Raw genomic sequence first — 57,671 nt, forward strand, 5'->3', positions numbered from 1 at the left:
CCATCACCGACGGCGTCGGTGACAGCGCCTCGGGCACTATCGGCATTACCGTCGATGACGACACGCCGGTGGCCAACGCCGACAGCGCCACTACCGACAACGACGGTTCCGTCACCGTCGATGTGCTCGGCAACGACCAGTTCGGCGCCGATGGCCCCGGCGGCATCACCAACGCCACCGTCCAGGGCGGCGCGGGTGTCGGTAGCGTCGCGGTGAACCCCGACGGCACCCTGACCTTCACGCCCAACCCCGGCTTCGTCGGCAACGCCACCATCGACTATACCGCCACCGACGGTGACGGCAGCGCAGTCGGCGGTAGCCTCAATGTCGCAGTCGCCGACGGCGGCACTGGCCCCACCACGCCGGAAACCGATGGCAATCCCAACACCACGCCCCCCAAGGCGGTACTCGACGAAGACGGCCTGCCTGGCGGCATCGCCGGTGGCATCAATGACGTGGCCGGCGAACGGACTGCGGCCACCGGCTCACTGGGCTACGATTTTGGCAGCGACGGCCCTGGCAGCTTTAGCTGGAACACCACCGGCCTCCCCGTCCTGACCTCCGGCGGCAGCCCGGTCACCTGGTCGCTGAGCGGCAATGGTCGTTCGCTGGTCGGCTTTGACAACGCGGGTAACCGTGTCATCTCCGTCCAGCTCACCGACGTTGCCAACGGCAACTACAAGGTGGTGCTGGCCAAGCCGCTGGATCATTCCCACCCCGGTGTCGAGAGCGACATCAACTTCAGCGTCGGCTACACCATCACCGACAGCGTCGGTGACAGCGCCTCCGGCAGTATCGATATCACGGTCGATGACGACACGCCGGTGGCCAACGCTGACAGCGCCACCACCGACAACGATGGCACCGTCACCGTCGATGTGCTCGGTAACGACCAGTTCGGCGCCGATGGTCAAGGCGCGTTAACCGGTGCCACCGTTCAGGGTGGCGCGACAGTCGGTACCGTTGCAGTCAACCCGGACGGCAGCCTGACCTTCACGCCCAACCCCGGCTTCGTCGGCAACGCCACCATCGACTATACCGCCACTGACGGTGACGGCAGCACGGTCGGCGGTAGCCTCAATGTGGCAGTCGCCGACGGTGGCACTGGCCCCACCACCCCCGATAGCGATGGCGACCCAACCACCACCAACCCCACTGCTGTCGTTGATGAAGATGGCCTGCCTGGCGGCATAGCCGGTGGCGTCGGTGACGTGGCAGGCGAGAACACCGTCGCCAGTGGCACCTTAGGCTACAGCTTTGGCACCGATGGTCCTGCAGCCAACGGTGCCTTCACCTGGCGCCTTGCCGGCCTGCCATCCGATCTCGAGACCGCGGATGGTCGTGCGATAACGTTCACGCTTGGCAACGCTGGCAGCACCATTGTCGGTTTTGCCAGCGATGGTAGTGGCGGCACCGAGCAGGTAATCACCATCACCCTGACCGACCAGGCCTCGGGCACCTATCAGGTGACGCTGCACCAGCCGCTCGAGCACTCCCCGGGCAATGGCGAGAACGATCTCGGTTTCTTCGCTGGTTACACCATTACCGATGCCGATGGCAGCCAGGCAAATGGCTTCCTTTCGGTGGTGGTCGATGATGATACACCTGCATCCTGGGAGGCGGAGCAAGCGCTATTGCAGTCTGGCCAGACTGGCGAGGTTCGCTTTAGTGAGGGAGCTGGTGCCGATGGCGCTGGGCAGGTAGAGTTTGCCGCCCCCGGCGCATCAGCAGCGGTGATCGATTCCAATGGCAACCCACTGTATCTCAACGGGGAGGCGCTCTATTGGGAGAGGTCGGTGGATGGCAAGACGCTAAATGCGGTGACACGACCGGATGATGGTAGCGATGGCGACACGACCATCACCCTGACCCTGTCAGATGATGGCAGCAGCTACAGCGTGGATCTGTTCAACAAGGATATTGACCTTGGTAGCCGCCATAGCATCGCCAATGGAGAGCCCGTAGGTAGTCTCATCATCTATAACGGCCAAGACTGGGGCACACCGTACTACCAGTTTGATAGGCCTGATGGCAATGCCTACAGCGACGTACTGGTGTCTGGCAGGAGAAATGGTGATAGCGATGCTGGTACACCTTTCGATGGTGTCAATGACAACGACGGTAATTCTCTGTCATTTCGCAGCAGCGTTGTGGATGAAGGCGAAACGGTGCGTTATGACTTTGTTAGTCAGCTCTCATTTAATAGCAACGATCAACCAAGCTGGCAAAAACATGAAGGTATAACCAGGTTCGAACAAGAAATTCATGTTCGTGACGGCAATCCTTCAAAGTTCATGATTTCAATATTCGACTACGATGATGCGTCGCAGACCAGTGGCAAGCCTTCAAACGAAAGGGGGGAGCACAATACCGTCATTGACCTGGACGCTTCGGCTATTACTGTCTACAACGCCAGTGGTGTCGATGTTACCGATCAAGTCATCCTGACGGCGAATACCAATGGTAGCGTGACGGTTGATGGGATGCTGGACGGATATCGCTTTATCGTGGAAAGTGAGGTCCCGTTCGAAGCGCTGGAAATCGATGGTACAACGCCTCCGCCCGCCTATATCGGAGGTTTTTCCCTTGGCGACTTTAGCTATGAGCCGATTGACCAGGTCACGCCGGGGAATCTTCAAGTGGGTCTGACGGGCACAGATGCTGACGGCGACGGCGGTACAACCGACGGCACTCTGACGCTGGCTTTTCCGGATGGCGACCAATTGCTCGTGGGAAGTAGCGGCGATGACAGCACCACCGGTGCCAATGGTGACGACGTAATTCTCGGCGATGCCGGTGGTACCCATACCGTGCTCGAACCTGCGCAGAACTACAATGTGTCCTTTATTCTCGACGTTTCACCAAGCATGGGAGAAATCTTGGAAAACGGGCAATCACGCTTCAAGGTAGCCATCGAAGCGCTACGAGCCCAGCTTACCGAACTGGCTACTTTCGAAGGAACGATCAATGCCCAGATCGTGACGTTTGGTGGAAAGTTCTCTCCTTCGATAGATTTTAATGATCTATCAGTAGCGGACTTGGATGGCGTCAATGAATTTCTCGATAGTCGAGTGGTTATTAGTTCAACCAATTATGAGCAAGCGTTTAATGTCGCTAACGACTGGATAACGACTGTTAGTCAAGAAGGTTTCAACAACGTTGCCTACTTCATGACAGATGGAGACCCTGTATCTCATAATGATAATGGTAATATTGGTGTATCTGATGCAGGGAATATCACCACTCTGAAAGATATTGTCAATTCAATCGAAGGATACCAACCGTTGGCAGCCATCAGTCGGGTGGAGGCGATCGGGGTTGGCGACGACGCCAATCTTGAGGTTCTGAAGATTTTCGACAACACCTCGAATGATGAGTTGAAAATGGTGCCCATTCCCCTGGATGCCGGCACATCGGTAGGCGATGCGGAATTTCTTGCCACCTTTAATACGGGAGACACGGGAAGACTCGCATCCATCGATAGTTGGGCGCTGCAGACGGCTGATGGTGGAGTGACCATCGACAGTAGCTCGATCGGCACCTATCTACGCATTCGGGACAATGGCACGGGTGATGGCAGCACGATCGTCACCAGTGACGCTTTCGTCGTGAATGAACCTGCCGGTGTCAACCAGTTCTATAGCGTGTCATTTAACTTCGTGACCGACACCGCAAACGACCTGGAACAGGAAGGAAATATAAACGACAACTTCTCCTGGGAGCTGCAGACGCAAAATGATGAGGGAGGCTGGGATGCCGTTGCCACGGGGTTAAGATTTCGCTCGGGCAATATCAACAATAGTACTAATCAGATTGTGGCCAACGGGCTGGAAGGAGGAACCTATAGGCTACAGTTCGAGGTGGAGAACGCTAGAGGGGAGTTCTTCACCTTGTACGTTCAGGATATCTCACTCGATCTTCAAAGCTACACAGACGACCAGCTTGTGCCAGCCGGTGAGGTGTCCATGATTGGCACCCCCGAGGAGTTTGCAACGGCGCTGGACGGTGGCTCGTCCTTCGATCAGCCGGCGGATCTCGGCGATGACGTTCTGGCCGGCGGTGCCGGCGACGACGTAATTTTTGGCGACGAGATCAACCCGGCGGGTGTCGGAGGAGAGAGCGGAAGTGGCTTTGTCGGACTGGTCGACTACCTGACCACGCAGAATGGCGCCGAGCCCACCAGGGATGAGACGGCCGCCTTTATCCGGGACAATGTCGATGCCTTGGCCAGCGGATCGCGCAGCGATGGTGGTGACGATCAGCTATCCGGTGGGGCGGGCGACGACATTCTGATCGGCGGCGGCGGAAACGATCTACTACTCGGTGGTAGTGATAGCGATCTGCTGATCGGTGGTGGCGATAACGATCAGTTGACCGGTGGTTCCGGAGCCGATGTCTTTGCCTGGGGGCTGGATGATGCCGGTAGCGCGGCCACGCCGGCACGGGATACCGTGACCGACTTCACCGTCGGTGAGTTTGGCGTCGATGCCGATGCCGATCGGCTCGATCTTGCCGACCTTCTCCAGGGTGCCGACGAGAACAACCTCGCAAACTACCTGCAGGCCAGCCAGGACGGAGACGACACCGTGCTGTCCATCAGCAGCGAGGGTAACCTCGCCGCCGGAGGCGGCAACGCTGACCAGGTGGTCGTTCTGATCGGCGTTCAGATGGGAGCAGATGGGGACACCTTCCTGCAGAACCTGCTCGACGATGGCCAGTTGAAGGTCGACTAGGGCAACGGAGGGAAAACGGGGTGGGCGGCCCGCCGCCCACCCACTGACAACAACCCGATGGCAAGCATTGGAAAGAACTGAAAATAGCGTCGACAAGTATGACCAGACCCACAATGGCTGGCCATCTCGTTCAGCCGGCGCTCAAAGCCTGAGTCCTGTTGTGTACAGGGTTCAGGCTTTTCGTTTCCGCATGAGGCGTTCGTGGTTGTCACCATGGGTGCACTGGATGCAAGCCTGCTGCGACGGTTCCATCGTGGCGAACGGATTCAGGTGAATAACCTCGGTCTTCAGGATTCAGACGTAGCTCTCCAATTCGCACCCCCAGAGCTGAAGCAACCTCCGCTTCTTCGACACGGCCGCAATCGATTTCTCCTCGAGTCTGGGCATGACCGCGTTGAATGTAGCCAGCAGCCTCCGGCTTTCGGTCTTCAAGACAAGGCGCGATGTACGAGATCGATGCTTTTTCCTCTAGTACATTGTCACACCCGTCGCTATCGATCCCTCTTACGACAATGACATAAAAACCTCTCATTCTTGACATTTTTGCTTCTGACGTCTGCCTATACCACTGATTGTATTACTACCAAAGCATCCCTCCCCTAACCAATAGCCACCCCTGCCCATGAGGATAGAAGCAGGCGACTGGGTGCGGGGATTCTTCCTTCAGCATACTCTTCATATTCGCCAGAGCGTCGGATTCCCTGCAAACACCCTTCATCACTTACCGGCAAGGATTTTTACCATGAAATCTGGCTTGGATAGTTTCGTTGCCGTGCCCATCCTGTCGCCCCCGTTCGAGGAAGAAGACGATATCAGTACGGTCGCCAGCGTGGATGAGGATGGACTTCCCGGCGGTAATCTCGAAGGCCCGAGCGACCTTGGCGGGTCTGCGACGGTGGTCACCGGCACCATCCCCTACAGCTTTGGCAGCCTGGGAGCGGCAGATTTCGCGCCCTTCTCGTGGTCGTCCAGCGGCCTGCCGAGCCTGTCGTCCCAGGGCGAAGCGCTACACTACGTTGTTTCACCCAGCGGCAAGACCCTGGCAGCCAGGACCCTGGACGGCCAGACCGTCTTGCACCTGACCGTTACCGATATCGATACCGGGGCCTATCGCCTTGCCCTGCGCGCACCACTGGATCATCCCATCACAGGTAACGAGGATGATCTGGCCTTCTCGGTCAAGTACACCATTCGCGACAGCCAGAACAATCAAGCATCTGCCAGGGTAGGCATCGTGGTTGACGATGACTCCCCGACAAATACCATCGATTCCCCCGTCGCCGTGGACGCTGGCGACAACGTGACCGGCTTCTGGCGCCAGCGGGGCGGCGCCGATGGCGTCGGTTCCACCAAGGTGACCCTGGCCGGCAGCACCACCGAATTCGACCTGGATCAACGCATCTTTACTCCACAGGGAAGCCTGACGGTCAACTCGGACGGCAGTTTCACCCTGGACGCGAGCCCCAACATCACCTCAGACACAGAGCTGGTCTTTCAGATTGTCACCACCGATGGTGATGGCGATAGCGTGGCAAGCGAGGGTCGCATCAGCGTCAATGCAGCACTACTGTCTGACGATCGCCCAACGACGCCCTTGAGTGATGGTGACCTTGCAACCTCATCGCCACTTGCCTTGCTCGATGAGGATGGCCTGCCGGGGGGCGAGCCTGGTGGAATCGGCGACATACCCGGCGAAGCAACCGTCGCAATGGGCAACCTCGGCTACGACTTTGGAGACGACGGCGCCGGCGACGTTGTCTGGGAAACCCACAACCTTCCTGATATCCGGTCCGGTGGCACAAGGATCGACTGGCAGCCAGGCGCTGAGGGCAAGCAGCTGACCGGACTCGACGCCGATGGCAGGACAGCACTTCACGTCGAGCTGCTGGACGTGGAGGACGGTACCTACCGCGTCACCCTGGCTCGCCCGCTGGACCATGGTGGGGTCAATATCGAGGACAATCTGGATCTAAGCTTTGGCTACCGGATCACCGACAGCGACGGCGACAGCGCCCTGGGTGAGCTGCTCGTGCGCATCAACGATGACTCGCCGGTGAAGGGACGATCAAACCAGGACACTCCCGCAGCCGAGCCACTCGATATCGCCGAGCTACTCGATGACAGCGAGAGCGCTGGCAAACTCACTGACCTCGCCATCACTCCCATCTTGGCCGATGATCCGAGTCCCTCGCCGATAACGGCGCAGACCTCTCTCGATAGCGAGATGGCTCCAACGATCAACGAGGATTTGCGCACTCTGCTGGAGGATACGACGATCCCTGCCGATATCTAAGGCGTGAACCAGAAGTGCCTTGGCTCATCGACCTTTCGAATTGTGACTGACACACAGTCAGACCGCGCCCTGCAAGCAGGTCAATCGAGCGGTCTCGCTGTAGGGAGCGCTTTCTAGCGAGCAGGGTCGGCAGTATCCAGCCGACTCATCAGCTGCCTGAGGCCGCGCTCGAATTCGGCCTTGCCGCCGTAGGAAGGGTGACGCAGGGCGACGACCTCGCGCTCGGGAAAGGCAACCTGGGCCGCCAGGGTGCCCTTTCGCCCCACCCCGGCCACCATCGTCGGCGTCGAGTGGGCAGCGACCAGCTGATCCAGCCGCCTGAGCCAGTCGATGCCTTCGCGTAGCTCTGCTGCGCGTGGCGCGCGGTTGCTGTGCGTCCGCGCTATTTGATGGGGGTGAAAGGGAAAGGCGTTCCACACCAGCGGCGTCAGCCCAAGACGAGCGAAGCACTCCCAGGCGATGGTGGCGGTGGCTTCGCTGCCGCCCTCCGGCACCAGGGCGAGGTTCGGCCTCAGCGTCTCGATAAAGGGATGCTTACAAGAGCGAAGTAGTGCTGGACTCGACAATGGGATACCCGTCTCGCCACCACCCTTGAAGCCCAGTGCTTCGGCCACCAGCAGCAGTCTGGGCCGGCCAGCGGCGGTCGTTTCCCTGGCGTGTTCCAGCATCAGCTCGAGATAGGCCGTCAGGTTGTCGGCCAATGGTTTCTTGCGCCAGGGATTGGCAACGTCTGGCCCATCCGGCCGCCTGCGCAATCGCCTGACGAATGAACGAACGGTGGTCTTGCCCAAGCGCCCTGCTCCGCTGATGATCGATCATGTAAACAACGCGATGGGCCCGCACATCAGAGGCCCTGAACGACGTCGGGGCGCCCAAAAGGCGCCCCGACGAACCGATAGTGCTTTGCCTTAGCGCTCGCGCAGTACCTTGAGCATGCGCTTGAGCGGCTCGGCGGCGCCCCACAAAAGCTGGTCACCGACGCTGAAGGCACTGAGGTACTCACCACCCATGTTCAGCTTGCGCAGACGACCCACCGGGATGCTCAGGGTGCCGGTGGCGGCGGTCGGCGTCAGCCCATCGATGGTGGCGTCCTTGTCATTGGGGATGACCTTGACCCACTCGTTGTGGCTGGCGATACGCTCCTCGATCTCGTCGAGCGGCACATCCTGCTTGAGCTTGATGGTGAACGCCTGACTGTGAGAGCGCATTGCGCCGATACGCACGCACAGACCGTCGATGGGGACCGGGCTGTCCTGGCGACCGAGAATCTTGTTGGTCTCGACGTAGCCCTTCCATTCCTCGCGGCTCTGACCGTTATCCAGCTTGGAATCGATCCACGGCAGCAGGCTGCCGGCGAGCGGCGCACCGAAGTTGTCGGTGGGGATGGCGCCAGTACGCATCGCCTCGGTGACCTTGCGGTCGATGTCGAGGATGGCGCTGGCCGGATCCTTGAGCTCGCTTGCCACGCTGTCACGCAGGCCGCCCATCTGGTTGAGCAGCTCGCGCATGTGCTTGGCGCCGGAGCCGGATGCGGCCTGATACGTCATGGAGGTCATCCACTCGATCATGTCCGCCTCGAACAAGCCCCCGAGGCCCATCAGCATCAGGCTGACGGTGCAGTTGCCGCCGACGAAGGTGCGCGCACCGGCGTCGAGCTGAGCGTCGATCACCTTGCGGTTGACCGGGTCGAGCACGATGGTGGCGTCATCGCTCATGCGCAGGGTGCTGGCAGCGTCGATCCAGTAGCCCTTCCAGCCGGCACCGCGCAGGTCTTCATAGACCTTCTTGGTGTAGTCGCCGCCCTGGCAGGTGATGATCACGTCCAGCGCCTTGAGCGCCTCGATGTCGAAGGCGTCCTTCAGCGGAGGCACGTCCACACCCACGTCGGGGCCGGCCTGACCGACCTGGGAGGTGGTGAAGAAGACCGGCTCGATGCCGTTGAAATCTCCATCTTCCACCATCCGCTGCATGAGCACGGAACCCACCATGCCACGCCAACCGACGAAACCGACTTTCAACATGTGAAGTCCTCCAGAAATCGAGTGAGGCAATCATTATACAGAAACCGGCAGCACCTTTCAGATGCCACCGGCACAGTCAGGATGGGCGACGCCCGATTGCCGGGCGCCAGCACCACTAACAAAGGCGTTAAAGCGCCGCCAGCACCGCATCCCCCATCTCACTGGTGGACACCTGGCGGGTGCCCGGATAGGCGATGTCGGCGGTGCGCAGGCCCTGATCCAGCACCTTGCCCACCGCAGCCTCGATGCGCTCGGCCATGGCTGGCTCGTTGAGCGAATAGCGCAGCATCATCGCCACCGAGAGGATGGTGGCCAGCGGATTGGCGACACCCTGGCCAGCGATATCCGGGGCGCTGCCGTGGCAAGGCTCGTACATGCCCTGGCCGCTTTCGTTGAGCGAGGCCGACGGCAGCATGCCGATGGAGCCGGTCAGCATGGCGGCGGCGTCGGACAGGATGTCGCCGAACATGTTGCCGGTCACCACCACGTCGAACTGCTTGGGCGCGCGCACCAGCTGCATGGCGGCGTTGTCCACGTACATGTGCGACAGTTCCACGTCCGGGTACTCGGCGGACAGCCGCTCCATCACCTCGCGCCACAGGATGGTGACCTCCAGCACGTTGGCCTTGTCGACGCTGCAAAGCTTCTTGTCACGCTTGCGCGCCATCTCGAAGGCCACCCGGCCGATACGCTCGATCTCGCTCTCGCTGTAGACGTAGGTGTTGAAGCCGACGCGCTCACCGTCACGCTCCTCGACGCCGCGGGGCTGGCCGAAGTAGATACCGCCGGTCAGCTCGCGCACGATCATGATATCGAGCCCAGACACCACCTCGGGCTTGAGGGTCGAGGCCTCCGCCAGCTGCGGATAGAGGATGGCCGGGCGCAGGTTGCCAAACAGCCCCAGCTCCTTGCGCAGCCCCAGAAGCCCCTTCTCGGGTCGCTTGGAAAGGTCCTCGATGGTGTCCCACTGGGGGCCGCCTACGGCCCCCAGCAGGATGGCGTCCGCCGCACGCGCCTTGGCCAGGGTCTCCTCGGGCAAGGGCTCGCCGTGGACGTCATAGGCACCGCCGCCTACCAGCGCTTCCTCCACGTCCACGTCGAGCCCCTTGGCCTTGAGCGCCTCGAGCACGCGGCTGGCCTGGGCGGTGATCTCGGGGCCGATGCCGTCACCGGGAAGGACAAGAATCTTGCGGGTCATGAGATGGGGTTCCTGAAAGCTGGCAGAAAGATGAAGATCGAGAGAATCGTAAGCCCCGCCATCGGGCGGGGCCAGCTGTCGATGACAGACAGGTCTACGCCTTGGCCGGCTCGCGGAACAGCCAAGGGCGAGCGGTGCGATGACGCGCCTCGAAATCGGCGATGGCGGCCTCGTCCTTGAGGGTGATGCCGATATCGTCGAGGCCTTCAAGCAGGCAGTGCTTGCGGAAGGCGTCCACCTCGAACTCGAGGATCTCGCCGCCAGGGGTCACCACACGCTGGTGCTCGAGATCGATATCGAGACGGTAGCCCTCGTTGGCCTCGACCTCGGCGAACAGCCGGTCGACCTGCTCTTCAGGCAGGGTAATCAGCAGGATGCCGTTCTTGAAGGCATTGTTGTAGAAGATATCGGCGAAACTTGGCGCGATGACCGCGCGGAAGCCGAAGTCCTCCAGCGCCCAGGGCGCGTGCTCACGGGAACTGCCGCAGCCGAAGTTGCGCCGTGCCAGCAGCACCTGGGCCCCCTGATAACGCGGCTGATTGAGTACGAAATCCGGGTTCAGCGGGCGCTGACTGACGTCCTGACCGGGCTGGCCCTCGTCGAGGTAGCGCAGTTCATCGAACAGGTTGACGCCGAAACCGGTACGCTTGATCGACTTCAGAAACTGCTTGGGGATGATCAGGTCGGTGTCGACGTTGGCCCGATCCATCGGCGCGACCAGACCCTCGAGGCGTTCGAACTTTTGCATGGCTCAGGCCTCCTGGCGAGCGGTGGTGGAATCAAACTGGCGCACATCGACGAAGTGGCCGGCGATGGCGGCAGCGGCGGCCATGGCAGGGCTGACCAGGTGGGTGCGACCACCGTAACCCTGACGCCCCTCGAAGTTGCGGTTGGAGGTGGAGGCGCAGTGCTCGCCGGCACCGAGCTTGTCGGCGTTCATCGCCAGACACATTGAGCAGCCGGGCTCACGCCACTCGAAGCCGGCCTCGATGAACACCTTGTGGAGCCCTTCCTCCTCGGCCTGACGCTTCACCAGACCGGAGCCCGGGACGACCATCGCCAGCTGGATGCTGTCGGCGACCTTGCGACCACGGGCCACCTTGGCCGCCTCACGCAGATCTTCGATGCGTGAGTTGGTGCAGGACCCGATGAACACCTTGTCGAGGCGGATATCGGTGATCTTCTGGCGCGGTGACAGCCCCATGTACTCAAGCGCCCGGGTGATGCCGGTGCGCGCGGTGTCGTCATCGGCCTCGGCGGGATCCGGGACCTCACCGCTGACACCGGTGACCATCTCGGGGCTGGTGCCCCAGCTGACCTGAGGCTCGATGGACGCAGCGTCCAGCGTCACCACCTTGTCGAACACGGCGTCGGCATCGGAGACCAGCTCGCGCCAGTCGGCCACGGCGGCGTCCCACTGCTCGCCGCTGGGGGCGAAGGGGCGCTCGGCCAGATACTCGATGGTGGTGTCGTCCACCGCGATCAGGCCGACCCGAGCTCCGGCCTCGATGGCCATGTTGCACACCGTCATGCGACCTTCCATCGACAGGCTCTCGATGGCGCTGCCGGCAAACTCGATGGCGTAGCCGGTGCCACCGGCGGTACCGATCTCGCCGATGATCGCCAGCACCACGTCCTTGGCGGTGACGCCCTCGCCCAGCTCGCCTTCGACGCGCACCTGCATGTTCTTCATCTTCTGCGCCAGCAGACACTGGGTGGCCAGCACGTGCTCGACCTCGGAGGTGCCGATGCCATGGGCCAAGGCGGCAAAGGCGCCGTGGGTAGCGGTATGGGAGTCACCACACACCACGGTCATGCCCGGCAGCGTCGCACCCTGCTCGGGGCCGACCACGTGGACGATGCCCTGGCGCGGGTCATTGATGCGAAACTCCTCGATACCGAAGGCCTCGCAGTTATCATCAAGCGTCTGCACCTGGATCAGTGATACCGGATCCTTGATCCCGCTGTTGCCCTCGGAACGTTCCTTCACGGTGGTCGGTACGTTGTGGTCCGGCGTCGCCAGGTTGGCGTCCAGCCGCCACGGCTTGCGCCCGGCCAGACGCAGACCTTCAAAGGCCTGGGGCGAGGTCACCTCGTGCAGCAGTTGACGATCGATATAGATCAGCGCGGTGCCATCATCGCGCTCCTTGACCAGGTGCTGCCGCCACAACTTGTCGTAGAGTGTCTGGCCTGCCATGCGGTGTCTCCTCCGGGGGCTTGGCTCCAGGCGCCACGCTGGCGGTGGGCCTGTCGGTCGTTCTGAAGCCGCCCCTCTCGATTGATCGAAAACGGTCGTTTGCCGGTCCCGCGGGCCTTGCCCGGGGATGGGATAGATCGAGTGTCGCGCCACTCGCCAATAAAATCAATTCATGTTATTTATTCAAACGATTCCCAAGTGGAATACATCATTACCCGGCAAACCGTCGCCACTTTTCCTCGTCATCCGCCCCGGGAGCACTGCCATGGATACCCAGAGCCTGCAGGCCTTTCTCGCCGTGGCCGACAGCGGCAGCTTCTCCCGCGCGGCGGAGCAGCTGCACCTCACCCAGCCGGCCGTCAGCAAGCGTATCGCCAGCCTGGAGGCGCTGACGCGCGCCCGCCTGTTCGACCGCATCGGCCGCCGCGTCAGTCTGACCGAAGCCGGACGGCTGCTGCTGCCGCGGGCACGCCAGATCCTGGTCATGGTCGACGACAGCCGCCGGGCCCTGAGCAACCTGAGCGACGAGGTCAGCGGCGAGTTGACCCTGGCCACCAGCCATCATATCGGACTGCACCGGCTGCCGCCGGTGTTGGGCAGCTACGTCAAGCGCTACCCGGAGGTGCGCCTCGACCTGCGCTTTCTCGACTCCGAGCAGGCCTACCAGGGCGTGCTAGACGGCGATATCGAGGTGGCCCTGGTGACCCTGTCAGCCCACCCCGACCCTCAGCTTCGCGCCACCAGAGTGTGGGTCGACGACATGACCTTCGTTGCCGCCCCGGAGCATCCGCTCGCGCGGGAGAGCCGCGTAACCCTGGCGACCCTGTGCGAGCATGACGCCCTGTTGCCGGGGCCACTGACCTTCACCCGCCAGCTGATCCTCGAGCGCCTGGCCAGGCACGGTCTGGCGCCGCGGGTGGGACAGTCGACCAACTATCTGGAAACCCTCAAGATGATGGCCACGGCAGGACTTGGCTGGAGTCTGCTGCCCGACCCCATGGTCGAGCGGGACATCGCCAGCCAAAGACTGGTCCGACTGGCCCTCGAGGAGCCTGCGATACAGCGCCCGCTCGGCTACCTGGTGCACCGCGACCGCACCCTGTCCAACGCCGCCCGCTCGCTGCTCGAATGCCTCGACCAGGAAGCCGTGGCAAACCCCGCCTCACCTTGAGCGCACCACCACAGGGACGTCTGAATGACCCGCATGCCTCTCCCTCCACCGCGACACCGCCTGGCCGGCGCACTGACGTTGGCGGGCCTGCTGACGCAGATCGCGGGCCTGTGCCTCGACGGACTGCCGAGCTGGAGCGTCAGCCTGCCCTTGTGGGCCGCCAGCCTGCTGATGTGGCCGGACATTCCCCGGCGCAATCAGTGGCAGGCCGGCGTGCTGGCAGTGCTGGGGCTTGCCTTTTTGGTGCTGGCGGTGGTGGGCTTCGACGCCACCCCCGACATCACCACCTTGCTCGATGGCAACGCCTTCGTGGTGGCCATGCTGGTAGGGGTGAGCTTTATCGCCTTGATCGGGCGCCCCTCGGAGGGGCCACCCAACAGCGAACCGGTGACCGGGCGCCGAGGTCTGGCCGGGACCTGGCTGGGGGTGCAGCTGCTCGGGGCCATCCTCAACCTGTCCGCAGTGTTCATGGTCGGCGATCGCCTGGAACGCCGCGGTCGTCTGCTCGACGTTCAACTACTGGGGCTCAACCGAGGGCTTTCCAGCGCCGCCATGTGGTCGCCGTTCTTCGCCGCCATGGGCGTGGCGGTCTCCCTGGCTCCATCGCTTGAATACACCACGGTGCTGGCCGCCGGACTGCCGCTGGCCTTTGCCGGCGGCCTCTACAGCGTGTTCGAACTGTCACGCCGCTTCGACGTCAGCGAGGTCCCCGGCTTTTCACTGTCCCCCCGCAGTCTGCTGATGCCGGCCAGCGTGGCCGGACTGGTGATGGTGTTTCACTACGTCATCACACCGTCTCTGACCATCGTCAGCATCATCACCTTCCTGATGCCGACACTGGCGCTGGCCGCCAACCTGGCCAGGGGCGCTGCAGCGACCCGTGAACGCCTTGTTCGCCACCTCCACTACCGACTGCCGGGCATGCGCGGCGAAATCACCCTGTTTCTGTGTGCGGGACTTCTGACCAAGGGACTCTCGATCCTGGTCGCCGCCGCCACCAACGGTGACTGGACGCTGTTTGCCGACTTTGGCGTGGGGCCCGCCATGCTGAGTTATGTCGCCATCGTTGCCAGCGCCATCGCCGGCTTGCACCCGATCATCGGCATCTCGGTGCTGGCCTCGATGCTGGATCTGGATGGCCCCCACCAGACCCTGTTCGGTTTCGTCGCCCTGGCATCCTGGGGCGTGGGCACCGCCGTCGGCCCGCTGTCGGGCATCAACCTGTCACTGCAGGGGCGCTACGGGATCAGTGGCTATCGCATGATGAAGCACAATCTACACTACGCTCTGGTCATGTCGACGCTGGTGCTGGTGGCAATCGCCTGCCTGGCCCAGGCCGTCTCGGCCTGAGCCGCACGCCAGACGATTGCTACCTGATATTGCGCCGACGGCGCGGTCGGCGGACGTCAGCCAACACGCCCAAAGTAGCGATGGCCGCATTGATGGCAGGGCTCGATGCGCTTGACCCCGTGCAGTTCGACCACGGCGTCACAGTGCACGCAGGACATGCGTCCCGGCGCCGCCAGTTCGCCGGCGGTGTAATCGGCACGGGAGGCCTCGAGGTCGTCCTCGAGCTGCTCGCGCTCGATCACGCTGCGATCGGCGATCGACAAGAGCGAGTCGACCACCTTGCGCGACAGGATGGTCAGGTCGATGCCGAGCCAGCTGGCCACGCCCTCGCCGCCGGCAGCCAGGTAGCGGCGCATGTCCTTGAGATCACGTTCGACCCAGGCCCTGAGCAGCGCCAGTTCGTCCTTGGTGTACTCCTCGAGCTCCGCCTCGAACTCCACGGCGTCATCGAGATCCTTCTGCAGATTGTCCCAGGTGAGGTCCTCGGCCCCTTCCTTGAGCCGGGCCAGTACCCGCTCATAGCCGTCGCGCAGACGATGTTCGCCGGACGAAGAATGTTGATCACTCATGACGGTGTCCTCCTTGATGCAGACAAGGACCGCTCGGGGTAACCCGAACGGAACACTGGCGGCCCACCATAGCCGGACCCCGGGCTGCTGGGGTATCCTTGCGGGCATCATTGCCGCGCCGGTGACAGGGCCGCATCAACCTTGATTCTGCACAACCCTGCCGCCGGACGATACCCATACCCTGCGCGCCGCCTTGGGCGCGCCTTGATTGCAAGGTACTCGAAGACCGCGATGGACGCCCAGTACAAGCCCCACGAAATCGAACACGACGCCCAGCAGTTCTGGAATGAAAACCAGTGTTTCAAGGCGATCGAGGATCAGGATCGCGAGAAATTCTACTGCCTGTCGATGTTCCCCTACCCCAGCGGCAAGCTGCACATGGGGCATGTACGCAACTACACCATCGGCGACGTGGTCAGCCGCTTCCAGCGCATGCAGGGCAAGAACGTGATGCAGCCGATGGGCTGGGACGCTTTCGGCATGCCGGCGGAAAACGCCGCGATCAAGAACCAGGTACCGCCGGCCAAGTGGACCTACGAGAACATCGACTACATGCGTGCCCAGCTCAAGGCGCTGGGCTTCGCCTATGACTGGGATCGCGAGTTCGCCACCTGCGACAGCGACTACTACCGCTGGGAACAGTGGTTTTTCACCAAGCTGGTGGAGAAAGGCCTGGTCTACAAGAAGATGTCCACCGTCAACTGGGACCCGGTGGATCAGACCGTCCTGGCCAACGAGCAGGTCATCGACGGCTGTGGCTGGCGCTCCGGTGCGCCGGTGGAGCGCAAGGAAATCCCGCTGTGGTTCTTGAAGATCACCGACTACGCCGATGAGCTGCTGGCGGATCTGGACAAGGTCGAGTGGCCCGAGCAGGTCAAGACCATGCAGCGCAACTGGATCGGCAAGTCCAAGGGGGTCGAGCTGGCCTTCGACGTCGATGGCGACGAGCCGCTCAGGGTCTACACCACCCGCCCCGACACCCTGATGGGGGTGACCTACGTGGCGGTGGCCGCCGGCCACCCGCTGGCGATCAAGGCCGCCGAGGACAAGCCCGAACTCGCCGCCTTCCTCGAGGAGTGCTCCCACGGCGGCACCTCGGAAGCCGAGCTTGCGACCATGGAAAAACGCGGCATGGCCACCGGCTTCGAGGCCATCCACCCGCTGACCGGCGACCGTGTGCCGGTGTATGTCGCCAACTTCGTGCTGATGGAATACGGCACCGGTGCGGTGATGGCGGTGCCCGGCCACGACCAGCGTGACTGGGAGTTCGCCACCAAGTATGAACTCCCGATCCGCGCGGTGATCGCCGACGCCGACGGCCAGGCCCCGGACCTGTCCCAGGGCGCCTGGGTCGAGCACGGCAGCCTGATCAACTCCGGCGAGTTTGACGGCCTCGACTTCCAGGCGGCCTTCGACGCCATCGCCAGCCGCCTCGAGCGCGACGGCCACGGCGAGGTCAAGACCAACTACCGCCTGCGCGACTGGGGCGTGGCCCGCCAGCGCTACTGGGGCGCGCCGATTCCGGTCAAGTACGGCCCCGAGGGCCAGACCGTGCCGCTCACCGACGATGAGCTGCCGGTGGCGCTGCCGCTGGAGGTCACCGTGGACGCCTCCGGCTCGCCGCTCAAGAAGATGCCGGCGTTCAGCGATCTGGGCGATGGCTGGACCCGCGAGACCGACACCTTCGATACCTTCATGGAGTCCTCCTGGTACTACGCGCGCTTCTGCTGCGCCGACAACCCGGAGGCCATGCTGGATGAGCGTGCCAACTACTGGCTGCCGGTGGATCTGTACATCGGTGGCATCGAGCACGCCATCCTCCACCTGCTCTACGCCCGCTTCTTCCACAAGCTGATGCGCGACTTCGGCCTGGTCGACTCCGACGAGCCGTTCCAGCGCCTGCTGACCCAGGGCATGGTGATCGCCGAGACCTTCTACCGCCCCGAGGCCAACGGCGGCAAGGAGTGGTTCAACCCCGCCGACGTCGAGGTCAAGCGTGACGACAAGGGACGCCCGCTCAGCGCCACCCTGATCAGCGATGGCCAGCCGGTGGAGATGGGCGGCATCGAGAAGATGTCGAAGTCCAAGAACAACGGCGTCGACCCCCAGGCCATGATCGATCGCTTCGGTGCCGACACCGTGCGCCTGTTCATGATGTTCGCCGCCCCCCCGGAGCAGTCACTGGAGTGGTCCGACTCCGGCGTCGAGGGCGCCCACCGCTTCCTCAAGCGGCTGTGGCGTCTGGTCGCCGAGCATCTGGAGGCCGGTACGCCGGCAGCGCTGGATGCCGCCGCCATCGCCTCGCTCGACGACGCCCAGCGCGAACTGCGCCGCAAGACCCACGAGACGATCAAGAAAGCCGGCGACGACATCGGCCGCCGCACCACCTTCAATACCGCCATCGCCGCGGTGATGGAGCTGACCAACGCCATCGCCAAGTTCGGCGATACCAGCCCTCAGGGCCTGGCGGTCAGCCGCGAGGCGATCGAGGCCTGCGTGCTGCTGCTGGCACCGATCACGCCCCACGCCTGCCACGCACTGTGGCGCTCACTGGGCCATGACGGCGCGGTCATCGATGCCACCTGGCCGGCGTTCGACGAAAGCGCCCTGGCGCGCGACAGCATCGAGCTGGTGGTGCAGGTCAACGGCAAGCTGCGCGCGCGCCTCGAGGTGCCCGCCGACGCCGACAAGGCCGCCGTCGAAGCGCTGGCACTGGCCAACGACAACGTCCAGCGCCATACCGACGGCAAGACCCTGCGCAAGGTGATCGTGGTGCCGGGCAAGCTGGTCAACATCGTCGCCAACTGACAGCTCGCGGCGGGCGTCTCGCCCGCCGCGTCAGACTGTCGGTGATACCAGGACATGATGCCGAAGGCTGTGCCTTCGGTTTTTCCCTCACGCTGGACAAGGAGTTCCCATGCAGCGTCGTCACTTCCTTGGTCTGACCCTGGCCTCCGGCGCCGCCCTGCTGCTCGCGGGCTGCGGCTTCCACCTGCGCGGCGTCGGCGGCGAGGTGCTGTCCCTGGACAGCCTGGCGCTCGACGGTGCCGACACCCCCTTCGCCGAGCAGTTGACCAAGCGTCTGGAAAGCCTCGGCACCCGCGTCGACGAGACGGCGTCGCTGCGTCTCAACCTGGGTGGCGAAGACGTCAGCATCCGTCAGGTCGGCGTGCTCGATACCGGCTCTCAGGACCAGCAACTGGTGCTGCGGATTCCCTACTCGATCCAGCGTGCAAGCGATGGCGCCTACCTGGCCGATCGCCAGGCGGTGGAGGTGCTCGAGGAGTTCTCGATCACCGACGACAACCTGCTGTCCCAGGATGAGCTGCGCACGGATGCCCTGGAAAACGCCCGCCGCGAGGCCGTACGCCAGATGATCGACCGACTGCGCGCCATCGAGGAAGTCTGATTCACCCATGAAGGTCTTTGCCGACAAGTTGCCGGACGCGCTTTCGAAGTCCGTGCCCCCTGTCATCATCGTCGCCGGTGATGAGCCTCTGCAGCACATGGAGGCCTGCGACCAGGTCCGGGCACGTGCGCGCGAGTCGGGCGTCGAGGAACGTGAGGTGCTCCACGTCGAGGCCAACTTCGCCTGGGGCCGCCTCACCGAGTCCGCGGCGAGCCTGTCGCTGTTCGCCTCGCGCAAGTTGATCGAGCTGCGTCTGGGCAGCGCCAAGCCGGGCCAGGAAGGCGGCAAGGCGCTCAAGGAGTACGCCGAACAGGCACAGGGCAGCGACAACATCCTGCTGGTCAGCTGCGCCAAGCTCGACGCCCGCGAGCAGAAGAGCGCCTGGTTCAAGGCGCTCGACAAGCTGGGGCTGTTCGTTCCGGTGTGGCCGGTCGACCCTTCCCGCCTGGGTTTCTGGCTGAGGGACCGCGCCCAGCGCCACGGTCTGTCGATGTCGCTGGACGCCGCCCGGCTGCTGGGTGAGCGCACCGAGGGCAACCTTCTGGCCGCCGACCAGGAACTGCAGAAGCTGGCCTTGATGCTTCCTCCCGGCGCCCAGGTATCCCCCCGTGACGTCGCCGGCGGGGTCGAGAACAGCGCCCGCTACGACGTCTTCACTCTGGTCGATGCCTGCCTGAAAGCCGAGCGCGAGCGCGTCCTGCGTATCCTCGCGGGACTGGCCGCCGAGGGTACCGAGCCACCGATCATCCTGTGGGCCCTGACCCGCGAGATTCGTACCCTGCTGTCGCTGCATCAGCACCTGGACCAGGGCCAGAGCTTCGAGCACGCCTGCAAGGCCCAGAAGCCTCCGATCTTCGACCGTCGGCGCCCCGCCTACCAGGAAGCCATCCGTCGCCTGCCACTCAAGCGTCTGCACAAGCTTCTGATGTTCGCCCAACGCCTGGACCTGTCGATCAAGGGCGCAGCGGACCTGCCGCTGGAACAGGGCATTCAGGACCTGGCGCTGACCCTCGCTGGCGGTCGTGGACTGCTGGCAGAAATGGCCTGGTCCTATCGCGTGGCGCCGTAGCCGACGATTCGTCTTCCTTGCTCTCGCATGATGTGGCCTGGCGTCACCCCTGTGACGCCAGGATGGGATAGGTCAGCCCGGCCAATGGGGGTATGACCCCGCACTGCGGGTACTCTGCGCATAGAATAGGGCAAGCACCTGCATCATTACCCCTTGGGCGCCCAGCGCGTCTGGTCGCCAGCGACCGCGAGTGCCCCCATCATGACCCGTGTCTTCCCGCTGGTTCTGGCCGCCGGCGTCACCTTGCTTTCGACCGCCAGCGCCCTGCTGTTGCTCGGCTACCTGAGCCAGGTGCGCCAGCCCATGGGCGTTGTCCGCGACGCCCTCATCATCGAAACGGCACGGTCTCAGGAAAATGTGGCGAGCATCGCTTCACTCAAGCAGTTTGCCGGCATCGACAACTCGCCCCGGGCTCACGAGCTCACGCAAGTGGCCGATACCCTCCAACACCGTCTGCGGACGCTGGCGGGCACCGCCACGCGGCTGCCCACCTCCCAGAGGGACAGCGTGGTCGGCTACCTGCAACGCGCCGAGCACTCGATCAACCTGATCGCTCCTTCGCCTCTCTCCGACACCACCGCAGACATCACCGACACCTTGCCGGGGCTCGCTTCGACCATCGATGAGCTGGCCATCTATCTGATGGAGACCGAGTCGCACCAGCGCAAGCTCGATCGACGCCTGGCATTGGTGGCCACCGTACTGACGGCACTGGTACTGATGGTCGGCATGGTGCTGTTTGTCGCCTTGCTGCGCCTGGAACGCCACAGCAACGCGCTGCGCTATCTGGCGATGACCGACGACCTCACCCAGCTCTACAATCGTCGCCAGTGGCTCGACCAGGCCCCCCACCTGCTGGCCCTTCGGCGCCCAGCGGATAGTCCAGTGGCGCTGATGCTGCTGGATCTGGACAACTTCAAACGCATCAATGACGGCTACGGCCACCCCACCGGTGACAAGGTATTGAAGTCCTTCGGCGAGATGCTCAAGCGCGTGGCCAGACGCAGTGATCTGGCGGCGCGTCTGGGGGGCGACGAGTTCGCCCTGCTGATGCCCCAGGCGGACGCCCGCAACGCCGAAACCGTCGGTGAACGAATTCGCCACGAAACCGAGCACTTCGACCTGACCCAGCCGGCGGGCGGCGCCAACCTTACGGTCAGTATCGGCATCGCCGTCTCAAGCCATGCCGATGACGACTTCTCCACCCTGTACCGGCGGGCCGACCAGGCGCTCTACCAGGCCAAGCATCAGGGACGCAATTGCATCCGCCTGGGCTAGAGAAACCAACAACCTGCATGAAATTCCTGTACCACCTTCGTTATACTCCTGTTGTCGCCAACGCATCCGGCGGGCAGGATGCCACTGGATGCATGTCGCCATCACCAAGGATCGAACAATTCCCGACACCATCAACAAGGAAGCCCCCATGACTTCACGACTGCGCCGCTTGCTGTGTACCGTTCTGATGCTGTGCCTGACCCTGGGTGCCGCCAGCGCCGGGGCCGCCACCTCGGTCCCGCTGGCCTCGACCAACGACGTGCTGGCCTCCCAGCAGAGCCAGGACGCCCGAGAACGCATCCATCAGGTGCTGGCCCGCGATGACGTACGCCAGCAACTCGAACTCCAGGGCGTCGATCCCGGTGAGGTCGAGGACCGCGTAGCCGCCCTGTCCGACGCCGAAGCTCAGCAGATGGCCGACCAGCTCGACCAGATGCCCGCCGGCGCCAGCGTCATTGGCGTGCTGTTCGCGGTCTTCGTCATCCTGCTGGTCACCGACATCCTGGGTCTGACCGACGTCTACCCGTTCACCCGCTAAGGACATGCGCGTGATGCGCTCATTCGTCTCGAGCGCCCGCCTGGCGGGCGCTCTTTCGTTGGTGATGTGGCTCACGGCCTGTGCCAGCGCCCCCGAACTGGACCACAGCGTCACCGCTACGCTGCCCCAACGCCAGCTCCTCGAAGACGTCCCCTTTCACCCCCAGCGTGACTACCAGTGCGGCCCGGCCACACTGGCCATGGTGCTCAACCATGCAGGGGTCGACGTCGGCGTCGATCAACTGATCCCCGAAATCTACGTGCCCAGCCGCAAGGGCAGCTTCCAGCCCGAGATGCTGGCCGCCAGTCGCCGGCACGGGCGAATCCCGTTCACTCTGGCGCCGCGCTTCGCCTCGCTGCTCGAAGAGGTCGATGCCGGCCGCGCGGTGGTGGTACTGCAGAACCTGTCGCTGCCGGCCTTCCCGCTGTGGCACTTCGCGGTGGTCAACGGCTACGATCTCGAGAGCGAAGAGGTATTGCTGCGCACCGGCGTCACCCGTCAGGATGCCACCGATTTCGGGCGTTTCGACGCAACCTGGCAACGTTCCGAGCGCTGGGCCTTCGTGGCACTGACGCCAGGAGAGCTGCCGGTGACGATTGCACCGGAGGCGGCCATCCAGGCCACCTCGGACTTCGAACGGGTCCAGGGGCCAGAGCAAAGCCTGCCGGCCTGGCAAGCTCTGGTCGATCGCTTTCCCGAGGAGGCCATGGGGTACTTCGCGCTGGCAAACGCCTACCATGCGGCGGGCCAGCCTGACGCAGCCATCGACGCCTGGCGCAGCGCTGTCGCAAACGATCCGTCTCTGGCGCCGGCCTGGTTGAACCTGGGTCTCACCCTGGCGTCTCAAGGAGATGACGAAGGGGCTCGCGAAGCGCTCAGGCGTGCGGCTTCGCTTGACGGGCCCTGGCAGCAAGGCGCCAGGGAGGCGCTGAACGAACAGCAAGGAGGAGCTCGATGAGCTACGACATCGTGTTCAAGGGCGTCTACCAGGCGCCCGAGCCCGACGACGGCGCCAGAGTACTGGTCGACCGCCTGTGGCCCAGAGGACGCAGCCGCGAGTCCCTGGCGCTTACCGAGTGGTACCGGGAGGCCTCACCCAGCAATGCCCTGCGACGCCAGTATCAGCTCGAGGAGATCAGTTCCAGGGTCTTCGAGATTCGCTATCGCGGCGAGCTACGCGACCACCCCGACCGGCTGTATCCGCTGATGCGCCTGGCCCGGCGCGGCCGCCTGACGCTGGTGACCGCGGCGCGCGATGTCGACAGCACCCATCTGCCCGAGCTGCGCCAGCGCCTGCTCGAGGCACTGCACCAGGAAGATCAGGAAGACGCCCTGCCCTCCTCGCCGCCTTGCTTTGCCCACGAGAGCGGGCACTAGCGCTCAGGCACCGGATCCAGCAGGCGCCCCGATATCGGATATCGTAGAGCGTCGATCCCAGCGCTACCGAGGCTCCCACAGCAGGCGCCAATAGTCTGGCCTCAGACCAAGAAAGGTGCCCAAGGGCACCTTTCTTGTCGGTCGTGCTGGCCGGTTCAGAACACCCGATTGAGGCCATTCTGGGCGGCCACCCGGTAGGCCTCGGCCATGGTCGGATAGTTGAAGGTGGTGTTGACGAAGTACTTCAGCGTATTCGCCTCCCCTTCCTGCTGCATGATCGCCTGGCCGATATGGACGATCTCCGAGGCCTGGTCGCCGAAGCAGTGGATGCCGTAGATCTCCAGGGTATCCTGATCGAACAGGATCTTGAGCATGCCGACGGTATCGCCGGTGATCTGGGCGCGGGCGGTGTCCTTGAAGAAGGCATGGCCGACCTCGTAAGGCACCTTGGCCTCAGTCAACTCGCGCTCGGTGCGACCAAAGGAGCTGATCTCGGGGATGGTGTAGATCCCGGTGGGCACCTCGGTGACGTAGCGGAATTCCCGGTCCAGCAGCTCGTCGCAGGCGTTCAGTCCCTGATCGTAGGCGGCGCTGGCGAGGCTCGGCCAGCCGACCACGTCTCCGGCGGCGTAAATGTGGGGCAGCGCCGTACGATAGTGCTCGTCGACCTGCAGCTGACCGCGGCCGTTGGCGGTGAGACCGATGTTCTCGAGGCCCAGCTGGTCGGTATTGCCGGTGCGCCCGTTGGCCCACAGGAAGGCGTCGGCACGCAGCCGCTTGCCCGACTTCAGATGCACCGTGACGCCGTGTTCGTCACCCTCGACGCGCTCGTACTCTTCGTTGTGGCGGATCAACACACCATGCTTGCGCAGATGATAGGACAGCGCATCGCTGATCTCGTCATCGAGGAAGGACAAGAGGCTGCCGCGGTTGTTGATCAGATCCACCTTGAGTCCGAGCCCGGAGAAGATCGAGGCGTACTCACAGCCGATAACGCCGGCGCCGAAGATGATCAGGGTACGCGGGGTGTGCTGCAGACCAAGAATGGTATCGGAGCAGTAGATACGAGGGTGGCGAAAATCGATGTCCGCAGGACGGTAGGGCCGTGACCCCGTGGCGATGATCACCTTGTCCGCTACCAGCTCTTCCTGGTTTTCACCACTGCCCCTTACCATCAGGGTGTGTTCGTCCTTGAAGCGCGCGATCCCGTGATACAGGTCGATGCGATTGCGCGCGTAGAAGTTGGTGCGCATGGACACCTGCTGATCGATGGTCACCCGGGAGCGTTCACGCACCTTGGGGAACGAGAACCAGCGCGGCTCGCCGATATCCCGGAACATGCTGTTGGTGTTGAACGACATGATCTGGCGGACCTGATGACGCAGCGCCTTGGAAGGGATGGTGCCCCAGTGGGTGCAATTGCCGCCGACCCGCGCCTGCTTTTCGACCACCGCGACCCGCTTGCCATGCTTGGCCGCATTGATCGCTGCGCTCTCGCCGGCGGGCCCGGTGCCGATCACCACCACGTCATAGTTGTGGACTGCCATCGTGTCTTCCTTCTCCTGGAAACCGACCCGGATGTGAGATGCCGGGCACTGCTTATCATGAGGACGGCGCCTCGAGAGGCGCCGTCATGGTCAGGGGGCGTCGATACTGCCGCTCAGCGACGAGTCGCGTCGTAGCCCAGGTCCAGTCCGCGATTCTCGTCGGATTGGCGGCGCTGACTGGTGGCGCGCTTCTTCGATTCTTCCTCGCACACCTCATCCTTGCCGCCGCAGATCTCGCAGCCGTCCTTCAGGCCAAGCTGGTTGAGCCCGCCGCAGGAGCCGGCGATGGGCTTGCGGCCAAGAATGACACCGATCGCCATGGCGCCGATGATCAGCAGCATGGCACCGAAAACGATAAGGTAGATGGTCATGATGGACTCCTCGCTGGATGGGGCAGGATGGCTCTAGTCACTTTCTCGCGAACACTTTGTCGCGAACACCATCGCCTGCCTTTCTCCCATTGGACAGCGGTTGGACAAGAGATATCCCTGGGCGGAACAACGAATGGCCGTCGCCATACACCCGAGGCGTTGAAGGTACCGACTCGACAAGGTCCCGTGTCCTCGCAGGACAGTCCGCGGGGCATTCTCGAGTCGGCGCGACAATTATGCCAGAACTCCTCTCGCGGCAAAATCACAAGGCGCACAAACCAACGAGCCCCGCACAGGGCGGGGCTCGCAAGGTGCCCTTGGGCACACGGACAGGCGCGTGATCAGCCGCCGAAGTCATCCAGCATGATGTTCTCGGGCTCGACGCCGAGATCCAGCAGCATCTTGATGACGGAGGCGTTCATCATGGGCGGCCCGCACATGTAGTACTCGCAGTCCTCGGGGGCCGGATGGTCCTTGAGGTACATGTCGTAGAGCACGTTGTGGATGAACCCGGTCGGCCCTTCCCAGTTGTCTTCCGGCTGGGGGTCGGACAGTGCCAGGTGCCAGTCGAAGTTCTCATGCTCTTCGGCCAGCTTGTCGTACTCTTCGTTGTAGAAGGTCTCGCGCCAGGAGCGTGCGCCGTACCAGAAGGTCATCTTGCGCTCGCTGTTCAGACGCTTCAGCTGGTCGAAGATATGGCTGCGCATCGGCGCCATGCCGGCACCACCGCCGATGAAGACCATCTCGGCGTCGGTATCCTTGGCGAAGAACTCGCCAAACGGCCCCATCACCGTGACCTTGTCACCCGGCTTCAGGCTGAAGACGTAGGTGGACATCAGGCCAGGCGGGTGGCTGGAGTTGGGCGGAGGCGTCGCGATCCGGATGTTGAACTTGAGAATACCCTTCTCTTCCGGATAGTTGGCCATGGAGTAGGCACGAATGACCTCTTCGGTGTTCTTGTGCGAGACGTCGAACAGACCGAATTTTTCCCAGTCGCCGCGGTACTCTTCCTCGATATCGAAGTCGGAGAACTTGATGTCGTAAGCAGGTGCCACCAACTGCACATAGCCGCCGGCACGGAAGGCCACTTCCTCGCCTTCCGGCAGCTTCAGGTTCAGCTCCTTGATGAAGGTGGCGACGTTGGGGTTCTCGATGACCTCGCATTCCCACTTCTTGACGCCGAACACTTCCTCGGGGACCTGGATCTTCATGTCCTGCTTGACCGGCACCTGACAGGACAGACGCCAGCCGACCTTCTTCTCGCGCAGGGTGAAGTGGCTTTCCTCGGTGGGCAGGATCGAGCCGCCGCCCTCCTCGACCCGGCACTTGCACTGGGCGCAGGAGCCGCCGCCGCCACAGGCAGAGGACAGGAAGATGCCGTTGGCCGCCAGGGTGTTGAGCAGCTTGCCGCCGGCCTGGGTGGTCAGGGTGTTCTCGGGATCGTCATTGATCTCGATGGTCACATCGCCCGAGCTCACGAGCTTGGAGCGGGCCGCCAGGATCACCGCCGTCAGACTGATGACGATGATGGTGAACATGACGACGCCGAGCACGATGACTGTTGTATCAACCATGTCGGTTTCCTATTGCTAGGGTTAGGGCCTGCACCGAGGGCTAGCGCCCCCGGTGCAGGGCACTCAGAGCTGGATGCCGGAGAAGGACATGAAGCCCAGGGACATCAGACCCACGGTGATGAAGGTGATGCCCAGTCCCTGCAGGGAAGCGGGCACATCGCTGTACTTCAGTTTCTCGCGGATACCGGCCAGGGCGGTGATCGCCAGCGCCCAGCCGACACCGGCGCCCAGGCCATAGACCACGGACTCACCGAAGTTGTAGCTGCGCTCGACCATGAACAGGGTGCCACCGAGGATGGCGCAGTTCACGGTGATCAGCGGCAGGAACACGCCGAGGGCGTTGTAAAGCGCCGGCACGAACTTGTCGAGGAACATCTCGAGGATCTGCACCAGTGCGGCGATGACGCCGATGTAGGACAGCAGACCCAGGAACGACAGATCGATGTTCTCGGCGCCGGCGATGCCGGTCCAGGACAGCGCGCCTTCCGCCAGCAGATACTCGAGGATCAGGTTGTTCACCGGCACGGTGATGGTCAGTACCGCTACCACGGCGATGCCCAGACCGATGGCCGAGGATACCTTCTTGGACACGGCCATGAAGGTACACATGCCCAGGAAGAACGCCAGTGCCATGTTCTCCACGAACACCGAGGCAACGAAAAGGCTCAGATAGTGTTCCATGTTACACGGCCTCCTTCGGCTGGGTGTTTTCCTTCATCACGAACTCGTTGTCCTCGACCTGCTCCGGGTTGAGGCTGCGCAGCACCCAGATGATCAGACCGATGATGAAGAAGGCGGACGGCGGCAGCAGCAGCAGGCCGTTGGGCACGTACCAGCCACCGTTCTGCACGGTTTCCAGGATGGTCACGCCGAACAGGCTGCCGGAGCCGAACAGCTCGCGGAAGAAGCCGACGGTCATCAGGATGAAGCCGTAGCCCAGACCGTTGCCGACACCGTCGAGGAACGACAGCGTCGGGGTGTTGGTCATGGCAAAGCCTTCGGCGCGGCCCATCACGATGCAGTTGGTGATGATCAGACCGACGAATACCGACAGCTGCTTGGACATCTCATAGGCAAAGGCCTTGAGGATCTGGTCCACCACGATCACCAACGAGGCGATGATGGTCATCTGCACGATGATACGGATGGAGGACGGAATGTGATTGCGGATCAGCGAGACGAACATGCTCGAGAACGCCGTCACGAAGATCACGGCCAGACTCATGACCAGCGAGACGCTGAGGCTCGAGGTCACCGCCAGCGCCGAACAGATACCGAGGATCTGCAGGGCGATGGGGTTGTTCTTGAAGATCGGCGTCAGGATGACGCCCTTGGGAGTCGGTGCAGACATCGTCAGGCTCCTTCGCTGTCGTCAGAGGGGCTGGCGTCGGCGCTGGCCTGGCTGTCCACGCCATCGCGGAAGCGCGCCAGGTAGTGACCGAAGCCTTCCTCGCTCAGCCAGAATTGCACCAGCTTGGTCACGCCGCGGCTGGTCAGAGACGCGCCGGACAGGGCGTCGACCTCGGTGGACTCGCTGGCACCACCCTTCACCAGCTGGATGGCCGGCTCCATGGTGTCGCTCGAGGCGTAGATTTCCTTGCCTTCCCACTGCGCCTTCCAGCGCGGGTTGTCGACCTCGCCACCCAGGCCAGGTGTCTCGGCGTGGGAATAGAAGGTGATCCCGCCGATGGTGTTGCCGTCACCCTGCACAGACAGGTAGCCGCGCATCAGGCCCCACAGGCCCTGGCCACGAATCGGCAGCACGATCTGCTCGGGGTTGTTCTCGTCACCGACCAGATAGATGGTGGAGAACTGCTCCTGACGGCCGAGACCGGCGATGTCCTTCTCCCCGGACAGGGTACGCGACTGGGCCGGATCCTTGGCGGCCTGGAAGCCGTCATAGGTCTCGGGATCGACCTCATCGGTGTACTCCCCGGTGTCGAGATCGACGACCTTGGCGGTCACCGCCTGAGAGAACTCCTTGCCGACGTCCATGCCCGGTTCGTACAGGTCGGCCACGGCCAGGATGTTGGACTTGCGGTCCAGCTCCTGGTTGCGCTCCTGGCGCGCCTTGAGTCCCACCGCCGCCGTCGACACGATGATCGAGCAGACGATACACAGGGAGAAGGCGACCGTCAGGATCTTCTTGATGGAGTTGTTACCTTGTGCCATCAGGCGGTCTCCTCGGCCACGACAGCGGTGCGCTTGGCGCGACGCTTGATGTTGGCCTGAACAAAGAAGTGATCGATGAGCGGCGCGAACAGGTTGGCGAACAGGATCGCCAGCATGATGCCCTCGGGGAAGGCTGGGTTGACCACACGGATCAGTACCGTCATCACACCGATCAGGGCGCCGAAGATGAAGCGACCCGGGTTGGTCATGGACGCCGACACGGGATCGGTGGCCATGAACACCATGCCGAAGGCGAAGCCACCCACCACCAGGTGCCAGTACCAGGGCATGGCGAACATGGCGTTGGTGTCGGAGCCGATCAGGTTGAGAATGGAGCTCATCGCTACCATGCCGAGGAACACGCCGGCAACGATCCGCCACGAGGCGATCTTCATGCCGATCAGCACCACCGCCCCGATCAGGATGGCAAGCGTCGAGGTCTCACCCACGGAGCCGGGAATGAAGCCAAGGAAGGCGTCCCACCAGCTGTACTGGTCCTGCAGTGCGGCCATGCCGCTCTGGTAGGCGGTAGACAGCGGCGTCGCGCCGGTGAAGCCGTCGGCGGCGACCCACACGGCATCACCGGAGATCTGCGCCGGATAGGCGAAGTACAGGAAGGCACGACCGGTCAGCGCCGGGTTGAGGAAGTTCTTGCCGGTACCACCGAAGATTTCCTTGCCGATCACCACACCGAAGGTGATGCCGAGCGCCACCTGCCACAGCGGGATGGTAGCCGGCAGGATCAGGGCGTAGAGCACCGAGGTGACGAAGAAGCCTTCATTGACCTCGTGGCCGCGCTTGATCGCGAACAGCACTTCCCAGAAGCCACCGATGACAAAGGTCACCAGGTAGATCGGGAGGAAGTAGGTAGCGCCCAGCACGAAGTTGGACCACAGGCTGCCGGCATCGTGGCCACCGGCGAAGGTCAGCAGGATCATCTCGCGCCAGCCGCCCATGGAGTCGTAACCCGCGGCGATGGCCTCGTTGGCCTGCCAGCCAGCGTTCCACATGCCGAAGAACATGGCCGGGAAGGTGCAGAACCACACCGTGATCATCATGCGCTTGAGGTCGATGCCGTCACGCACGTGAGCCGTGGTCTTGGTCACGCTGGGAGGCGCATAGAAGATAGTGTCCACCGCCTCGTACAGCGGATAGAACTTCTCGTACTTGCCACCCTTGTGAAAGTGCGGCTCGAGATTGTCGAGTGTCTGTCGAATACCCATCATCAGGCCTCTTTCTCGATCATGGTGAGGTTGTCACGCAGGATGGGACCGTACTCATACTTGCCCGGGCACACATAGGTGCACAGCGCCAGGTCTTCTTCATCCAGCTCGAGGCAGCCGAGCTCCATCGCCGACTCGATGTCGCCGACGATCAGCGAACGCAAGAGCTGCGTGGGCATGATGTCCAGCGGCATCACCTTTTCATACGCACCCACCGGCACCATGGCGCGCTCGGAGCCATTGGTCGAGGTGGTCGGCGCATAGTTGCGCAGGCCCTTCAGGCTCGACAGGTAGATACCCAGTACCGAGTGACGATTGGCACCCGGCGACAACCAGCCCATGAAGGCACGCTTGTTGCCCTCTTCCAGCAGGGTGATCTGGTTGTGGAAGCGGCCCAGGTAGCGCAGGCTGCCTTCGGCGGTGAAGCCGGAGAACACGCCTCCGCTGATGACGCGGGTGTCATCGGCAGACTTGATCTCGTGATCCAGCAGCTCGTCAGTGCTGGCACCCACACGGGTACGCACCAGACGCGGACGCTCGGCACGCGGGCCGCCCACGGCGACCACTCGGCTCAGGTCCAGCTTGCCTTCACTGAACAGCTTGCCGAAGGCGATCACGTCCTGATAGCCGATGTGCCAGACGCGACGCTGCAGCGACACCGGGGACAGGAAGTGAATGTGGGTACCGACCAGGCCCGCAGGATGGGGACCGGCGAAGCTCTCGTGGTGGACGCCCTTGACCTTGGTGCCCGGAATCTGGGCATCGGTGGCGGTGCACAGGAACACCTTGCCCTCGGTCAGTCGTCCCAGCACCTTGAGGCCGTCCTCGAACGCCTCGGCCTGCTCGTTGATGACCAGCGACGGATCGGCGGCCAGCGGCTGGGTGTCGATGGCGGTGACGAAGATGTCGGTGGGTACGGCGTCGGGCGCCGGGGTACGCGAGAACGGGCGAGTGCGCAGCGCGGTCCAGAGACCGGACTCCACCAGTTGGTCGACCACGGTCTGACGTTCGAGGGACTCGAGCGCATCGCGGCCATGAGCCGTGAAGGACTCGGCCTCGGCGCTGTCGTCGACCTCGATCACCACCGACAGGAGCCTGCGCTTTTCCCCGCGATTGATCGCCACTACTTCACCCGAGGCCGGCGAGGTAAAGCGCACGCCCTCGATCTTCTTGTCGGTGAACAGTAATTGGCCCAGCTTGACCTTGTCCCCCTCCTTGACCTCCATTGTCGGCTTCATGCCGATATAGTCGGTCCCCAGGAGCGCCACGTGGCGCACCGGTCGCGCATCCTCGATACGCTGCTCCGGCGCTCCCGTGATGGGGAGATCCAGGCCTTTCTTGACTTCGATCATAGACTCGCCCAGTTGATGGATCGTAGATAATGGACGGAGGTTCGGTGGAAATGAGAGGAATTCTTGTTATAAGCCACGCATCACCAGTCACGCCGAGGCGACATCGAACCACCCCGAAAAATCCCCAGCATTATAAAGACAAGCCAGTGGATTGACCACATGATCGAACGTCGCAGAACTGCGTGATTCTGCAAAACCGCTTCCATCCCAAACAGAAAAACCCCTTGCCAAACAAGGTTGGCAAGGGGTATTCGAGCTACCTCAACGCGAGACTCTCGCCCCGCTCGGCACGGACTAGGCGTGACGCGGCAGCTTACAGAAGGCCACGTTGGAGATCTGCTGCAGGATACGAATCACCTGGCAGCTATAGCCGAACTCGTTGTCGTACCACACATAGACCACCGCGTGGCGGCCCTGGGCGATGGTCGCCTTGGCGTCGACGATGCCGGCGTGACGGTTGCCGACGAAGTCGGTGGAGACCACCTCCGGCGAGTCGACGAAGTCGATCTGTTTCTGGAAGGCCGAGTCGATGGACATGCGGCGCAGGTAGTCGTTGAGCGACTCGGCGTCGGTCTCGCGCTCGAGCGACAGGTTGAGGATCGCCATCGACACATTGGGCGTGGGCACGCGGATGGCGTTGCCGGTCAGCTTGCCACCCAGCTCCGGCAGTGCCTTGGAAACCGCCTTGGCAGCACCGGTCTCGGTCAGCACCATGTTCAGCGGTGCGCTGCGTCCGCGACGGTCACCCTTGTGGTAGTTGTCGATCAGGTTCTGATCGTTGGTGTAGGAGTGAACGGTCTCGACGTGGCCATGCTCGATGCCGTATTCGTCGTTCATCACCTTCAATACCGGCACGATGGCGTTGGTGGTGCAGGACGCCGCGGAGATGATGCGATCATCCTGGGTGATGTCGCCATGATTGATGCCATAGACGATGTTTTTCAGGTCGCCCTTGCCCGGGGCGGTCAGCAGCGCCTTGGACACGCCCTTGCACTCCAGGTGCTGACCGAGGCCAGCCTCGTCGCGCCAGATACCGGTGTTGTCGACCACCACGGCGTTGTTGATGCCGTAGGCGGTGTAGTCGACATCGCTCGGCGAATCGGCGTAGATGACCTGGATCACGTTGCCGTTGGCGGTCAGGGTGCGGGTCTCCGGGCACACGCTGATGGTGCCGTCGAAGGGACCGTGAACGCTGTCACGACGCAGCAGGCTGGCGCGCTTTTCCAGATCCTTGGCGATATCGCCACGACCGCGCACCACGATGGCCTTGAGGCGCAGCAGGTTGCCGCCACCGGCCTTCTCGATCAGCACGCGGGCCAGGATCCGGCCGATCCGGCCGAAGCCGTAGAGCACAACGTCCTTGGGCTCGCCATTGCCGGCGTCAGGATCGTGACAGTCGACGATCTCGGCCAGCTGCTCGCGCATGAACGCCAGCGCATCGCCACCGCCCTGCTTCTTGAATGCCACACCCAGCTTGCCCACATCGACGTGAGCCGGCCCCAGATTCAGCTGGGTCATCGCCTGCACCAGCGGGAAGGTATCCTGCACCGACAACTCGGTACCTTCGATCTTCCTGACGAAACGATGGTCCTTGAGGATGCGGATGACGCTGCGGTTGAACAGCGAACGTCCGAACATGGTGGTGACCACGTTATTGCGACGATACAGGCTGCCGATCAGCGGGATCATCTGCTCGGCCACGGCCTGGTTGTCGTGCCATTGCTGGAAGACGATATCGGGTTGCTGGCTCACGAGAGACCTCTAAGTCTGATGGGGAAACGAGCGTATTATCAGCCCCCCCCTTGAAAGGGGCAATGACTGTATGGTCGCACCTCCTGTAGGCCCGTTACACAAATCGCGGTTTGACTACATGAGCGAGATCGGGCTGGTATGATGCCTGCTCGACCTCTGAACGCCAGCGAAACGACATCCTCTATGCCTACCTTTTCGCCGCTCGATCCGCCGCATCCCCAGGGCGCCCGTGACACCCTGTACCTCACCACGCCCGCCGGCAGCGCCAGCGCCCTGGCGCTTTCGCGCCTGGCTGCCGACGCGCCACTGCTGGTGATTACCCAGGATACCGCCGAGGCGCTGAGGCTCGAGAACGAACTGGCCTTCTATGCCGACATGCCGGTACTGCCCTTCCCCGACTGGGAGACGCTGCCCTACGACAGCTTTTCGCCCCATCAGGACATCGTCTCGTCGCGGCTGCGCACCCTCCGGCATCTGCAGGATGGTGTGCACGGCATCGTGCTGGTACCGATCAATACCCTGATGCAGCGTCTGCCGCCCGTGGACTATATCGCCGGACGGGTGCTGACCCTGGAGGTCGGCGCCACCCTGCAACGGGAGACCTTCCGCGAACAGCTGTCACGGGCGGGCTACCGGGCGGTGGAGACCGTCTTCGAGCCGGGTGAATACGCCCTGCGTGGCGCCCTGATCGATCTCTTTCCCATGGGCAGCGACCATCCGCTTCGCATCGACCTGTTCGACGACGAGATCGACACCCTCAGGAGCTTCGACCCCGACACCCAGCGCAGCCTCGACAAGGTCGAGCGGATCGACCTGCTGCCGGCGCACGAGTATTCGCTGTCACGCTCGGCCATCGCCTGCTTTCGTGAAGGCTTCGAGACCCTGTTCGACGTCGACCCACGCCAGTGCCCGCTTTATGTCGATGCGCTGAAGGGCATCCCCTCACCCGGACTCGAGCAGTATCTGCCGTTGTTCTTCGAGGCCACCGCTTCACTGTTCGACCATCTTCCCGCGGATACCCGCGTCGCCCTGATGTCCGGCTGCCGCGAAGCCGCCGAGCACCACTGGCAGGCGATCACCAGCCGCTACGAAAATCTCGGCGTCGATCCGACCCGCCCCCTGCTGCCGCCCCACCGTGCCTTCATCCCGGAAGCGGAACTGTTCGGGCTGATCAAGACCCACCCCAGGGTCGAGCTGACGGCAGACAGCGAGCATCCCCACGCCCATCCCTCGGATGCCAGCGACGCCCCCCAGGTGGCGATCAATGCCAGGGCAAAGGATCCGCTGGCGGCGCTCAGAGGCTTTCTGAACGAGCACGCAGAGCGCCGGGTGCTGTTCGTGGCCGAGTCCCGTGGGCGTCGGGAAGCGCTGGAGGAGACCCTGGCCCCCGCTACCGGTGCACTGGACGCCGCGGACGGATTTTCCGACTTCCTCGCCGGCAGCTCTCGCCTGGCCATCGCCGAGGGGCAGCTCTCCAGCGGCCTGTCGCTCGGCTCCCCCGCGGTCAGTGTGATCACCGAGACGGAACTGTTCGGCGAGATCGTGCGCCAGACCCGCCGCCAGGCCAAGGCCACCGACGACAACGAACTCGCCGTACGCCATCTTTCCGAACTCAAGGTCGGCGCCCCGGTGGTCCACCAGTCCCATGGCGTCGGCCGCTACCGCGGGCTGGAAACGCTGGAAGCCGGCGGCCAGGCGGCCGAATTCGTCAGCCTCGAGTACGCCGACGGCGCCAAGCTCTACGTGCCGGTGGACAGCCTGCACCTTATTTCCCGCTACGCCGGTGCCGACGATGAACTGGCACCGCTGCATCGACTGGGCTCGGAACAGTGGGAAAAGGCCAAGCGCAAGGCCGCCGAGAAGATCCGCGATACCGCCGCCGAGCTGCTCGACATCTATGCCCGCCGCGAGGCCCGGGAAGGCTTCGCCTGTGCCGCCCCGGATGAAGAGTACGCTCGCTTCGTCGCCAACTTCCCGTTCGAGGAGACGCCGGATCAGCGGGTCACCATCCAGGCGGTGATCCAGGACATGACCGCACCGCGCCCGATGGACCGTGTCGTCTGCGGCGACGTCGGCTTCGGCAAGACCGAGGTCGCCATGCGTGCCGCCTTTCTTGCGGTACAGTCCGGGCGCCAGGTGGTGGTGCTGGTGCCGACCACCCTGCTCGCCCGCCAGCATTTCGAGAACTTCCGCGACCGCTTCGCCGATACCGCGGTGGATATCGAGCTGTTGTCCCGCTTCACCAGCAGCGGCAGTCAGACGGACACCCTCAAGCGCGTTCGCGAAGGCAAGGTCGATATCGTCATCGGCACCCACAAGCTGTTGTCTCGGAAGCTCGACTTCCCGGAGCTGGGGCTGGTCATCATCGATGAAGAACATCGCTTCGGCGTGTCCCAGAAGGAAAGGCTCAAGACCCTGCGTGCCGAGGTCGACGTACTGACCATGACCGCAACGCCGATCCCGCGAACCCTCAACATGGCCATGAGCGGCATCCGCGACCTGTCGATCATCGCCACCCCACCGGCCAGACGCCTGTCGGTGAAGACCTTCGTCCAGCAGCGCGAAGAAGCCGTGATCAAGGAGGCGATCCTGCGCGAGATACTGCGCGGCGGCCAGGTCTATTACCTGCACAACGAGGTCAAGACCATCGAGAGCGCCGCCGAGAAGGTCCGTGAACTGGTGCCCGATGCCCGCGTCGCGGTGGCCCATGGGCAGCTGCCCGAGCGCTCGCTGGAACGGGTGATGTCCGACTTCTATCACAAGCGCTTCAACGTGCTGGTGTGCTCGACCATCATCGAGACCGGCATCGACGTGCCCAGCGCCAACACCATCATCATCGAGCGTGCCGACAAGTTCGGACTGGCCCAGCTCCACCAGCTGCGCGGCCGGGTAGGCCGCAGCCACCACCAGGCCTACGCCTACCTGCTGGCGCCGCCGCCTCGCTCGATCACCCGAGATGCGGTCAAGCGCCTCGAGGCGATCGGCCAGGCCGAGGACCTGGGCGCTGGCTTCACCCTGGCCAGCCACGACATGGAAATCCGCGGCGCCGGCGAACTGCTGGGCGACGAACAGAGCGGCCAGATGGAGGCGGTGGGCTATAGCCTCTATATGGAGATGCTCGACCGGGCGGTGAAGGCCATCCGTGAAGGCCGCACTCCGAATATCGAGGCGCCGCTGCAGGAAGGCGTCGAGATCAGCCTCAACCTGCCGGCGCTGATTCCCGACGACTATCTCCCTGATGTCCAGCAGCGTCTGGTGATGTACAAGCGCATCGCCAACGCCGACAACGAGGCCGAGCTCAAGGAACTGCGCGTGGAGATGATCGATCGCTTCGGGCTGCTACCCGCCCCGGTCAAGACGCTGCTGCGCCAGACCCGCCTCAGGCAGCGTGCCGAAAGGCTCGGTATCGTGCGCCTGGAAGCGGGCGCCGAGCGCGGGCGCGTGCTGTTCGGCGGCCAGACCGCGGTGGATCCGCTGACGCTGGTGGGGCTGATCCAGGGGGCGCCGGAACGCTATCGACTGGAGGGCGCCGACACCCTGCGCTTCCAGGCCGACATGGCCGTCGAGGAGACCCGCTTCGAGGCCGTCGAGGCGCTGCTGGACCAACTCAATCGAAAGACTCAGGCGGCCTGAGCCATCCCTTGCAAGGGACTGGCGCAACGCCGCATTAGCGGGCAATCTATGTACATAGGACACCGCAAATTCCGGCCGGGTGATCCCCGGCTTTCACCCATTATCGAGACTGCTGCAATGACTTCGACTTCACTTCGCCGGCCACTCGTCCGCCTCGCCACCCTGTGTGGCGTTGTGGGCGCGCTGGCGGCACCTCTGGCGGCGGCCGACGACCTGCCCCGGGGCCACTACCTGCTGCCCGAAGAAGGCGACCTGATCGGTGAGGTCTACACCGTCGAAGCCGACGAGGAAGACACCCTCATCGATATCGGACACGAGCACGGCATCGGCTTCAACGCCATCACCCGCGCCAACCCCGACATCAGCATCTGGTATCCCGGCGAGGGTACCGAAGTGACCATCCCGGCCCAGTTCATCCTGCCCGATGCACCGCGCAACGGCATCGTGGTCAACGTGGCCGAGATGCGCCTCTACTACTACCCGCCGGCCAAGGAAGGCGAGCCGCGTACGGTGCAGACCTACCCGATCGCCGTGGGCCGCATGGACTGGAAGACGCCGCTGGGCTCCACCACCATCACCCAGATGGTCAAGAATCCGTCCTGGTATCCTCCTGCCTCCATTCGCCGCGAACACGCCGAGGCCGGCGACCCCTTGCCCGGCGTGGTGCCGCCCGGACCCGACAACCCCATGGGCACGCGCAAGATGCGCCTGGGCATCCCCGGCTACCTGATCCACGGCACCAACAAGCCCGAGGGCGTCGGCATGCGCGTCACCCACGGCTGCATCCGCATGCTGCCCGACGATGTCGAGAATCTGTTCGATCAAGTCGCGGTGGGCACCCGTGTCCGACTGGTCAACGAACCGCTGAAGCTCGGCTGGTCCGACGAGCACCTCTATGTCCAGGCCTACCCCTACCTCGACGAGGAAGAAGGCGCGCCGATCGAGGACATGACCGCCGCTATCGAGGAGGTCGAGGCCGCCGTCAAGGACAAGGACTACGACGTCGACTTTGCGCGCCTGCGTAGCGCCATGGAGACGCCCAGCGGCCTTCCGGTCGCCATGCAGACCACCACCCCGGCAGAACCCAAGCCGCTGCCTGGCAGCCTCTATGACCATATCGAGTTGATCGCCGACGAGCCTGCCCTGCTGGGACAGGTCAGCCACGAAGGCTGAACCGGCGACCACAGGCACCACATCAAGCACGTGACGTGCACGGCGCCCCGACAGGGGCGCCTTTTTTTGGCGCCAACATTTCCAGAGCGAGCCTCGTCGGCATGGTGGCGACACCTTGATCCAGCTCAAACGACGCATCCGCAGCAGTCAGTGGTCAGGCAGAGGAGAGGCAGCCGTCAGGAGACAAGCGACAGGACAGGCAGCCAGACAGGCAGCCATCAGATGAAGGAACAGGCAGCGGTCAGACGATTGGCTGGCAGCTCCCGCCCACCATCAATCGTCATGCAATGATCACACGCCACAAACGACTGAGGCCCCACCTTTCGGTGGGGCCTCAGCCTATCGTTTCATGACCTGGACGACCTGATTTCGATGAAACCCTGACGTCCTGTCGGTCAATCCCGCGAACGGGATGCGAAACGATTACTTGCGCATGGAGCGCTCGAACATGCGGTTCATCTCTTCGCGGTTCTGCTGAGACAGCTGCAGGGCCGCTTGAGCGTCACGCTGTGCCTGGTTGGCAGTGTTCTGAGCCTGAGTGGCGATGCTGCGAGCTTCTGCAGCGTCGGCCTGAGCAGACTCAGCGGTCATGCGGACTTCTTCCAGAGCGCTGGAAGAAGCACAGCCAGCCAGAACGGCCAGAGAAGCGGCGGCGGCGGTCAGCTTCAGGGTAGTCTTCAGAGTCATGGTGTTCTCCTTGAGTCTTCCTTGGTACTGCGTTGGTGACAGTAACATACCCGATCAGGGTATGTATCCATCAGGCTTCCTGCAAAGGCAGGCCTTTCTTGCAGCGACTTGTGCTGCTAAGCACAGGAGTCAAACGCTGTTTTATAATACACAACGGCGCTTGTCCATAGTCTTGAACGTCCCTTGCGCCCCTAAAGACTAGCGGATGACGACGCGAGTGCCAACATCAATCAAGCCGGAAAGTTCCCGAATTTCATGATTGGTCACGGCGACACATCCGTTGGTCCAGTCAAAGTTGCGATGGATGTCCATGTCTCCATCGCCGACTCCGTGTATGCCGATATAACCGCCCAGGATCGTCTGCTGGGGCGGGCTACGATGCCGGCGATAGTAGTCGAAATAGTCGTCGTAATCCTGCTGACTGTACAGCCCCGTCTCCAGCGCCATCCTGGCGTGGGTGGGCGTCGGATAGTCCAGGCCGATGAAGATGTCGAACTTGCTGTCGAAGTTGAAGCGATTGACGTGGAACTCGCCTCTTGGCGTGGTCTTGTCGCCCATGACCCGCTGGGACTTGGCGCCCCCTCTACCGACCGAAATCGGTGAGTATCGAGCCAGCTCCACCCCCCCGCGATACACCGTCAGGCGAGACTCCTGGTTATCGATCAGGACCCAGATCTCGCTGGAGGAGTCCGGGACAATGGCACGGCGAAGCTGGTCCTCCACCATGTCCATGCTGGCACTGACACCCAGAGGGAGTAGCAGCATGGCACCAAGTATCATTTGGATGAAACGGCGACGTTGACTCTGGGCGAACATGGACAAACTCACTGTGAATAAACGAAAACATCTGTGACGCAGTGTAATCCCGATTCTGCGGAACTTCACGCGGAACCTGGCCGATTTCACGGCAGGCAAACGAGCTCTGTCGCAGCTATCAAACGACGGCGCACAGAAGCGTCGCCGGCCGACGGCACTCTGCCTTTACCATTCCTCACTGGTCTGGCGTAAGGCGGCGATCTCGACCTTGGCCGCCTCGAGGCAATGCTGCAATTCCTGCCCCAGATCCGCCTGCCGGTCCACGGCAATTACCCCGGACAATGCCGGCGAGCGAGGTCGACTCGCACCGTCATCGCCGTGCAGCGCCTCGAGATGACCGATGACACGGTATAGCCAACTGCTGCCGTCGCGGGCCAGCTCACGTAGCCGATGAACCTCGGCCACGGCGGGCGGGTCATCACCCAGCAACAGGCTTCGCCAGTCATGTTCCGCCAGATGCGCGTGCTCGCAGACGTCGCGCAGCAGGGCGTCGATCGCCAGCTCGAACAACGCCAGGGCGCCCTCCTCGCTGGCCCTCTTTCTGGCGCCCTGGTGCTCGTCGTCACCCGGCGCCACGTCCAGCAGCAACTGCGCCTGATACAACAACTGATTGGTGCGGGCCCGCGGTGTCACTTGCGCTTGTCCTCCACCACCCACTTGTTACCGTCCCAGCTCGCCTTCCAGCCACTGGCCTTGCCATTGTCGCCGTCGGTCATCACGAACTGCTCCTTGAGCTTGCGCGAGAAACGAATCTGAGCCGGGCGCCCATCCGGGTCCTGGTCCGGCGCATCGAGCAGGTAGTGGTACTTCTCCGGCAGCTCGGCGGCGTGGGGCTTCAGTTCCTTGACCAGAGGCGGACGGGTCTCCCGGTTCTTGGGAAACTTGCTGGCGGCCAGGAACAGCCCGCTGGCGCCATCGCGCAGCACGTAGTGGTCTTCCACCTTCTGGCAGGCCAGTTCCGGCATCGGAATCGGATCCATCTTGGGCGGAGCTACTTCACCGTTGCGCAACAGCTTGCGGGTATTCTTGCAGCTGTCACTGGTGCAGCCGAAGTACTTGCCGAAGCGCCCGGACTTGAGCTGCATCTCGGAGCCGCACTTGTCACACTCGATGACCGGGCCGTCGTAGCCCTTGATGCGGAACTTGCCCTGTTCGATCTTGTAGCCGTCACAGTCGGGGCTGTTACCGCAGATATGCAGCTTGCGCCCTTCATCGATCAGGTAGCTGTCCATGGCGGTGGAACACACCGGACAGCGTTCCTTGGCACGCAGGGCATCGGTCTCGGCTTCTTCGCCGGCATCGGCGGCGACGGCTTCTTCACCCGGCAGCAGGTCGATGGTGGTCTTGCAGCGCTCCTTGGGCGGCAGGTTGTAGCCGCTGCAGCCGAGGAAGACACCGGTCGAGGCGGTACGAATCTGCATCTTGCGCCCGCAGGTGGGGCAGTCGATATCGGTGGGTACCGGCTGATTGGGCCGCATCCCCTCGTCGCTCTCGGCCTTGGCCAGCTCCCCGCGAAACTCCTGATAGAAGGCGTCGAGCAGCTCACGCCAGCTACGCTCGCCCTCGGCGATCTCGTCGAGGCTATCCTCCATGCGCGCGGTGAAGGAGTAGTCCATCAGGTCGGGGAACGACTCCTTGAGTCGCTCGGTGACGATGTCGCCCAGCTTCTCGGCGTAGAACCGTCGGTTCTCGAGCTTGACGTAGCCACGATCCTGGATGGTGGAGATGATGGCGGCGTAGGTCGAGGGGCGACCGATGCCGCGCTTCTCCAGCTCCTTGACCAGGCTGGCTTCGGTGTAACGGGCCGGCGGCTTGGTGAAGTGCTGCCTGGGGTCCAGCGCGTCGAGGTGCATCGGGGTGCCCTCGCCCAGATCCGGCAGCGCCTGATCCTCTTCCTTGCGCCCCATGGGGGTCATCACTCGGGTGTAGCCATCGAACTTGAGCACCCGGCCCTTGGCCTTGAGCTCGTAGCCGTCCACCACCACGCTCAGGGTCGACGACAGGTATTCCGCCGGGGTCATCTGGCAGGCGACAAACTGCCGCCAGATCAGTTCGTACAAGCGCTCGGCATCCCGCTCCATGCCCGCCAGGTCGGTCGAGCGACGGGACACCTCGGACGGCCGGATGGCTTCGTGAGCCTCCTGGGCGCCTTCCTTGCTGGAATAGCGGTTAGGGGCTTCGGGCAGGTAGCGATCGCCGAACTCCTCACCGATATAGTCACGCACGCTCTCCACCGCCTCGCGGGACAGGTTGGTCGAGTCGGTACGCATATAGGTGATGTAGCCCGCCTCGTAGAGCCGCTGGGCCAGGGTCATGGTCTTCTTCACCGAGAACCCCAGCCGGCCACTGGCGGCCTGCTGCAGCGTCGAGGTGATGAAGGGGGCGTTGGGCTTGGACCGGGTCGGCTTGTCTTCCCGCGAGGTGATCGCAAGACTGGCCTTGCGCAGCGCAGCGATGCGCTCGAGGGTCTCGCTCTCGCTGGTGGGCCTGAACGTCTTGCCATCCTGACGTACCAGCTCGAAGCGGATGGCCTCGCCGTCCGGCGTCACCAGATCGGCATGAACGTCCCAGAATTCCTCGGGCACGAAGGCGCGAATCTCGCTTTCGCGCTCGCTGATCAGGCGCATGGCCACCGACTGGACACGACCGGCCGAGAGCCCGCGGGCTACCTTGGCCCACAGCAGCGGCGACAGCATGAAGCCCACCACACGATCGAGGAAGCGGCGAGCCTGCTGGGCCTCGACCCTGGGCATGTTCAGCTGACCGGGGTCGGTGAAGGCTTCCTGGATGGCATTCTTGGTGATCTCGTTGAACACCACCCGGCGATAGCGTTGCTCGTCCCCACCGATGGTCTCGCGAAGGTGCCAGGCGATGGCTTCCCCTTCGCGGTCCAGATCGGTCGCGAGATAGACGGTGTCGGCTTTCTCCGCCAGCTTCTTGAGCTCGGCCACGACCTTTTCCTTGCCCGGCAGGATCTCGTAGTTGGCCTGCCAGCCATGGTCGGGGTCGATACCCATGCGTCGTATCAGCTGGCTATGCGCCTTCTGCTGCTTGTAGACCGCCTTTTCCTCAGCCGACATCTTGCGCGTCGCGGCCGCCTGGCGAGCCCGCTCCTTGGGATCGGAAGCCGCCTTGCCAGAGCCGCTGGTCGGAAGATCACGGATGTGACCCACGCTCGACTTCACGATGAACTCGTTGCCGAGGTACTTGTTGATCGTCTTCGCCTTGGCGGGCGACTCGACGATGACCAGAGACTTGCCCATAGTACTCCACAGTAGTCAGGGCGCCGCGCTCCTTGGCGAACGCCAGTATGTGCCACTCCCGCCGATGGTGGACGGGAAAAATGCGCTTACCCTAACCCAGCGCCGAACGTCGCGCCAGTCACATCGGTTCGAGCCCCAGGCAGGCTAGACGCATGCCCAGTCGTTTCCCCACGACTGACGCCCTGGCGTCCACCTGACATCGCCAAGAGACTAGCCCTTACCTCGACGGCCGACAAGCCGCCCCTCAGAACCGACTTGCCCCTGCACGAAGCAGGGGCAAGCGGAATGGTCGATGTCTCACACTCGATCATCGAAGGCGGTCAGGCGCTTGACTAGCGCTTGCGCCGCTGCCCTCGGGGCGATCCAGTGCTGCGCCGACGGGTCGCTGCAGGCGCCTTCTCGGCGTCATTGCCTCCCTCGCGAGAGGCTGGCGTGGCGGCCTGGGCAGCCTTGGGCTCGGCCTCAGCCACAGGCTTGGTCTCGACCTCAGGCTTGGCCTCAGGTTTGGCCTCAGGTTTGGCCTCAGTTTTAGCGTCAGCCGCCGGTTTGGCCTCGGACTTGGTCTCGGGCTTGGCCTCAGGTTTAGTTTCAGCCGCCGGCTTGGACTCGGGCTTGGTCTCGGGCTTGGCCTCGGTTTTAGCGTCAACCGCAGGCTTGGGCTCGGGCTTCGCCTCAGGTTTAGTTTCAGGCTTCGCTTCGGCAGCCGGCTTCGCCTCGGTCCTCGCCTGGGCCTTTGCCGCAGGCGCATCAGCAGGCTCGGCGTCGGCCTTGGGCGCGGCCTGGGCCTGCCCTTCGACGCGGGAAGCTTCGCTTGCAGATTGACGAGTGCCGCGCTTGGCTGACGTGCCGCTAGCCGGCGACGTCTTGGCGCTGCTGTTACCACTGGCCCCACCACTGCGGCGGGCCGTACGACGCGTTGCCGGACGGGCCTTGCCAAACAGCGCCTTGATACGCTCGAAACGAGCGGCGGCGTGCTCGCTGAGCTCACCGCTGGCCGCCAGTACATGCTCGATATGCTCGATATGGCCGTCGATCGTCTTGGCATCGAGCCCCTTGAGCAGCTCGGGAATGGCCTCCAGCGCAGCCTCACGATCCTGCTTCAGGATAAAGAACTGATCGCGCATCAGATGCTTGAAGTCTTCCAGCCGCAGCTCCGGCTCAAGCTCGCTGCGTGACGCCTGCAGGCGGCGGAAATTGCGGCCATCGGTAGCAGGAGCACCACCCAGCACGAAGATCACCGAGCGCATCACGGCCTCGTGGGCGCCGCCTTGCGCCACCTGCTCGCGCACCTCCTGCTGGCGACGCTGGATAAAGCGACGACGCTCCGGCTCGGAGCCAGGCACCTGACGCTCACCCTCCACGGCGCCTTTCAGCCCCACCAGCGACTGCAACAGCGGCTGACCATAGAGGTCAAGGAAGGCCTTCTCGAGGGCGCGATCGCGCAGTACCCGCCAGGCATCCAGTGTCCGCGAGATCAGGCTCGACCCGATGTCCTCATACACTCGGAAGATGTTGTCATCACCGAGTTCATGACGATGCTTGCGCACCGACTCCGCCATGACCGGCAACGTCGACATCATCGGATTACGATCGGACAGCAGGCGATAGCCCATGCGATTGGGGTGCATCTTGCGCATCCAGCGAGCCGACTCCGGTGTCGACACGGCACGAATCCAGGGTTGCAGGAACTGACGATAAAGCCCCAGATTGATCTCCGAGACCCTGGCCACCGTGGCGAAACGCCGCTCGTCCTCGGGGCTATGCTTGACCACCTGATTCAGATCGTCGAGGTCCCGGGTGGAGAACTCCAGCAGGTAGTCCCGCTCGATCAATTCGGCGTCGGGCCGCTCGCTGGCCTTGGACACCGTGGTCTCGTAGAGCCCCGGCGGCAGCACGTCGATGTAGTCCATATTGGCGGTGAACTCGGCGTGTTCCTTGCGCGAGACGCTGCCGGAAACGAAGATACCGAGGTGGCCGGTCTTGTCATGGACGCAGTAGACGATGGTCTGCTCGTTGGCGATGATGTCGTCGACGCCGTCGTAGAGGTCACGTACCCAGCCAAGCGCCTGAGGCGGCGGCGTGATGTCATCACCTTGTGAGCAGAACACCACCACCGGGGATCGCACGTTGCGAAGATCGATACGGCGCCCGTCGGACGTCACCAGCTGGGCCGTGGACAGGCGATTGCCGACAAACAGGTTGTCGACGATGTACTGGATCTCTTCTCCACCCAGCACCACATGGCCGCCCCACCAGCGCTCGAACTGAAGATAGCGATCGGCTTCGGTATCGACATGGGCGTACAGGTTGTACTGCTTGTCCCACCAGGTGTTGGCCGGATTGAGGCGTTCGAAGTTCTGCACCAGCCAGGCTCCGTCGAACAGGCCATCGCCCATGTCCGAGAGCATATGGGTGGCCCAGCTGCCGCCGGTCATGCCGCCGGTATAGCGCATCGGCGCCTTGCCGCGCTCCCCGGCCCAGTAGGACAGCGGTGCACCGGCGATCAGGATCGGTCCGAACAGCTCGGGCTCCAGCGCTGCCGCCATCATGATCTGCCAGCCCGCCTGACAGTTGCCCACGACCATGGGTTTTTCGCTATCGGGATGCAGCTCCGTCACATGACGCAGGAAGGTGACCTCGGCTTCAACCACGTCCTCGACCCGCTGCCCCGGGACGGGATAGGGCATGAAGGCGATGAAGTAGCAGGGATGGCCGGCGCGCAGAGCGATACCGATCTCGCTGTCGGGCTTGAAGCCACCGATACCCGGGCCATGTCCGGCGCGCGGGTCGACCACCACGAAGGGGCGTGCCAGTTCATCGGTCTCGACACCCTCGGGCGGGTGCACGCGCAAAAGCTCATAGTTGACGGGGCGAGGCAGGGTCTCGCCTTCCATCACGATGTCGGTATCGAAGCCAAGTACGGTGGGGCGGGTCTTCTCGATATGTTCGAGGTATTCGTTGCCGCGCTGGCGCATGACATCCCAGTAGAGGATGCTGCGCTCGACGCTGTCACGCCAGTAGTCGGCCGCGGCACGGCCGAAGCCGAAGGGGTCGAACAGTGGAGCAAAGGGTTCCGCCAGCGCGAACAGGGGCGCGGTGGCGCTTGGCATCAACGCATTCATATAGGCTCCCAGGGTTGCGTGATGCGCAGCAGGCGATCCTTGCGTCTGCGCACTTGTTGCAGTGCAATATAGCGCAATAATGCAGGTACTGCGAAGCCCCCTCCTTTCGGAGCTGCACATCGTGTAGGAGATTCACTGTAGAGCGGGTACGCTCAAAAACACAACGCCCGGCAATGCCGGGCGTTGTGGGTAGCTGAAATACCGCTTTCGCTCTACTTCACTTCGATACCGTGTGCCTGCTGATCGGCATGGTAGGACGAGCGCACCAACGGGCCGGAAGCCACGTGGGTGAAGCCCATGGCGCGCCCCTGCTCGGCGAACCAGTCGAACGTGGACGGCGGCACCCAGCGATCCACCGGCAGGTGATTGCGAGACGGCTGCATGTACTGCCCCAGGGTCAGCATATCCACGTCGTGGGCACGCAGGTCGCGCATCACCTCGATGACCTGCTCGTCGGTCTCGCCGACACCCAGCATCAAGCCAGACTTGGTCATCACTTCGGGACGGCGGGCCTTGTAGCCCTTGAGCAGGTCCAGCGACCACTGATAGTCGGCCCCCGGCCGCACCTTGCGATACAGACTCGGCACCGTCTCCAGGTTGTGGTTGAAGACGTCGGGCGGCGTGGTCTCGAGGATGTCCAGCGCCACCTCCATGCGACCACGAAAGTCCGGCACCAGTACCTCGATCTCGATGCTCGGGCTATCACGACGAATCTCGCGGATGCAGTCGACGAAGTGCTGGGCACCGCCGTCACGCAGATCGTCACGGTCGACGGAGGTCACCACCACATAGTTCAGGCGCATCTCGGCGATGGCCTCGGCCAGTTCGCGCGGCTCGCGCTCGTTCAGGGCGTTGGGACGCCCGTGAGCCACATCACAGAACGGGCAGCGGCGGGTACAGATATCGCCCATGATCATGAAGGTGGCGGTACCGCCGTTGAAGCACTCGCCCAGGTTGGGGCATGAGGCTTCCTCGCAGACGGTGTGCAGGCCATGACGTCGCAGGGTCTCCTTGATACGGGTGACTTCCTTGGACACCGGCATGCGTACCCTGAGCCAGTCCGGCTTGCGCGGAATCTCCTCCGTGGGGATCACCTTGACCGGGATCCGCGCCACCTTGTCGGCGCCGCGAAGCTTCACTCCCCTTTCGCTGCGGGCGTTCTTCTTGGCCTTGGCGGCGGCGGCCGCCGCCTGGATGGCGGAACTGTCTGTCATTTCACTGTCCTGTGAGGATCGCTCGGGAGACACGTTGCTGTGACGGCCTTCGGCGTGCCCTGTGCGATCAGTCAAAATTGTGGGCGTCGAGCACTCCCGGCAAGCCGGGGCGCTCGATCAGTTCGCGTTGTCCCAGTCGCGTCGCCAGCGTGCGCAATAGCCGACGCGCTTCGGCTTCCATGTCCAGCCTCGAAGAGACCAGATCGGCCAGCCGGGTCATCTCGAGTCCAGCGTAGCCACATGGGTTGATAAACGAAAATGGCGTGAGATCGACCTCGAGATTGACCGCGATGCCATGAAAACTGGCACCCCGTCGAATCCTCAACCCCAACGAGGCAATCTTGCGTTCACCGACGTACACGCCAGGCGCGTCAGGCCGGGCGCTTGCCTCGATGCCATGCTCGCCCAGGGCATCGACCACGCTGTCTTCCAGCGCACTGACGAGGTCTCGGACCCCCAGTCTGGCACGCTTGACATCGATCAGCGGGTACAGCACAAGCTGACCCGGGCCGTGGTAGGTCACCTGCCCGCCGCGATCGGTCTCCACCACCGGAATCTCGCCCGGCATCAACAGGTGCTCGGGCTTGCCTGCCTGGCCCTGGGTGAACACCGGCGGGTGCTGGACCACCCAGATCTGGTCAGGCGTATCGCCATCTCGGGTGTCGGTCAGTTCGCGCATCGCCTGCCACACTGGCCGATAGGGCTTGAGCCCCAGATGATAGACGTCGATCGCCTCCATCACACCACCATGTGCACGCGGCCTGTGGCCTTGAGTTCGTCGAACAGCGCCTTGAGCTGGGCTTCACCGGTGGCGCGCATGGTCAACCGCACCGACTGGAAGCGCCCGTTGCGACTGTCGACCACCTCGAGGCTGCTGCCCTCGAAGGTAGGATCATGGCGATGCACGATCTGGCTGACGGTGGCGGCGAAGTCCTCGGCAGCATCTCCGACCACCTTGATCGGATAGTCGCAGGGAAAGGTGATGGTGACATCCGCCGGATCCGGCCCTGCCTGGGTGCGCAGATCGCGAAAGGTCCTGTCGTTCATCCGATGCCCCTTACAATGGATACCCGAGTATTCTACTCAACCTTGGCATCACGACCAAGGACGCCGGCCGAGGCGGCTCACCTCGGCCGGCGTCACGGCGACCACAGGGCGCGCATTGACGCCAGGGCCGCACCACAGGGACGATCAGTCGAACCAGCCGCCGACCAGGTCGCTGAAGAAGCGCTGGACCTTGTCGATCATGCGTTTGAACAGCCCACCCTGCTCTACCGCTTCCAGCGCCACCAGGTCACGCTCGCCGACCACCTCGTCCCCGAGGCGCACCTCCATGGTGCCGACCCGCTGGCCGGCGGCGATGGGTGCGGTCAAGCCACTGTCGATGTCCAGGCGCGCGGTGAGCTCGTCATTGCGGTTGCGCGGCACGGTCATGTAGACGCCATTGTCGACGCCCACCTTGAGCTCGTTGGTGCTGCCTTCCCACACCCGCGGCGTATTGAGTACGGCGCCACGGTCATACAGCTTCAGCGTCTCGTAGTAGCGGAAGCCATAGCTCAGAAGCTTCTGGGTTTCCTGGGCGCGGGCTTCTTCGGAGCTGGTCCCCATCACCACCGAGATCAACCGCATGTCATCACGCTGGCCCGAGGACACCAGGCAGTAGCCGGCCTCTTCGGTCCAGCCGGTCTTGAGGCCGTCGACGCTGGGGTCGCGCCACAACAGACGGTTGCGGTTGGCCTGTTCGATGCCGTTGTAGGTGAAGTGCTTCTGGCTGTAGATGGCGTAGTGTTCCGGGTAGTCCAGAATAATGTGCCTGGCCAGACGCATCAGGTCCCGAGCCGAGGAGTAGTGATTCTCCGACGGCAGCCCGGTAGCGTTCTCGTAGTGGGTGTTCTCCATGCCCAGCTGGGTGGCGTGCTGGTTCATCAGGTCGGCAAAGGGGTCCTCGCCGCCGGCCAGATACTCGGACATGGCGACGCTGGCGTCATTGCCGGAGACGATGACGATACCGTGGAGCAGTTCCTCGACGGAGACACGAGTACCGACCTCGACAAACATCTTCGAGCCGCCGGTACGCCAGGCCTTCTCGCTGATCGGCACCATGTCGTCGGGCTGGATGTTGCCCCGATCAAGTTCACGTTCGACCAGGTACGCCGTCATCAGCTTGGTCAGGCTGGCCGGCGGCAGGCGCTGGTCAGAATTGTGCTCGGCCAGGACTCGTCCGCTGTTGGCGTCGATCAGGATCCAGGACTTGGCCGCCAGCTGAGGCGGTGCCGGGATCATGACCTGGGGCTCTGGCACGTCCGGTGTCGGCGAGTCGGGCTGCTGAGCACTCGTCAGGGGTGCCACCAGGGCCGCACATACAAAGGCCACGGGCAACCAGCGGCGAGTAAAGGATGACTTAGCGATCATGGTGAAATGTCTCGTTACAACAATCAGGGAAAGCGGTGATCAGGGCCACCGCACAATGCTTCCAACAGCCGGCCTCACTGGAACCGCCGGCATCGACCGGCCGGACGATCAGCGAGGCGTCGGCTGCACTTCGTCGATACCTAGCGAGCATCGACGACAAAGGTCTGCGCGAATCCCGCCTGGCGCAAGCGTTCGCGGACCGGCTCCGCCTGCCCGCGGCTCGCCAGCGGCCCGACCTGCACCTTGTGCAGACCGGCGGCGCTGGCCACACGCACCTGCTGATTCAACCGCGTCTCCAGATCCGCCTTGAGGTCTCGGGCGCTGTCCGCCGACCCCAGGGCTGCCACTTGAATATAGATGCCGGGAGTCCCGGCCGCGGGCGCCTGCGGGGCGCTCTGGCCTGCTGCCGGCGACGCGGCGGACGGCGCGCTGGGCGCCGCATTGGGTGCAGCACGGGCTGTAGTACTGGCTGTGGTACTGGCCGTAGTTCTGGTCCCAGTACTGGCCGCAGCGCTGGCTGGCGCAGCGCGCACACCCCCGCTGGCCGAGTCGCTCGACGCACCCGCGCCGCGACTGGCCTGCCATTGATCGGGATCGATCACGCTGACCCGCACCCGGCCCGTGCCATGGTCGAGAATATCGAGCCGCGCGGCCGCTGCGTAGGACAGATCGATCTCGCGGTCGTCGTGGAAGGGGCCGCGATCGTTGACTCGCACGATCACCGACCGCCCGTTGTCCAGGTTGGTCACCCGGGCGAAGGTCGGTAACGGCAGCGACTTGTGCGCCGCCGTCATCTTGTACATGTCATAGATCTCGCCGTTGGAGGTCGCGTAGCCGTGGAACTTCTGACCGTACCAGGAAGCGGTACCCTCGCGCTGATAGCCACTCGGGTCATCCAGCACATGGTAGGTCTTGCCCCACACCTCATAGGTCGAGCGGTTGCCGGCGCGTGAGCGTGGCTCGTCGCGCGGCACCGCGTCCGGCACCTGACTGACGTCCGGCGGCGTCTCGGGATAGGCGTCGCCGCTCATGGCATAGCGCCCACCCGCCGTCGCCCGCGAATCCTGAGGCGTCGCGTCCGCCTGCTGAGTGGTCTCCGGGGCGGTCCCGCCACCGCCGGCACAACCGGTCAGGGCCACCAGCAGCGACAGGGTCGGCAACAAGGGCGCGCGCAGGGTCATGAACTCACCTCCGTGTCCAGGGCATGCCACCACTGGGGCTTTCCCAGCGAGCGCACCTCGGCGATGGCCTCCGACAGTTCCGTGACCGCCATGGCGTAGAGGTGGCTGTGGTTATAGCGGGTGATCACGTAGAAGTTGGCCCCACCCAGGCGGTAGTGGGTGCTGCCGTCTTCCATGTCCAAAGCCAGCGGCACCACCTTGGCATCCCCCGGCAGCGGCTCCACCGGCTGGATGCCCTGGGCTTCCAGTTCGGCAACACGGGCGTAGGGCGGATCGGTGCGGTTGAAGCGAATCGAGGACGGCACCGAGCTGGGGCCTTCGGCCTCCCAGTACAGGGTGCCACCCGCCTGCCAGCGGTGCTCGGCGAAATAGTTGGCGACGCTGCCGATGGCATCCACCGGATCGGTCCACAGGTTGCGCTGGCCGTCGTCGTTGAAGTCGACCGCGTAGGCCTGGTAGCTGGTGGGAATGAACTGGGGATAGCCCATGGCACCGGCGTAGGAGCCCTTCAAGGCTCCGGGATCGACGTTCTGCTGGTAGGCAATGTCGAGAAAGGCCTCGAGCTCCCCCTCGAAGAACTCACCGCGCCGGGGATGATGAAAGGCCAGCGTGGACAGCGAATCGAGCACCCGATGATCACCGGTGATACGCCCGTAGCGGGTCTCGACGCCGATAATCGCAGCGATCACCTCCGGTGGCACACCATAACGCGCTTCAGCGCGATCGAAGGCGTCACGATGGGCCTCGATAAAGGCCGCGCCCTCGTTGATGCGCTCTTCACCGAGGAAGATGCCACGATAGCGCTCCCAGGTCAGGTGATGCTCGGCGGCACCGCTCATGGCCTCGAGCACCGACGGCTGGAACTCTGCCCTGGCCATGGCGCGCTCCAGCCACTGGCGCGAGACGCCCTGGCGCTCGAGCCGATCCATCATCGCGTCGACCTCGGGCGAGGCGAAATCCTGCGCCTGGGCCGCCAGCGACAGCGAGGCCAGAAGCCCACACAACGCCGCGCCGAGGCCTTTCCTTCCCTGGACCAGGGGTACTGTCATCGATCTTCTCCCTTGGGGAACCCGCAGGCGCCGCCGCCCCTGCAAAGCCGGCAAGCACTTCGCTCGCCGGCCCCACCGTGGCCACTGTCGCCGCCTCTCTCCGGGCTCCCGTTAGCCTGGTCGCCAGCCCCTAGGGCTTGTCTGAAAAGTGCCTGCGCTCGGTAATACGGCGTTAAAAACCGGATCAAAATGCTCATTTACACCCCGTAAACTGCGCTTTCTCACCGATTTTTGCCTTGTCTAACCTTCGCTCGTCGACTTTTCGGACAGCGCCTAGCGTGGCAACAACCGGCGATGTGCATTGACCGCCATGAGAATACCGAAACCGGCCATCAAGGTCACGCTGGACGTCCCCCCGTAGCTCACCAGGGGCAGCGGTACGCCGACCACCGGCAGGATGCCGCTGACCATGCCGATATTGACGAAGACGTAGATAAAGAAGGTCAGCATGATGCCGCCTCCCAGCAATCTGCCGAAGGTATCCTGGGCGGCACCCGCCAGCCACAGTCCACGCGCGACGATCAGCAGGTACAGCAGCAGGAAAGCCAGCATGCCGACCAGCCCGAATTCCTCGCCCAGCACGGCCACGATAAAGTCGGTGTGCCGCTCCGGCAGGAACTCGAGCTGCGACTGGGTGCCCTCGAGCCAGCCCTTGCCCCAGACGCCCCCGCTGCCGATGGCGGTGGTCGACTGGATAATGTTCCAGCCGGCGCCCAGCGGGTCGCTTTCGGGATCGAGAAAGGTCAGCACGCGCTGACGCTGATAGTTGTGCATGTTCATCCACAACAGCGGCAGCGCTGCCCCCGCCAGCGCCACCATGACACCGATAAAGCGCCAGGACAGCCCCGCCAGCAGGATCACGAAGACCGCCGCTGCCGCCACCAGCAGCGAGGTGCCAAGGTCCGGCTGGCGCGCGATCAGGCCCACCGGCAGAGCGATCAGCAGCGCGCAACCTGCCAGCGCGCGCCAATTGGGTGGCAGCTCGTGGCGACTGAGCCAGGCCGCCACCATCATCGGCATGGCGATCTTCATCATCTCGGAAGGCTGAAAGCGCACCACGCCGGGAATCACCAGCCAGCGCTGAGCGCCCATGCCGACGTCACCGAGGATCTCCACCGCCACCAGCATCACCAGGCCGGCCAGGTAGGCCGGCAACGCCCAGCGCATCAGCGTCGCCGGCGAAAACTGTGCCAGCACCAGCATGACCGCCCAGGCCACGCCGAAGCGAATCGCCTGGGCGGTGACCACGTGAACGTTCTCGCCACTGGCGCTGTAGAGCACCGCCAGGCCACTGCACATCAGCACCAGCAGCATGCCGAGCAACCAGGGATCGACGTGCATCCGTTGCCAGAACGAGGTGCGTCGGGCGATACCGCTGGCAGGGGGACGCACCGGGTGGCCGCGCAACGAGCGCACAAAATCGATGGCCATCAGTCTTCCTCCTCGGCGGCGGTCTCGTCGGTGCGCGGACGACCGGCGTTGTGGTCGAGAATCCAGGCATCGGCCATGGACCGAGCCAGCCCCGCGGCGTGGGTCGACCCGCCACCGGCGTTCTCGACGATGACCGAAATGGCGATTTGAGGGTCCTCCACCGGCGCAAAGGCCATGAACAGCGCATGGTCGCGCAGACGCTCGCGCAGTTCGGCGGCGTTGTACTTCTGGTTCTGCCCCAGCGAGAACACCTGGGCGGTACCCGACTTGCCGGCCATGCGATACTGAAGGCCTGCCCCGGTGCGCCGTGCCGTGCCCTCGCGCCCGGACAACACCTTTTCCATGCCGTTGAAGACCCGGGTCCAGTAGTTCTCGGGGGCCTCGATATCCGGCGGCGTGTCGGGCAGATCAACCGGCACCGGCTGGTCGCCGATGCGCTTGGCTAGCCGCGGGCGCACCCAGTGGCCGCGATTGGCGAGCACGGCGGTCGCGGCCGCCAACTGCAGCGGCGTGATCTGCAGATACCCCTGGCCGATACCCACCGACAGCGTCTCGCCGGGATACCAGGGCTGATTGAAGCGTGCCTTCTTCCAGTCTCTGGATGGCAGCAGACCATCCCCCTGCCCGGCCACGTCGGCAGCGACCCGGGTGCCGAAGCCAAAGGCCCCCAGGTTCTCGTCGATACGATCGATGCCGAGCTCGTGGGCCAAGGAATAGAAATAGGTGTTGTTGGACACCGCCAGGGCGCGTTCGAGATTCACCCGCCCATGGCCCCAGCGCAGCCAGTTGCGGTAGCGCCGGTCGTCATTGGGCAGCTGATAGTAGCCCGGGTCGTAGATGACCTCGTCCGGGGTAACGGCCCCTTCGATCAGCCCGGCCATGGCCATGAACGGCTTGATCGTCGACCCCGCCGGATAGCTGCCCCGGGTCGCCCGATCGAACAGCGGCAGATCGATATCGCTCTGCAGCCCGCGGTAGGACTTGACGTCGATGCCGGTGACAAACTGGTTGGTGTCGAATCCAGGCACCGAGGCCATCGCCAGAATTTCGCCGGTCTGGGGCGCAATGGCGACGATGGCGCCGCGCCGGCCATCGAGCAGATCCACAGCGAGCTGCTGCATGTCCATGTCCAGGGTCAGGGTCAGGTCCTGCCCCGGCTCGGGGTCGGTGTGCCCCAGCTCACGCAGCACCCTCCCCCGGGCGTTGGTCTCGACCTTTCTCAATCCCGCACGACCGTGCAGCTGATCCTCGTAGAAGCGCTCCACCCCGGTCTTGCCGATAAAGTGGGTACCGGCGTAGTTGCCCGGATCCAGGCTCTCGAGTTCTTCGGCGTTGATCCTGCCCACGTAGCCAAGCGCATGGGACATGATCTCGGCGTCGGGATAGAAGCGCAGCAGCTGGGCCTGCACCTCCACTCCCGGCAAGCGGTGGCGATTGACCGCGAGCCTGGCGATCTGCGACTCGGTCAGATCACTCATCAACAGCGCCGGCTGGTAGGGACGCTGACGCTGGCGTGAACGCACCTTGAAGGCGTCCACCTCTTCGTCCGGCAGATCCAGCAGCTCGACCAGCAGCTCCAGGGTGGCATCGAGATCATCGACCCGCTCACGCACCAGGGTCAGGTTGTAGGTGGGACGATTTTCGGCCAGCAATTGGCCGTTGCGGTCGTAGATCAGCCCGCGGGTCGGGGGCAGCGGCTCCACCCTCACCCGGTTCTTCTCGGATCGGGTGCTGTAGACCTCGTGCTGGACGATCTGCAGATAGCACAACCGCCCCACCAGCAGGCCGGACAGCAGTACCACGACCACCCCGGCAAGCGTCGCACGCACACGAAAGATGCGCAGCGCGTTCTCGGGGTTCTTGAGGGTTTCGCGACGCTTACGCATGCGAGAGGCAATCCTTGTCTGACGCAGGAGCCATCATCGGTGGTAGGGGTGTCCCACCATCAGGGTCCAGGCACGGTAGAGCTGCTCGGCCAGCACCAGCCGCACCAGTGGATGGGGAAGGGTCAAGGGTGACAGCGACCAGCGCTGGTGGGCGCGGGCCGACAGCGTCGGGGCCAGGCCATCCGGGCCACCCACCAGCAGCACCACATCACGCCCGGCATGACGCCACTGATCGGCCTCATCGGCCAGCCGCTCGGTGGTCCAGGGCTTGCCGAGCACCTCCAGCGCCACCAGATGCTCATCACCCTTGAGGCGTGCCTCGATGCGCTCGGCTTCCTGGGCCACGGCACGCGCGGTATCCGCGTTCTTGCCGCGATGGCCCGGGGCGATCTCTTCGACCTCCAGGCGAAAATCCCGCGGCAGACGCTTGCGGTACTCTTCGACACCGTCGGTCACCCAGCCTGGCATGCGTGTTCCCACCGCCAACAGGCGGACCTTCATGCCTTGGCCTCTTCCTCTGATGCCGGTGCATCGCTGGGAAGGTCCGACCACAGTCGCTCCAGGTCGTACAGCGCACGGGTGTCCGGCATCATCACGTGGACCACCACGCCGCCGAGATCGACCAGCACCCAGTCCGACCCGTTTTCACCCTCGACGCCCAACGGCTGAACGCCATTGTCCTTGGCGTTGGTAATGACGCTGTTGGCCAGCGCCGACACATGTCGTGTCGAGGTCCCGCTCGCCACCACCATCCAATCGGTCACGCTGGTCAGCCGAGACACGTCGAGCACCTCGACGTCCTTGGCCTTGATATCGTCAAGCGACTCGATCACGAGCGCCTTCAATGCTTCAATCTGCATAGCCCCTCATCACTGGGTAGTCATCGACCTCCCATTGTACCTGTTGGGAAGCCGAGTGGCAGCGCCAATCCAGCGCCTGATCGAATTTCTCGGACCGTGTTGCCTTGGCTGCCGCGCTCAGACCGCGCGATACAGGCGTTGCGCCTGGATGCGCTCTTCCACTGCCGGCGGCAGCAGGTAGCGCACGCTCTTTCCCTGCATCAGGCTATGCCTGACGAAGGTGGCCGAGATCGCCATCCGCGACGGCAGCGACAGGCGCAGCAGTCGGCCCTGGGGCTTGGCCATCAGGACATCGCCATGCTCGACCTCGCGCCCCTCGATCAGCGCCTGAAGCGCTTCGGGCAAGGGCGCTTCGTGATCGGGGCGTTCGACCACCACCAGATGGGCAAGCGCGAAGATCCTTTCCGGGTTGTGCCAGTTCGCCAGCTTGAGAAAGGCGTCGTGACCAAGGGCCATGACGATGCGCGCCTCGTGGCCGTAGCGCTCACGCAGGGACTCGAGCGTCTGCACGCTGAACGACGGGCCCTCCCGTTCCAGCTCGCAGGGGTCCGCCGCCAGCCCCGGGGTATCGCCGATTCCCAGGCGCAACAGCTCGAGCCGTTTTTCGGCGGTGACCTGGGGCCGATCGCGCAACGGAGGCTGAGCCGCGGGGATCATGTGCACGCCATCGAGCGACAGCGCAGCGCGAAGCTCAAGCGCGGTGCGCAGGTGGCCTAGATGGACGGGATCGAAGGTGCCGCCAAGCATGCCGATGTGCGCAGGACGGCCCTCGACGTCAAAGCGAACGGCGCCACTCACTGTCGAATCTGGCCATCGCCGAAGACCACATACTTGCGCGTGGTCAGCCCCTCGAGCCCCACCGGCCCCCGGGCATGCAGTCGGTCGGTGGAGATGCCGATCTCCGCACCGAGCCCGTATTCGAAGCCATCGGCAAACCGGGTCGAGGCGTTGACCATGACCGAACTCGAGTCGACCTCTGCCAGAAAGCGGCGTGCCAGGCTGTAGTTCTCGGTGACGATGGACTCGGTGTGACGCGAGCTGTAGCGCTCGATATGCGCCATGGCCTCGTCGATGTCATCGACTACCCTGACCGACAGCACCGGCGCAAGGTACTCGGTGGCCCAGTCCTCGTCACTCGCCGTGAGCCAGTGATCGACGATCGCCCGGGCGCGGGCACACCCCCTCACCTCGACGCCCTTTTCCGCGTAGTCAGCGGCCAGGGTCGGCAGCAGGGCCTGCGCCACCTGTGCGTTCACCAACAGCGTTTCCATGGCGTTGCACACGCCGTAGCGATGGGTCTTGGCGTTGACCGCGATGGCACGGGCCTTGTCCAGGTCGGCGGCGGCGTCCACGTAGACGTGACAGATGCCGTCCAGATGCTTGATCACTGGCACCCTGGCCTCACGCGAAATACGCTCGATCAACGATTTGCCACCACGGGGAATGATCACATCGACAAATTCGTCCATGCTGATCAAGCGACCCACGGCGGCACGGTCGGTGGTCGCCACCAGTTGCACGGCGCCCTGGGGCAGTCCGGCTTCGGCCAGCCCAGAGGCAATGCAGCGGGCCAGCGCCTGGTTGGACGCGCTGGCCTCGGAGCCCCCGCGCAGAATGCAGGCATTGCCCGATTTCAGGCACAGGCTGGCGGCTTCCATGGTGACGTTGGGGCGAGATTCGTAGATGATACCGATGACACCCAGGGGCACGCGCATCATGCCGACCTGGATGCCGCTGGGCCGAGTGCTCA

The 57,671-nt window shown here is 63.7% G+C and carries 45 protein-coding genes (1 of these 45 running past the window's edge); 13 read left to right on the forward strand and 32 right to left on the reverse strand.

The window, feature by feature from the left end; genetic code table 11:
• Nucleotides 1-44 precede the first annotated feature (44 nt).
• Nucleotides 45-4,733, forward strand: coding sequence for an Ig-like domain-containing protein (locus C6W88_RS13360; protein ID WP_407920553.1), 4,689 nt, complete (start codon nucleotides 45-47; stop codon nucleotides 4,731-4,733).
• 742 nt (nucleotides 4,734-5,475) lie between these two features.
• Nucleotides 5,476-7,026: a hypothetical protein gene (locus tag C6W88_RS13365; protein WP_108132821.1), complete on the forward strand. Its 1,551-nt coding sequence runs from the start codon at nucleotides 5,476-5,478 to the stop codon at nucleotides 7,024-7,026.
• A 113-nt stretch (nucleotides 7,027-7,139) separates the two neighbouring features.
• On the opposite strand, the gene C6W88_RS13370 is transcribed toward C6W88_RS13365, so the two are convergent.
• The 5 genes from C6W88_RS13370 to leuC all read right to left on the reverse strand — a co-directional run bounded on the left by C6W88_RS13370 (nucleotide 7,140) and on the right by leuC (nucleotide 12,442).
• Nucleotides 7,140-7,727: a uracil-DNA glycosylase family protein gene (locus tag C6W88_RS13370; protein WP_108132822.1), complete on the reverse strand. Its 588-nt coding sequence runs from the start codon at nucleotides 7,725-7,727 to the stop codon at nucleotides 7,140-7,142.
• A gap of 207 nt (nucleotides 7,728-7,934) precedes the next feature.
• Entirely contained in the window at nucleotides 7,935-9,047 is a 1,113-nt protein-coding gene (gene asd / locus C6W88_RS13375; RefSeq protein ID WP_045992648.1) for an aspartate-semialdehyde dehydrogenase, read from the reverse strand.
• A 127-nt stretch (nucleotides 9,048-9,174) separates the two neighbouring features.
• Nucleotides 9,175-10,245 (reverse strand): 3-isopropylmalate dehydrogenase, encoded by a 1,071-nt coding sequence (leuB, locus tag C6W88_RS13380; RefSeq protein ID WP_108132823.1) that lies wholly within the window; start codon nucleotides 10,243-10,245, stop codon nucleotides 9,175-9,177.
• Nucleotides 10,246-10,339: 94 nt separating this feature from the next.
• Nucleotides 10,340-10,993 carry a 3-isopropylmalate dehydratase small subunit gene (gene leuD, locus C6W88_RS13385; protein ID WP_045992650.1) on the reverse strand — a complete coding sequence of 218 codons (654 nt, stop codon included), beginning with the start codon at nucleotides 10,991-10,993 and terminating at the stop codon, nucleotides 10,340-10,342.
• 3 nt (nucleotides 10,994-10,996) lie between these two features.
• Nucleotides 10,997-12,442 (reverse strand): 3-isopropylmalate dehydratase large subunit, encoded by a 1,446-nt coding sequence (leuC, locus tag C6W88_RS13390; protein ID WP_045992651.1) that lies wholly within the window; start codon nucleotides 12,440-12,442, stop codon nucleotides 10,997-10,999.
• Between the two features lie 265 nt (nucleotides 12,443-12,707).
• On the opposite strand from leuC, the gene C6W88_RS13395 reads away from it, so the two are divergent.
• Both C6W88_RS13395 and C6W88_RS13400 read left to right on the forward strand, forming a co-directional pair.
• A complete protein-coding gene (locus C6W88_RS13395) occupies nucleotides 12,708-13,613 on the forward strand; it encodes a LysR family transcriptional regulator (protein WP_108132824.1) in 906 nt (301 codons plus the stop codon).
• 24 nt (nucleotides 13,614-13,637) lie between these two features.
• On the forward strand, nucleotides 13,638-14,963 hold the full coding sequence (locus tag C6W88_RS13400) for a hypothetical protein (protein ID WP_375038110.1): 1,326 nt from the start codon (nucleotides 13,638-13,640) through the stop codon (nucleotides 14,961-14,963).
• A gap of 56 nt (nucleotides 14,964-15,019) precedes the next feature.
• Here the strand turns inward: C6W88_RS13400 and C6W88_RS13405 are convergent, their stop codons facing one another.
• Nucleotides 15,020-15,532: a zinc ribbon-containing protein gene (locus C6W88_RS13405; protein ID WP_045992653.1), complete on the reverse strand. Its 513-nt coding sequence runs from the start codon at nucleotides 15,530-15,532 to the stop codon at nucleotides 15,020-15,022.
• A 231-nt stretch (nucleotides 15,533-15,763) separates the two neighbouring features.
• On the opposite strand from C6W88_RS13405, the gene leuS reads away from it, so the two are divergent.
• The 7 genes from leuS to C6W88_RS13440 all read left to right on the forward strand — a co-directional run bounded on the left by leuS (nucleotide 15,764) and on the right by C6W88_RS13440 (nucleotide 23,203).
• Nucleotides 15,764-18,340, forward strand: coding sequence for a leucine--tRNA ligase (leuS, locus tag C6W88_RS13410; protein WP_108132825.1), 2,577 nt, complete (start codon nucleotides 15,764-15,766; stop codon nucleotides 18,338-18,340).
• Between the two features lie 109 nt (nucleotides 18,341-18,449).
• Nucleotides 18,450-18,941 carry an LPS-assembly lipoprotein LptE gene (locus tag C6W88_RS13415; protein WP_108132826.1) on the forward strand — a complete coding sequence of 164 codons (492 nt, stop codon included), beginning with the start codon at nucleotides 18,450-18,452 and terminating at the stop codon, nucleotides 18,939-18,941.
• Nucleotides 18,942-18,948: 7 nt separating this feature from the next.
• Nucleotides 18,949-20,010: a DNA polymerase III subunit delta gene (holA, locus tag C6W88_RS13420; protein WP_045992656.1), complete on the forward strand. Its 1,062-nt coding sequence runs from the start codon at nucleotides 18,949-18,951 to the stop codon at nucleotides 20,008-20,010.
• A gap of 201 nt (nucleotides 20,011-20,211) precedes the next feature.
• Nucleotides 20,212-21,288, forward strand: coding sequence for a GGDEF domain-containing protein (locus tag C6W88_RS13425; RefSeq protein ID WP_108132827.1), 1,077 nt, complete (start codon nucleotides 20,212-20,214; stop codon nucleotides 21,286-21,288).
• Between the two features lie 148 nt (nucleotides 21,289-21,436).
• A complete protein-coding gene (locus C6W88_RS13430; protein ID WP_045992681.1) occupies nucleotides 21,437-21,826 on the forward strand; it encodes a PA2779 family protein in 390 nt (129 codons plus the stop codon).
• Nucleotides 21,827-21,839: 13 nt separating this feature from the next.
• Complete coding sequence (locus C6W88_RS13435; RefSeq protein ID WP_231498646.1) at nucleotides 21,840-22,784, forward strand: PA2778 family cysteine peptidase; 945 nt, start codon at nucleotides 21,840-21,842, stop codon at nucleotides 22,782-22,784.
• Complete coding sequence (locus C6W88_RS13440; protein WP_108132829.1) at nucleotides 22,781-23,203, forward strand: DUF488 domain-containing protein; 423 nt, start codon at nucleotides 22,781-22,783, stop codon at nucleotides 23,201-23,203. The genes C6W88_RS13435 and C6W88_RS13440 overlap by 4 nt, the downstream gene beginning before the upstream one ends.
• 155 nt (nucleotides 23,204-23,358) lie before the next feature.
• Here C6W88_RS13440 and sthA read toward each other — a convergent pair whose 3' ends face one another.
• The 9 genes from sthA to C6W88_RS13485 form a co-directional block, all read right to left on the reverse strand.
• Nucleotides 23,359-24,750: a Si-specific NAD(P)(+) transhydrogenase gene (sthA, locus tag C6W88_RS13445; protein ID WP_045992659.1), complete on the reverse strand. Its 1,392-nt coding sequence runs from the start codon at nucleotides 24,748-24,750 to the stop codon at nucleotides 23,359-23,361.
• A gap of 113 nt (nucleotides 24,751-24,863) precedes the next feature.
• Nucleotides 24,864-25,121 carry a (Na+)-NQR maturation NqrM gene (gene nqrM, locus C6W88_RS13450; RefSeq protein WP_045992660.1) on the reverse strand — a complete coding sequence of 86 codons (258 nt, stop codon included), beginning with the start codon at nucleotides 25,119-25,121 and terminating at the stop codon, nucleotides 24,864-24,866.
• A gap of 341 nt (nucleotides 25,122-25,462) precedes the next feature.
• Complete coding sequence (gene nqrF / locus C6W88_RS13455; protein WP_045992661.1) at nucleotides 25,463-26,695, reverse strand: NADH:ubiquinone reductase (Na(+)-transporting) subunit F; 1,233 nt, start codon at nucleotides 26,693-26,695, stop codon at nucleotides 25,463-25,465.
• A 63-nt stretch (nucleotides 26,696-26,758) separates the two neighbouring features.
• Nucleotides 26,759-27,376, reverse strand: coding sequence for an NADH:ubiquinone reductase (Na(+)-transporting) subunit E (gene nqrE, locus C6W88_RS13460; RefSeq protein WP_045992662.1), 618 nt, complete (start codon nucleotides 27,374-27,376; stop codon nucleotides 26,759-26,761).
• Between the two features lies 1 nt (nucleotide 27,377).
• A complete protein-coding gene (locus C6W88_RS13465) occupies nucleotides 27,378-28,046 on the reverse strand; it encodes an NADH:ubiquinone reductase (Na(+)-transporting) subunit D (protein ID WP_045992663.1) in 669 nt (222 codons plus the stop codon).
• Nucleotides 28,047-28,048: 2 nt separating this feature from the next.
• A complete protein-coding gene (locus C6W88_RS13470) occupies nucleotides 28,049-28,867 on the reverse strand; it encodes a Na(+)-translocating NADH-quinone reductase subunit C (protein ID WP_108132830.1) in 819 nt (272 codons plus the stop codon).
• The gene (locus C6W88_RS13475; RefSeq protein ID WP_045992665.1) at nucleotides 28,867-30,093 is read right to left on the reverse strand and encodes an NADH:ubiquinone reductase (Na(+)-transporting) subunit B; all 1,227 of its coding nucleotides are present in this window, start codon (nucleotides 30,091-30,093) and stop codon (nucleotides 28,867-28,869) included. Before C6W88_RS13475 ends, C6W88_RS13470 begins: the two co-directional genes overlap by 1 nt.
• Nucleotides 30,093-31,442 carry a Na(+)-translocating NADH-quinone reductase subunit A gene (locus C6W88_RS13480; protein ID WP_108132831.1) on the reverse strand — a complete coding sequence of 450 codons (1,350 nt, stop codon included), beginning with the start codon at nucleotides 31,440-31,442 and terminating at the stop codon, nucleotides 30,093-30,095. The genes C6W88_RS13475 and C6W88_RS13480 overlap by 1 nt, the downstream gene beginning before the upstream one ends.
• Before the next feature lie 294 nt (nucleotides 31,443-31,736).
• Entirely contained in the window at nucleotides 31,737-33,194 is a 1,458-nt protein-coding gene (locus C6W88_RS13485; RefSeq protein WP_045992667.1) for a glyceraldehyde-3-phosphate dehydrogenase, read from the reverse strand.
• A gap of 183 nt (nucleotides 33,195-33,377) precedes the next feature.
• On the opposite strand from C6W88_RS13485, the gene mfd reads away from it, so the two are divergent.
• Together mfd and C6W88_RS13495 are read left to right on the forward strand one after the other, a co-directional pair.
• Nucleotides 33,378-36,827, forward strand: coding sequence for a transcription-repair coupling factor (mfd, locus tag C6W88_RS13490; RefSeq protein WP_108132832.1), 3,450 nt, complete (start codon nucleotides 33,378-33,380; stop codon nucleotides 36,825-36,827).
• A 117-nt stretch (nucleotides 36,828-36,944) separates the two neighbouring features.
• The gene (locus C6W88_RS13495) at nucleotides 36,945-38,000 is read left to right on the forward strand and encodes a L,D-transpeptidase family protein (RefSeq protein WP_108132833.1); all 1,056 of its coding nucleotides are present in this window, start codon (nucleotides 36,945-36,947) and stop codon (nucleotides 37,998-38,000) included.
• A gap of 423 nt (nucleotides 38,001-38,423) precedes the next feature.
• Here C6W88_RS13495 and C6W88_RS13500 read toward each other — a convergent pair whose 3' ends face one another.
• From C6W88_RS13500 to C6W88_RS13580, 17 genes are all read right to left on the reverse strand, one after another.
• The gene (locus tag C6W88_RS13500; protein WP_045992670.1) at nucleotides 38,424-38,687 is read right to left on the reverse strand and encodes an Lpp/OprI family alanine-zipper lipoprotein; all 264 of its coding nucleotides are present in this window, start codon (nucleotides 38,685-38,687) and stop codon (nucleotides 38,424-38,426) included.
• Between the two features lie 198 nt (nucleotides 38,688-38,885).
• Entirely contained in the window at nucleotides 38,886-39,452 is a 567-nt protein-coding gene (locus C6W88_RS13505; RefSeq protein WP_231498647.1) for a L,D-transpeptidase family protein, read from the reverse strand.
• A gap of 216 nt (nucleotides 39,453-39,668) precedes the next feature.
• Nucleotides 39,669-40,136 carry a DUF6586 family protein gene (locus C6W88_RS13510; RefSeq protein WP_108132834.1) on the reverse strand — a complete coding sequence of 156 codons (468 nt, stop codon included), beginning with the start codon at nucleotides 40,134-40,136 and terminating at the stop codon, nucleotides 39,669-39,671.
• Nucleotides 40,133-42,766 carry a type I DNA topoisomerase gene (gene topA / locus C6W88_RS13515; protein WP_045992673.1) on the reverse strand — a complete coding sequence of 878 codons (2,634 nt, stop codon included), beginning with the start codon at nucleotides 42,764-42,766 and terminating at the stop codon, nucleotides 40,133-40,135. Before topA ends, C6W88_RS13510 begins: the two co-directional genes overlap by 4 nt.
• 332 nt (nucleotides 42,767-43,098) lie before the next feature.
• Nucleotides 43,099-45,888, reverse strand: coding sequence for a DUF3141 domain-containing protein (locus C6W88_RS13520; RefSeq protein ID WP_108132835.1), 2,790 nt, complete (start codon nucleotides 45,886-45,888; stop codon nucleotides 43,099-43,101).
• A 212-nt stretch (nucleotides 45,889-46,100) separates the two neighbouring features.
• Nucleotides 46,101-47,102, reverse strand: coding sequence for a lipoyl synthase (gene lipA / locus C6W88_RS13525; protein WP_045992674.1), 1,002 nt, complete (start codon nucleotides 47,100-47,102; stop codon nucleotides 46,101-46,103).
• 67 nt (nucleotides 47,103-47,169) lie between these two features.
• The gene (gene lipB / locus C6W88_RS13530; protein ID WP_045992675.1) at nucleotides 47,170-47,841 is read right to left on the reverse strand and encodes a lipoyl(octanoyl) transferase LipB; all 672 of its coding nucleotides are present in this window, start codon (nucleotides 47,839-47,841) and stop codon (nucleotides 47,170-47,172) included.
• A complete protein-coding gene (locus C6W88_RS13535) occupies nucleotides 47,841-48,149 on the reverse strand; it encodes an HP0495 family protein (RefSeq protein ID WP_045992676.1) in 309 nt (102 codons plus the stop codon). The genes lipB and C6W88_RS13535 overlap by 1 nt, the downstream gene beginning before the upstream one ends.
• A 144-nt stretch (nucleotides 48,150-48,293) precedes the next feature.
• The gene (locus C6W88_RS13540) at nucleotides 48,294-49,514 is read right to left on the reverse strand and encodes a D-alanyl-D-alanine carboxypeptidase family protein (RefSeq protein WP_083970391.1); all 1,221 of its coding nucleotides are present in this window, start codon (nucleotides 49,512-49,514) and stop codon (nucleotides 48,294-48,296) included.
• Between the two features lie 140 nt (nucleotides 49,515-49,654).
• On the reverse strand, nucleotides 49,655-50,695 hold the full coding sequence (locus C6W88_RS13545) for a septal ring lytic transglycosylase RlpA family protein (protein WP_108132836.1): 1,041 nt from the start codon (nucleotides 50,693-50,695) through the stop codon (nucleotides 49,655-49,657).
• Complete coding sequence (mltB, locus tag C6W88_RS13550) at nucleotides 50,692-51,744, reverse strand: lytic murein transglycosylase B (protein WP_045992678.1); 1,053 nt, start codon at nucleotides 51,742-51,744, stop codon at nucleotides 50,692-50,694. The genes C6W88_RS13545 and mltB overlap by 4 nt, the downstream gene beginning before the upstream one ends.
• A gap of 273 nt (nucleotides 51,745-52,017) precedes the next feature.
• Nucleotides 52,018-53,175: a rod shape-determining protein RodA gene (rodA, locus tag C6W88_RS13555; RefSeq protein ID WP_108132837.1), complete on the reverse strand. Its 1,158-nt coding sequence runs from the start codon at nucleotides 53,173-53,175 to the stop codon at nucleotides 52,018-52,020.
• On the reverse strand, nucleotides 53,175-55,061 hold the full coding sequence (mrdA, locus tag C6W88_RS13560) for a penicillin-binding protein 2 (protein WP_108132838.1): 1,887 nt from the start codon (nucleotides 55,059-55,061) through the stop codon (nucleotides 53,175-53,177). Before mrdA ends, rodA begins: the two co-directional genes overlap by 1 nt.
• A 33-nt stretch (nucleotides 55,062-55,094) precedes the next feature.
• A complete protein-coding gene (gene rlmH / locus C6W88_RS13565; protein WP_108132839.1) occupies nucleotides 55,095-55,562 on the reverse strand; it encodes a 23S rRNA (pseudouridine(1915)-N(3))-methyltransferase RlmH in 468 nt (155 codons plus the stop codon).
• Nucleotides 55,559-55,921 carry a ribosome silencing factor gene (gene rsfS / locus C6W88_RS13570; protein WP_108132840.1) on the reverse strand — a complete coding sequence of 121 codons (363 nt, stop codon included), beginning with the start codon at nucleotides 55,919-55,921 and terminating at the stop codon, nucleotides 55,559-55,561. Before rsfS ends, rlmH begins: the two co-directional genes overlap by 4 nt.
• A gap of 117 nt (nucleotides 55,922-56,038) precedes the next feature.
• A complete protein-coding gene (gene nadD / locus C6W88_RS13575; RefSeq protein ID WP_108132956.1) occupies nucleotides 56,039-56,668 on the reverse strand; it encodes a nicotinate-nucleotide adenylyltransferase in 630 nt (209 codons plus the stop codon).
• A gap of 47 nt (nucleotides 56,669-56,715) precedes the next feature.
• Nucleotides 56,716-57,671 carry the 3' portion of a glutamate-5-semialdehyde dehydrogenase gene (locus C6W88_RS13580; protein ID WP_083970559.1) on the reverse strand. Its footprint extends 283 nt past the window's final position, so only the last 956 of its 1,239 coding nucleotides appear in the window; its start codon lies beyond the right edge, outside the window; it ends in the stop codon at nucleotides 56,716-56,718.

It is taken from the genome of Halomonas litopenaei (assembly GCF_003045775.1).
GTDB classification, from domain to species: Bacteria; Pseudomonadota; Gammaproteobacteria; order Pseudomonadales; family Halomonadaceae; genus Halomonas; species Halomonas litopenaei.

Bases quoted from the DNA above. Each gene is read 5' to 3' on its own strand.
- C6W88_RS13500 (WP_045992670.1), bottom strand. From the start codon at position 38,687: ATGACTCTGAAGACTACCCTGAAGCTGACCGCCGCCGCCGCTTCTCTG.
- leuS (WP_108132825.1), top strand. From the start codon at position 15,764: ATGGACGCCCAGTACAAGCCCCACGAAATCGAACACGACGCCCAGCAG.
- holA (WP_045992656.1), top strand. From the start codon at position 18,949: ATGAAGGTCTTTGCCGACAAGTTGCCGGACGCGCTTTCGAAGTCCGTG.
- mfd (WP_108132832.1), top strand. From the start codon at position 33,378: ATGCCTACCTTTTCGCCGCTCGATCCGCCGCATCCCCAGGGCGCCCGT.
- nqrE (WP_045992662.1), bottom strand. From the start codon at position 27,376: ATGGAACACTATCTGAGCCTTTTCGTTGCCTCGGTGTTCGTGGAGAAC.
- C6W88_RS13475 (WP_045992665.1), bottom strand. From the start codon at position 30,093: ATGATGGGTATTCGACAGACACTCGACAATCTCGAGCCGCACTTTCAC.
- C6W88_RS13405 (WP_045992653.1), bottom strand. From the start codon at position 15,532: ATGAGTGATCAACATTCTTCGTCCGGCGAACATCGTCTGCGCGACGGC.
- sthA (WP_045992659.1), bottom strand. From the start codon at position 24,750: ATGGCAGTCCACAACTATGACGTGGTGGTGATCGGCACCGGGCCCGCC.
- C6W88_RS13415 (WP_108132826.1), top strand. From the start codon at position 18,450: ATGCAGCGTCGTCACTTCCTTGGTCTGACCCTGGCCTCCGGCGCCGCC.
- rodA (WP_108132837.1), bottom strand. From the start codon at position 53,175: ATGGCCATCGATTTTGTGCGCTCGTTGCGCGGCCACCCGGTGCGTCCC.
- C6W88_RS13435 (WP_231498646.1), top strand. From the start codon at position 21,840: ATGCGCTCATTCGTCTCGAGCGCCCGCCTGGCGGGCGCTCTTTCGTTG.
- lipB (WP_045992675.1), bottom strand. From the start codon at position 47,841: ATGGAGGCGATCGACGTCTATCATCTGGGGCTCAAGCCCTATCGGCCA.
- C6W88_RS13520 (WP_108132835.1), bottom strand. From the start codon at position 45,888: ATGAATGCGTTGATGCCAAGCGCCACCGCGCCCCTGTTCGCGCTGGCG.
- nadD (WP_108132956.1), bottom strand. From the start codon at position 56,668: ATGCTTGGCGGCACCTTCGATCCCGTCCATCTAGGCCACCTGCGCACC.
- C6W88_RS13480 (WP_108132831.1), bottom strand. From the start codon at position 31,442: ATGATCGAAGTCAAGAAAGGCCTGGATCTCCCCATCACGGGAGCGCCG.
- rsfS (WP_108132840.1), bottom strand. From the start codon at position 55,921: ATGCAGATTGAAGCATTGAAGGCGCTCGTGATCGAGTCGCTTGACGAT.
- rlmH (WP_108132839.1), bottom strand. From the start codon at position 55,562: ATGAAGGTCCGCCTGTTGGCGGTGGGAACACGCATGCCAGGCTGGGTG.
- nqrF (WP_045992661.1), bottom strand. From the start codon at position 26,695: ATGGTTGATACAACAGTCATCGTGCTCGGCGTCGTCATGTTCACCATC.
- C6W88_RS13365 (WP_108132821.1), top strand. From the start codon at position 5,476: ATGAAATCTGGCTTGGATAGTTTCGTTGCCGTGCCCATCCTGTCGCCC.
- C6W88_RS13535 (WP_045992676.1), bottom strand. From the start codon at position 48,149: ATGAACGACAGGACCTTTCGCGATCTGCGCACCCAGGCAGGGCCGGAT.
- C6W88_RS13505 (WP_231498647.1), bottom strand. From the start codon at position 39,452: ATGCTGCTACTCCCTCTGGGTGTCAGTGCCAGCATGGACATGGTGGAG.
- mltB (WP_045992678.1), bottom strand. From the start codon at position 51,744: ATGACAGTACCCCTGGTCCAGGGAAGGAAAGGCCTCGGCGCGGCGTTG.
- C6W88_RS13545 (WP_108132836.1), bottom strand. From the start codon at position 50,695: ATGACCCTGCGCGCGCCCTTGTTGCCGACCCTGTCGCTGCTGGTGGCC.
- C6W88_RS13540 (WP_083970391.1), bottom strand. From the start codon at position 49,514: ATGATCGCTAAGTCATCCTTTACTCGCCGCTGGTTGCCCGTGGCCTTT.
- C6W88_RS13425 (WP_108132827.1), top strand. From the start codon at position 20,212: ATGACCCGTGTCTTCCCGCTGGTTCTGGCCGCCGGCGTCACCTTGCTT.
- lipA (WP_045992674.1), bottom strand. From the start codon at position 47,102: ATGACAGACAGTTCCGCCATCCAGGCGGCGGCCGCCGCCGCCAAGGCC.
- C6W88_RS13395 (WP_108132824.1), top strand. From the start codon at position 12,708: ATGGATACCCAGAGCCTGCAGGCCTTTCTCGCCGTGGCCGACAGCGGC.
- mrdA (WP_108132838.1), bottom strand. From the start codon at position 55,061: ATGCGTAAGCGTCGCGAAACCCTCAAGAACCCCGAGAACGCGCTGCGC.
- C6W88_RS13495 (WP_108132833.1), top strand. From the start codon at position 36,945: ATGACTTCGACTTCACTTCGCCGGCCACTCGTCCGCCTCGCCACCCTG.
- leuB (WP_108132823.1), bottom strand. From the start codon at position 10,245: ATGACCCGCAAGATTCTTGTCCTTCCCGGTGACGGCATCGGCCCCGAG.
- topA (WP_045992673.1), bottom strand. From the start codon at position 42,766: ATGGGCAAGTCTCTGGTCATCGTCGAGTCGCCCGCCAAGGCGAAGACG.
- asd (WP_045992648.1), bottom strand. From the start codon at position 9,047: ATGTTGAAAGTCGGTTTCGTCGGTTGGCGTGGCATGGTGGGTTCCGTG.
- C6W88_RS13465 (WP_045992663.1), bottom strand. From the start codon at position 28,046: ATGTCTGCACCGACTCCCAAGGGCGTCATCCTGACGCCGATCTTCAAG.
- nqrM (WP_045992660.1), bottom strand. From the start codon at position 25,121: ATGACCATCTACCTTATCGTTTTCGGTGCCATGCTGCTGATCATCGGC.
- C6W88_RS13470 (WP_108132830.1), bottom strand. From the start codon at position 28,867: ATGGCACAAGGTAACAACTCCATCAAGAAGATCCTGACGGTCGCCTTC.
- leuD (WP_045992650.1), bottom strand. From the start codon at position 10,993: ATGCAAAAGTTCGAACGCCTCGAGGGTCTGGTCGCGCCGATGGATCGG.
- C6W88_RS13440 (WP_108132829.1), top strand. From the start codon at position 22,781: ATGAGCTACGACATCGTGTTCAAGGGCGTCTACCAGGCGCCCGAGCCC.
- C6W88_RS13430 (WP_045992681.1), top strand. From the start codon at position 21,437: ATGACTTCACGACTGCGCCGCTTGCTGTGTACCGTTCTGATGCTGTGC.
- leuC (WP_045992651.1), bottom strand. From the start codon at position 12,442: ATGGCAGGCCAGACACTCTACGACAAGTTGTGGCGGCAGCACCTGGTC.
- C6W88_RS13400 (WP_375038110.1), top strand. From the start codon at position 13,638: ATGACCCGCATGCCTCTCCCTCCACCGCGACACCGCCTGGCCGGCGCA.